The sequence below is a fragment of the Saccharopolyspora sp. NPDC050642 genome (assembly GCF_040654735.1).
Classification (GTDB): Bacteria; Actinomycetota; Actinomycetes; order Mycobacteriales; family Pseudonocardiaceae; genus Saccharopolyspora; species Saccharopolyspora elongata.
In genome coordinates this window covers 55809-111139 of record NZ_JBFAIN010000013.1, presented here as the reverse complement: position 1 = coordinate 111139, position 55331 = coordinate 55809, and the positions used below count along the sequence as shown (strand labels likewise).

54 protein-coding genes (1 of these 54 only partly in view) are annotated in these 55331 nt (G+C 70.0%); 27 read left to right on the top strand and 27 right to left on the bottom strand.

What is annotated here, in order from left to right; genetic code table 11:
* From AB0H93_RS21540 to AB0H93_RS21520, 5 genes are all read right to left on the bottom strand, one after another.
* Positions 1-230 carry the 5' portion of a GvpL/GvpF family gas vesicle protein gene (locus AB0H93_RS21540; protein WP_358574760.1) on the bottom strand. 568 nt of this gene lie to the left of the window's left edge, so only the first 230 of its 798 coding nucleotides appear in the window; its start codon is at positions 228-230; its stop codon lies off the left edge, out of view.
* Positions 227-646: a gas vesicle protein GvpJ gene (gvpJ, locus tag AB0H93_RS21535; protein ID WP_358574759.1), complete on the bottom strand. Its 420-nt coding sequence runs from the start codon at positions 644-646 to the stop codon at positions 227-229. Before gvpJ ends, AB0H93_RS21540 begins: the two co-directional genes overlap by 4 nt.
* Positions 647-650: 4 nt before the next feature.
* Positions 651-1829, bottom strand: a complete 1179-nt coding sequence (locus AB0H93_RS21530; RefSeq protein WP_358574870.1) for an SRPBCC family protein — start codon at positions 1827-1829, stop codon at positions 651-653.
* Between the two features lie 2 nt (positions 1830-1831).
* Positions 1832-2647, bottom strand: a complete 816-nt coding sequence (locus AB0H93_RS21525; protein WP_358574758.1) for a hypothetical protein — start codon at positions 2645-2647, stop codon at positions 1832-1834.
* Between the two features lie 287 nt (positions 2648-2934).
* Positions 2935-3462, bottom strand: a complete 528-nt coding sequence (locus AB0H93_RS21520; RefSeq protein ID WP_358574757.1) for a hypothetical protein — start codon at positions 3460-3462, stop codon at positions 2935-2937.
* 233 nt (positions 3463-3695) lie between these two features.
* On the opposite strand from AB0H93_RS21520, the gene AB0H93_RS21515 reads away from it, so the two are divergent.
* Positions 3696-4007 (top strand): hypothetical protein, encoded by a 312-nt coding sequence (locus AB0H93_RS21515; RefSeq protein WP_358574756.1) that lies wholly within the window; start codon positions 3696-3698, stop codon positions 4005-4007.
* A 368-nt stretch (positions 4008-4375) separates the two neighbouring features.
* On the opposite strand, the gene AB0H93_RS21510 is transcribed toward AB0H93_RS21515, so the two are convergent.
* Positions 4376-4648: a GlsB/YeaQ/YmgE family stress response membrane protein gene (locus AB0H93_RS21510; RefSeq protein ID WP_358574755.1), complete on the bottom strand. Its 273-nt coding sequence runs from the start codon at positions 4646-4648 to the stop codon at positions 4376-4378.
* 517 nt (positions 4649-5165) lie between these two features.
* Between AB0H93_RS21510 and AB0H93_RS21505 the strand changes: the two genes are divergently transcribed.
* On the top strand, positions 5166-5564 hold the full coding sequence (locus AB0H93_RS21505) for a MarR family transcriptional regulator (RefSeq protein WP_358574754.1): 399 nt from the start codon (positions 5166-5168) through the stop codon (positions 5562-5564).
* A 47-nt stretch (positions 5565-5611) separates the two neighbouring features.
* Here the strand turns inward: AB0H93_RS21505 and AB0H93_RS21500 are convergent, their stop codons facing one another.
* Positions 5612-6808 (bottom strand): PP2C family protein-serine/threonine phosphatase, encoded by a 1197-nt coding sequence (locus AB0H93_RS21500; RefSeq protein ID WP_358574753.1) that lies wholly within the window; start codon positions 6806-6808, stop codon positions 5612-5614.
* Between the two features lie 372 nt (positions 6809-7180).
* Between AB0H93_RS21500 and AB0H93_RS21495 the strand changes: the two genes are divergently transcribed.
* The gene (locus AB0H93_RS21495) at positions 7181-8248 is read left to right on the top strand and encodes an NAD-dependent epimerase/dehydratase family protein (protein ID WP_358574751.1); all 1068 of its coding nucleotides are present in this window, start codon (positions 7181-7183) and stop codon (positions 8246-8248) included.
* 88 nt (positions 8249-8336) lie between these two features.
* Positions 8337-8852, top strand: coding sequence for a hypothetical protein (locus tag AB0H93_RS21490; RefSeq protein WP_358574749.1), 516 nt, complete (start codon positions 8337-8339; stop codon positions 8850-8852).
* 86 nt (positions 8853-8938) lie between these two features.
* Here AB0H93_RS21490 and AB0H93_RS21485 read toward each other — a convergent pair whose 3' ends face one another.
* The 6 genes from AB0H93_RS21485 to AB0H93_RS21460 all read right to left on the bottom strand — a co-directional run bounded on the left by AB0H93_RS21485 (position 8939) and on the right by AB0H93_RS21460 (position 14160).
* Positions 8939-9274, bottom strand: coding sequence for a plasmid stabilization protein (locus AB0H93_RS21485; protein WP_358574747.1), 336 nt, complete (start codon positions 9272-9274; stop codon positions 8939-8941).
* 110 nt (positions 9275-9384) lie between these two features.
* Complete coding sequence (locus tag AB0H93_RS21480; RefSeq protein ID WP_358574745.1) at positions 9385-9789, bottom strand: DUF6292 family protein; 405 nt, start codon at positions 9787-9789, stop codon at positions 9385-9387.
* A gap of 175 nt (positions 9790-9964) precedes the next feature.
* Positions 9965-11152 carry a zinc-dependent alcohol dehydrogenase gene (locus AB0H93_RS21475; RefSeq protein ID WP_358574868.1) on the bottom strand — a complete coding sequence of 396 codons (1188 nt, stop codon included), beginning with the start codon at positions 11150-11152 and terminating at the stop codon, positions 9965-9967.
* A 32-nt stretch (positions 11153-11184) separates the two neighbouring features.
* Positions 11185-12051: an SDR family oxidoreductase gene (locus tag AB0H93_RS21470; RefSeq protein ID WP_358574743.1), complete on the bottom strand. Its 867-nt coding sequence runs from the start codon at positions 12049-12051 to the stop codon at positions 11185-11187.
* Positions 12052-12310: 259 nt separating this feature from the next.
* Positions 12311-12661, bottom strand: a complete 351-nt coding sequence (locus AB0H93_RS21465; RefSeq protein ID WP_358574742.1) for a hypothetical protein — start codon at positions 12659-12661, stop codon at positions 12311-12313.
* Positions 12662-13029: 368 nt separating this feature from the next.
* On the bottom strand, positions 13030-14160 hold the full coding sequence (locus tag AB0H93_RS21460; RefSeq protein WP_358574741.1) for a hypothetical protein: 1131 nt from the start codon (positions 14158-14160) through the stop codon (positions 13030-13032).
* A gap of 158 nt (positions 14161-14318) precedes the next feature.
* On the opposite strand from AB0H93_RS21460, the gene AB0H93_RS21455 reads away from it, so the two are divergent.
* Positions 14319-14708: a hypothetical protein gene (locus AB0H93_RS21455; protein WP_358574739.1), complete on the top strand. Its 390-nt coding sequence runs from the start codon at positions 14319-14321 to the stop codon at positions 14706-14708.
* 26 nt (positions 14709-14734) lie between these two features.
* Here AB0H93_RS21455 and AB0H93_RS21450 read toward each other — a convergent pair whose 3' ends face one another.
* Positions 14735-16837 carry an EAL domain-containing protein gene (locus AB0H93_RS21450; protein ID WP_358574738.1) on the bottom strand — a complete coding sequence of 701 codons (2103 nt, stop codon included), beginning with the start codon at positions 16835-16837 and terminating at the stop codon, positions 14735-14737.
* 379 nt (positions 16838-17216) lie between these two features.
* On the opposite strand from AB0H93_RS21450, the gene AB0H93_RS21445 reads away from it, so the two are divergent.
* Entirely contained in the window at positions 17217-18074 is an 858-nt protein-coding gene (locus AB0H93_RS21445) for a lysophospholipase (RefSeq protein WP_358574737.1), read from the top strand.
* A 100-nt stretch (positions 18075-18174) separates the two neighbouring features.
* Entirely contained in the window at positions 18175-18348 is a 174-nt protein-coding gene (locus AB0H93_RS21440) for a hypothetical protein (protein WP_358574735.1), read from the top strand.
* 114 nt (positions 18349-18462) lie between these two features.
* Here AB0H93_RS21440 and AB0H93_RS21435 read toward each other — a convergent pair whose 3' ends face one another.
* Both AB0H93_RS21435 and AB0H93_RS21430 read right to left on the bottom strand, forming a co-directional pair.
* Entirely contained in the window at positions 18463-19494 is a 1032-nt protein-coding gene (locus AB0H93_RS21435; protein ID WP_358574734.1) for a hypothetical protein, read from the bottom strand.
* Between the two features lie 276 nt (positions 19495-19770).
* Complete coding sequence (locus AB0H93_RS21430; RefSeq protein WP_358574732.1) at positions 19771-20739, bottom strand: GlxA family transcriptional regulator; 969 nt, start codon at positions 20737-20739, stop codon at positions 19771-19773.
* Between the two features lie 99 nt (positions 20740-20838).
* Between AB0H93_RS21430 and AB0H93_RS21425 the strand changes: the two genes are divergently transcribed.
* Positions 20839-21477: an HD domain-containing protein gene (locus AB0H93_RS21425; RefSeq protein WP_358574731.1), complete on the top strand. Its 639-nt coding sequence runs from the start codon at positions 20839-20841 to the stop codon at positions 21475-21477.
* A gap of 214 nt (positions 21478-21691) precedes the next feature.
* On the opposite strand, the gene AB0H93_RS21420 is transcribed toward AB0H93_RS21425, so the two are convergent.
* Entirely contained in the window at positions 21692-22435 is a 744-nt protein-coding gene (locus AB0H93_RS21420) for a TetR/AcrR family transcriptional regulator (protein ID WP_358574730.1), read from the bottom strand.
* A gap of 129 nt (positions 22436-22564) precedes the next feature.
* Between AB0H93_RS21420 and AB0H93_RS21415 the strand changes: the two genes are divergently transcribed.
* Entirely contained in the window at positions 22565-23938 is a 1374-nt protein-coding gene (locus AB0H93_RS21415) for a serine hydrolase domain-containing protein (RefSeq protein WP_358574729.1), read from the top strand.
* Positions 23939-24050: 112 nt separating this feature from the next.
* Here the strand turns inward: AB0H93_RS21415 and AB0H93_RS21410 are convergent, their stop codons facing one another.
* From AB0H93_RS21410 to AB0H93_RS21395, 4 genes are all read right to left on the bottom strand, one after another.
* On the bottom strand, positions 24051-24842 hold the full coding sequence (locus AB0H93_RS21410; RefSeq protein ID WP_358574727.1) for an SDR family NAD(P)-dependent oxidoreductase: 792 nt from the start codon (positions 24840-24842) through the stop codon (positions 24051-24053).
* Between the two features lie 152 nt (positions 24843-24994).
* A complete protein-coding gene (locus tag AB0H93_RS21405; protein ID WP_358574726.1) occupies positions 24995-25216 on the bottom strand; it encodes a hypothetical protein in 222 nt (73 codons plus the stop codon).
* A 243-nt stretch (positions 25217-25459) separates the two neighbouring features.
* Entirely contained in the window at positions 25460-25603 is a 144-nt protein-coding gene (locus tag AB0H93_RS21400) for a hypothetical protein (RefSeq protein WP_358574724.1), read from the bottom strand.
* The gene (locus AB0H93_RS21395; protein ID WP_358574723.1) at positions 25573-26298 is read right to left on the bottom strand and encodes a helix-turn-helix transcriptional regulator; all 726 of its coding nucleotides are present in this window, start codon (positions 26296-26298) and stop codon (positions 25573-25575) included. Before AB0H93_RS21395 ends, AB0H93_RS21400 begins: the two co-directional genes overlap by 31 nt.
* A gap of 111 nt (positions 26299-26409) precedes the next feature.
* On the opposite strand from AB0H93_RS21395, the gene AB0H93_RS21390 reads away from it, so the two are divergent.
* Complete coding sequence (locus tag AB0H93_RS21390; RefSeq protein WP_358574721.1) at positions 26410-26889, top strand: hypothetical protein; 480 nt, start codon at positions 26410-26412, stop codon at positions 26887-26889.
* 78 nt (positions 26890-26967) lie between these two features.
* Here AB0H93_RS21390 and AB0H93_RS21385 read toward each other — a convergent pair whose 3' ends face one another.
* The 3 genes from AB0H93_RS21385 to AB0H93_RS21375 form a co-directional block, all read right to left on the bottom strand.
* The gene (locus AB0H93_RS21385; protein ID WP_358574884.1) at positions 26968-27198 is read right to left on the bottom strand and encodes a hypothetical protein; all 231 of its coding nucleotides are present in this window, start codon (positions 27196-27198) and stop codon (positions 26968-26970) included.
* 1284 nt (positions 27199-28482) lie between these two features.
* Positions 28483-29484 (bottom strand): TerC/Alx family metal homeostasis membrane protein, encoded by a 1002-nt coding sequence (locus AB0H93_RS21380; RefSeq protein ID WP_358574720.1) that lies wholly within the window; start codon positions 29482-29484, stop codon positions 28483-28485.
* Between the two features lie 235 nt (positions 29485-29719).
* Positions 29720-30274 (bottom strand): TetR/AcrR family transcriptional regulator C-terminal domain-containing protein, encoded by a 555-nt coding sequence (locus AB0H93_RS21375; protein WP_358574719.1) that lies wholly within the window; start codon positions 30272-30274, stop codon positions 29720-29722.
* A gap of 101 nt (positions 30275-30375) precedes the next feature.
* Here AB0H93_RS21375 and bioB point away from each other — a divergent pair, with 101 nt between their 5' ends.
* The 4 genes from bioB to bioD are packed head-to-tail and all read left to right on the top strand — an operon-like array spanning position 30376 to position 34535.
* Complete coding sequence (gene bioB, locus AB0H93_RS21370; RefSeq protein WP_358574718.1) at positions 30376-31449, top strand: biotin synthase BioB; 1074 nt, start codon at positions 30376-30378, stop codon at positions 31447-31449.
* A 1-nt stretch (position 31450) separates the two neighbouring features.
* Positions 31451-32710, top strand: a complete 1260-nt coding sequence (locus AB0H93_RS21365; RefSeq protein WP_358574717.1) for an adenosylmethionine--8-amino-7-oxononanoate transaminase — start codon at positions 31451-31453, stop codon at positions 32708-32710.
* Positions 32707-33846, top strand: coding sequence for an 8-amino-7-oxononanoate synthase (locus AB0H93_RS21360; protein WP_358574715.1), 1140 nt, complete (start codon positions 32707-32709; stop codon positions 33844-33846). The genes AB0H93_RS21365 and AB0H93_RS21360 overlap by 4 nt, the downstream gene beginning before the upstream one ends.
* The gene (bioD, locus tag AB0H93_RS21355; RefSeq protein WP_358574714.1) at positions 33843-34535 is read left to right on the top strand and encodes a dethiobiotin synthase; all 693 of its coding nucleotides are present in this window, start codon (positions 33843-33845) and stop codon (positions 34533-34535) included. Before AB0H93_RS21360 ends, bioD begins: the two co-directional genes overlap by 4 nt.
* Here bioD and AB0H93_RS21350 read toward each other — a convergent pair.
* Positions 34520-35269 carry an IclR family transcriptional regulator gene (locus tag AB0H93_RS21350; protein WP_358574712.1) on the bottom strand — a complete coding sequence of 250 codons (750 nt, stop codon included), beginning with the start codon at positions 35267-35269 and terminating at the stop codon, positions 34520-34522. The two genes, bioD and AB0H93_RS21350, sit on opposite strands and share 16 nt — an antisense overlap.
* Positions 35270-35377: 108 nt before the next feature.
* On the opposite strand from AB0H93_RS21350, the gene AB0H93_RS21345 reads away from it, so the two are divergent.
* From AB0H93_RS21345 to AB0H93_RS21330, 4 genes are all read left to right on the top strand, one after another.
* Positions 35378-36541 carry an aminotransferase class V-fold PLP-dependent enzyme gene (locus AB0H93_RS21345; protein WP_358574711.1) on the top strand — a complete coding sequence of 388 codons (1164 nt, stop codon included), beginning with the start codon at positions 35378-35380 and terminating at the stop codon, positions 36539-36541.
* A 72-nt stretch (positions 36542-36613) separates the two neighbouring features.
* Entirely contained in the window at positions 36614-39556 is a 2943-nt protein-coding gene (locus AB0H93_RS21340) for an FAD-linked oxidase C-terminal domain-containing protein (RefSeq protein WP_358574710.1), read from the top strand.
* 8 nt (positions 39557-39564) lie between these two features.
* Complete coding sequence (locus AB0H93_RS21335; protein ID WP_358574709.1) at positions 39565-40317, top strand: fumarylacetoacetate hydrolase family protein; 753 nt, start codon at positions 39565-39567, stop codon at positions 40315-40317.
* Positions 40318-40402: 85 nt separating this feature from the next.
* On the top strand, positions 40403-41707 hold the full coding sequence (locus AB0H93_RS21330; RefSeq protein WP_358574708.1) for an SLC13 family permease: 1305 nt from the start codon (positions 40403-40405) through the stop codon (positions 41705-41707).
* Between the two features lie 51 nt (positions 41708-41758).
* On the opposite strand, the gene AB0H93_RS21325 is transcribed toward AB0H93_RS21330, so the two are convergent.
* On the bottom strand, positions 41759-42634 hold the full coding sequence (locus AB0H93_RS21325) for a macrolide 2'-phosphotransferase (protein WP_358574706.1): 876 nt from the start codon (positions 42632-42634) through the stop codon (positions 41759-41761).
* A gap of 44 nt (positions 42635-42678) precedes the next feature.
* Positions 42679-43539, bottom strand: a complete 861-nt coding sequence (locus AB0H93_RS21320; RefSeq protein ID WP_358574705.1) for an alpha/beta hydrolase — start codon at positions 43537-43539, stop codon at positions 42679-42681.
* Between the two features lie 170 nt (positions 43540-43709).
* Here AB0H93_RS21320 and AB0H93_RS21315 point away from each other — a divergent pair, with 170 nt between their 5' ends.
* From AB0H93_RS21315 to AB0H93_RS21275, 9 genes are all read left to right on the top strand, one after another.
* Entirely contained in the window at positions 43710-44495 is a 786-nt protein-coding gene (locus AB0H93_RS21315) for a helix-turn-helix transcriptional regulator (protein ID WP_358574704.1), read from the top strand.
* Between the two features lie 186 nt (positions 44496-44681).
* Entirely contained in the window at positions 44682-47822 is a 3141-nt protein-coding gene (locus tag AB0H93_RS21310) for a BTAD domain-containing putative transcriptional regulator (protein ID WP_358574703.1), read from the top strand.
* 68 nt (positions 47823-47890) lie between these two features.
* On the top strand, positions 47891-49378 hold the full coding sequence (locus AB0H93_RS21305) for an MFS transporter (protein WP_358574702.1): 1488 nt from the start codon (positions 47891-47893) through the stop codon (positions 49376-49378).
* A 30-nt stretch (positions 49379-49408) separates the two neighbouring features.
* On the top strand, positions 49409-49609 hold the full coding sequence (locus AB0H93_RS21300; protein WP_358574701.1) for a ferredoxin: 201 nt from the start codon (positions 49409-49411) through the stop codon (positions 49607-49609).
* The gene (locus AB0H93_RS21295; protein WP_358574700.1) at positions 49606-50781 is read left to right on the top strand and encodes an FAD-dependent oxidoreductase; all 1176 of its coding nucleotides are present in this window, start codon (positions 49606-49608) and stop codon (positions 50779-50781) included. The genes AB0H93_RS21300 and AB0H93_RS21295 overlap by 4 nt, the downstream gene beginning before the upstream one ends.
* Positions 50781-51980, top strand: a complete 1200-nt coding sequence (locus AB0H93_RS21290; protein ID WP_358574866.1) for a cytochrome P450 — start codon at positions 50781-50783, stop codon at positions 51978-51980. The genes AB0H93_RS21295 and AB0H93_RS21290 overlap by 1 nt, the downstream gene beginning before the upstream one ends.
* A 284-nt stretch (positions 51981-52264) precedes the next feature.
* Positions 52265-52864 (top strand): helix-turn-helix domain-containing protein, encoded by a 600-nt coding sequence (locus AB0H93_RS21285; protein ID WP_358574699.1) that lies wholly within the window; start codon positions 52265-52267, stop codon positions 52862-52864.
* A complete protein-coding gene (locus tag AB0H93_RS21280; RefSeq protein WP_358574698.1) occupies positions 52861-54516 on the top strand; it encodes an MDR family MFS transporter in 1656 nt (551 codons plus the stop codon). Before AB0H93_RS21285 ends, AB0H93_RS21280 begins: the two co-directional genes overlap by 4 nt.
* Positions 54517-54587: 71 nt before the next feature.
* Entirely contained in the window at positions 54588-55163 is a 576-nt protein-coding gene (locus AB0H93_RS21275) for a class I SAM-dependent methyltransferase (protein WP_358574697.1), read from the top strand.
* The last annotated feature ends 168 nt before the right edge of the window (positions 55164-55331 follow it).

Sequence of the window (55331 nt, the reverse complement as noted above, 5' to 3'; positions counted from 1 at the left end):
AAATCCTCGCGCGTCCCGAGCGGGCGAGCGAGCTGCACCTCGCTGACCAGGGCGGAGAGCTTGCCGTACGAGGCCAGGTCCACCTCTTCCTTGCCATCTCCAACTGAGGGCAGATCGTCCGGAAGCTTCTCCCGGTGGTCGACGATCCCGTACACGTACACGCCGCGATCGACGTCGTCTTGCTGTCCCGATTGGACCTGATCGCCTCGTTCTGCGCGTGTGGCCATCATTCACGCTCCCGACTGCGTGATTCCCTGCGCCGTACGGGCTGCTTCTCTCTCTTGTCGCCCTCGTCGGCACCGCGGAACTCGTCGAACTTGTCCTTGGCCGCGTCGATCACTCCCTTGGTCTTGCCCTTCGCGCCGCTCTCCGTCATGCCCTGCATCAGCTCCGGAAGGTCCTTGCCGCCCTTCTGATCCAGGTCCAGCCTGTTGGTCGCCTCGGCGAAGCGCAGGTAAGTGTCCACACTGGCCACGACGACGCGCGCATCGACCGTGAGGATCTCGATCCCCACGAGCGAAACGCGCACGAACACGTCGATGACCAGCCCCTTGTCGAGGATCAGCTCGACCACGTCTGCAAGAGTGCCTCCAGTTCCCCGCTGCACCGGGGACCCACCGCCGCCTTGCATGCTTGCGACGGTCATGCGATCACCTTCTCCGGCTGGATGTCACACGTTCACTTCGACGCCCTCCGCGTTCCTCCTCATCTTCTTCGTCACCCTCCCGGTACTCCTGGTCCTCGTCTCCGTACCCCTCTTCGTCCTCGTATCCTTCGCCCTCTTCGGCTTCGGCCTCTTCATCGGCTTCGCCGTAGTCCTCGTCTCGCTCGGCCTCGTCTTCCTCGTCGCCGTAACCTTCTTCTTCGCCCTCTTCCTCTTCGGGCTCCTCATCCACTTCGGCGCGCTCGCCTTCGTACTCCTCTTCTTCCTCGGCGGGTTCGCGGCCGTATCCTTCCTCCTCCTCGCGCAGGGCGTCCTCGTGAGTCCTGACGACCTCCCTGTCGCGGATCTCGCCGCGCCATCCTTCGATCTTGTCCTGTTCCAAGATCGTCCGGGTCATCATGTGCCGTTTGATGTACTTGAAGTCCGCTCGCACACGCCGCCCTTGCGCACGCCACATGTACGCCGTCTTCTCGAAGAATCCTTGCGGATAGTATTCGAGGACAAGCAGAATTCGCGTCATGCTCGGCGCGAGCTCGTGGAACGTGACCGTTCCATCCACGGTCCCCTTCGCGCCTGTCGAAGTCCAGATGATTCTGTCGTCGGGCACCTGTTCGACGATAGTGGCTTCCCAGCTTCGCTTCGACAGGAAGATCTGCGCCTTCCAGTTGACCTTCTCGTCGGATTCCTGGTCCACGCTGAGGACTTTCTTCGTCATGTCAGGAAAATCTTCGAACCTGGTCCACTGGTCGTACACAACGCGAAGCGGCAATCCCACATCATTGTGCTCGATGATGTTGACAACCTTGGCCTTGCCCTTCTTCCCCCCTTTACCTCCACCCATGCCCAGCTTCTCTTTTGCCTTTTCCTTCAATCCGGAGAAGCCGGCCTTCAGCGCCGACTTGACCGGGGACCCTCCCGCAGCCAACTCCTTACCCCCCGTCAATGCGGCCATCAACCCGGCACCACCGTTTTCAGCCGACTCCACGAGCTTTTCGGTCATGCCCTCGACCTTGTCGCTGACGAAACCAGCCGCCCGCTCCCCGGCTGCGGTCAACAAATCCTGGAACCCCGCTTTCAACGGTTCGAGCGGCAGCTCGCTCAACAACCCACCAGAACCGGAACGACGCCCATCGGGCTGCTCCGCCATGGTCATCACCTCAGCCACGCTCAAGACGACTTCTTAGTGGTGGACGACTTGGAACTCGTTCCCGACTTGTGCTGAGTCGACGTTCCGGAGCCGGTCCTGCTCCCGGCCCGGCCCGTCGAGCGGCCCGCAGCCGTGGCCGATGCCCCACTGCTGGCCGCCGACCTGGCGCGCTCGGTGGCCTTCGACCGTGGCTCGGGTTCCTTCTGCGCCGTGGAACCACCTTTCCGGCCACTCGGCTCAGAACGACGCGTGCTCGCGCGAGCCGATGCCGAACGTTCATCCGTCCGGTCACGGGCGTGGTCGGCGCTTCGCGGTGGCGGCACCGCAGCTCGCTCTTCCTCCTGCTCCTCGGTTGCCGCCTCACCCTCGTCCACTTCTTCCTCGGGAGTTTCTCCGGCGGCTTCCTCGGGAGTTTCTCCGGCGGCTTCCTCGGGAGTTTCTCCGGCGGCCCGCTTGCCGAGGCCAGACGCTCGCTTGCCGAGTCCAGCTGCTTGCTCACCAAGACCAGACGCCTGTTCCCCGACGTTGGAAGCCCGCAAACCGGCGGCCCGCTTGGTCAGATTGTCGCCAATCGAATCGATCTTGTTCGTCGCCGCCGCAATCGCAGCGGATTTCGCCGCGTCCACCAGGCGCTCACGCGCCTCACCCGTCAGCTTCTTCAACTCGGGGGACCCTGCGATCAGTTTGCCCCCCTGCGCGAGGAGATCCTTGGGATTGACCCCGAGGCGCCGCCCTGCCATCACCCCGGCGGTCGCGATCGCGAGCTTCATCTTCCGACTGCGCCCGAGGACGTAACCGATCGCAACTGCGAGCGCGATCTGAGGTCCAGATTTCATGATCAACCTCCTGCGGGCGTATCCGGCGGGCCGGTCGCCCGTAAACGCAAACGGCTCGCGCAAGCTCCTGAGGCCACCTATTACCGAGCCGCTACGGCGATTATCTTGAGTGGCTACCCCCGTACCAGTCGACCAAAACCCTTGCCATGGGACAACTTCGTGATCGATCGGGATTCCCACGAGAACAAGATCGAGCACCCCGCCGAGGCATCAGAAATCGCTTTCCACGGCACGCGAAACGTGACTTTCCAGTTCCATGAACAGCTTCGAGCAGACGTCGAACGAGGTCAGTCGACCAGGTCCGCATCTCGAAGCTCCTCCTGGACGATCTCGCTTACCCAGCGCCGCAGGGGCGACATCCGGTCGCACGCGCGCCCCTCTCGGTGACCTCTTCTCCACCCGTAGGCCTGCTGGTCGTCTGCCGGCTTCACGGCTTCTTCGTCCGCTGCGTCCGAACGAACGGTCAGGCCGCTCAGCGCGCACAGCACACCGCGGCCGGCTGCCAACGTCGCCGCGATGCTTCGCGCCTGCGAATCGCCGGGCAGAAGATCCAGGACCGCTGCGTCACCGAGGTCGGCCGTCGCACGGGCCACGACGGCCAGCCTCAGCGTGTCCGGACTCGGCGCAAAGGCCATTGCCAACCCGGAAAGCACGTCTCGTACACCGATGCCACGGCAGAGAACCGCGGTGGTCGGCGCGACGTTCCCGTCCGAATCACCCAGCCCACAGGCACTCGCAAGGGTCTCTGGACGTAGCACGACGACTGCGCCGGCCGCGGCCGTTCCGATGCCGAGCAGGCGAGGAAACCACGTCATGGCGCTGCACCTCTCCTCCAAGGACGTCGATGCCCGTCGGGCATCATCCTTGATCACTAGCGCCTCGCGGAGTCTGAAACAGCACGGACACCGCGCTCGTCACCAGTATGCGCCCAACGCTGCATGCGGAAAGTTTCTCCTGCCGCTCCGATATGGTCGCTTCCCCAGGGGTATGCCCACGGTGGAATCGCTCGCACGATCCGGCAGCGCCAGGGCCTCGGAGGCGGCAGATCATGTCAAGCACGCACGACTCTGAGCACGTTCCAGAGCAGCCTCACGAGCACGTGAACGTTCAAATCGTGCTGGTCGCCCAGATCAACGCGCCCTGGGTGAGCCGAAGCCTGGTCGACGTCGGCGCACTGATCCGCACCCCGAACGCGGCAGCAGGCATCCGTGGGGGCCTGCACGTGATCGCAGACATCGTTAGGGCAGCGGCGAAGATCCTCGCTGACGACCGCCTGGAGGATGTCGCGCCCGAGGAGCGCCCGCGGTTGGTGGTCACCGCAGAACGTGCAGACAAACCTGACGCTCGCCCGCAGCATTGACAACCCGTGCCCGTCCCGGCAGCCGCGAACTTGTCCTGCACCAACACCAACGCGAAGGCGCAGGGAGCGCGACGGTCACACGAGGATCACCAGCATCAGAAAAACGACGCGCAACTTCAGCGAGAGATGATTTCAGAACGGGTTCGCGCGGCGGTGCGGAATGGGCCGCCCACCTGGTCACGGGGGCCCATCGAGAAAACCAGGCTGACGATCGTCCATTCAGGACCAGGAATGATCGAACAGCTCCACCTTGCCCCGCTCGGCTCGATGCCATGTCCGCGCGGCAACCCGGTGGCGATGCTGTCGTCCGGTCGCTCGGTCGATTGCCCTGGGGCAACGGGTTGTTCCGCAACCCAGCACCTTCGGCGTCAGCCCCTGATTCCGCGGGTCTTGTGGAACGCCAGCCGGTAGACGGCCAGCAGGATCAGCGACCCGATCACCGCCCACACGAAACTCATCAGGTTGAACCCGGAGATGCCCGTGCTGCCGAACACCGAGCTGCCCAGCCAGCCCCCGAGCAGGCCGCCTGCGATGCCGATGAGGATGGTGACGATGATGCCGCCCGGATCCTTTCCGGGCAGGATGAACTTCGCGATAGCGCCCGCGATGAGGCCGAACAGGATCCAACTGAGAATGCCCATGTGCCGCTCCTTCGGTCGCGCTCCGCCGATCGGTCGCGCGCTGTTGTTTCGAATGAAGAACCCGCACGGCCAGGACTTGGGCCGATCAGCATTATGATGCTCGCGCTCGTTGACCACGTCAACGCAGGGCGCTCGTCGCCCTGCCGAGGGCTCCGCGCCTTCCTCGTTCGACCCGCCTGCCAATCCGCGGCACCCCGGAGGAGATCGTGCTCACCGGTCTTGCGGCCCGCTTCTCCACGCGTGCAGGTCACTCCAGCGCAATTCGTGCAGTCGGACAACGAAGCCGAACACCTTGCTCACCAGCAACGAATCTCCCGGCGAGCAGAGGCTCCGGGGACCTCGTCCTGAACATCCAGCCGTCATTGCACGGGACTCTCCCGGGCCTTCGAGTGAGACAATGGATGCATCACCTGAGTGATCGTGCGCTGAAGCAAAGGAGACGACCCTGGTACGTCAACCTGATCTACCACCAGCCGATCTCCTCGACGAGATCGAGACTGCAGCCCGGGCGCTCGTCGTGGTCTGGGGACGCAGTGCAGAACGCGTCCGGCCGACGGTTTCGGCATCGCAACTGCGCGCCCTGATCGTGGTGGATCGTCACTCTTCGATCAATCTCGCCGGGCTCTCCGACGAGCTCGGCTCGATCCCCTCTGTCACCAGTCGCTTGTGCGATCGCCTTCAGGCAGCCGGTCTGCTCGTACGTCGAAGCAGCGCCGTCGACCGTCGTGAGATCGTCCTGCAGCTCTCCCCTGACGGACGGCGTTTCGTGCAGCGCTTCCGGCGTGCCCGGAAAGCCGACCTCGCCGCAGTACTCCAGCAGATGAGCGCGCGGAACCGCAATGCCCTGCGCATGGGCTTGAACGCCTTCTACTCGGCGGCCATGGATCTCGGTCACGCAGACGAAGAGCTCGCTTGAGCGACCACGTCGAGGTGTAGCGCTATCGACAGCCGGTGTCCGAGCGTTCATGACGTGGACGGCGGCAGGACCAGTTCCTCGGCCACGCGATGGGGACCGAGCCAGTCGAGGCACACCGCCACGGCGTCGTCGTCCAGTTCTTGATCACGCAGGAAGGCGCGCAGATCGCTCATCAGCGCCCGTACGGCTTCGGCCGGCGGCAGCAGGCGGCTGGACTGAAGTGCCCGTCTGAGCGAGGTCATGGTGTAGTTGCGATCCTCGAGAACGGCGCCGTATATGCCATCGGTGAGGATGAAGAGCCGATCGCCTGCCTCGAGCTCGAAAGCCTGCGTCACGTACTCGGTGCCGTCGAACATCCCGAGCGGGAGCTGAGCCTCCAGCGAGATGGGGGCGACGCCGTCCTGGCGAACGCGCCAGATCCGCGGGGAACCCGCGTCGATGGCGAGGACGCTGCCGCTCTGGAGATCCAACTGGATCAGCAGGGTCGCGACGTACTCCGCGCCCGTGTGGTGCGACCAGACGGCTTGATCTGCCAATGCCGCCTGTTCGACCAGATCCGCACCGCTTCGGCGAGCGTTGCGCAGAGCCGTGATCGCCAACGTCGTCAGCATCGACGCCGTGACGCCTTCCCCCATGCCGTTGGTGACCGCGACGGTCAGGGTCTCCGCCTCCTGCGACCAGTCGAAGTTGTCACCTCGCACCGCGTAGGCAGGTTCGAGCTGGCCGGCCAGTCGGTAGGACTTGCCGTCGACGGCCCGCACCGGCAGCAGCTGCCATTGCATCTCCGCCGCGAGGGTCAGCCGTTCGGGCCGCCGGGCTCGCCGGTACCGGTCCGTGGCCACCTCCGCGAGGGTGATCGCGTGCGCGACCGTCCCGGCCAAGGCGACCAGTTCGTCCGTCCCGGCGGCATCCGGCAGTTCTGGCAAGCGAACGTTCAGCACGCCGATGCGGTCACCGCGGACCGCCATGGGGAGGTTCAGCACAACTCCGCCACCGACGACTTCCCGCACTGGGACTTGGTCGCAATAGGCCCGACCCGCGGGTGTCCCCACCAACGGCACCCCCGGTGCCGTCGACGCGAGCACCGGTTCCAGAAGTGCGAGCCGGAGGTCGATCAAGTAGATCTCCGAAGAGATGGCGCAGTAGTACTTCCGAAGCACTTCGTCGAGAACTTCGGCCAGCTCGTGCGCTGGGGCCTCCTTCAGGGCACGGTCCACCAGCGCCAGTCGGGCGGGCTCAGTCACGCTTGCTCCTTGACCTGCGCCATGGCGGCACCCTTCCTGTTGGTCATCCGGTCGGTCCGGTTCGGGTAGCACCTGATTGCCCGGGAGACGCAGACCGGCAAACCGCTAGCCCGGTTCGGCCCGCCACGGTGCCGTCGACCTGGACACCTCCTTCCCGTTCTTCCAGTCCTGGCACGCCCGGAACCCGACATGCACAGCCATCCGCGGCTTCAGCAGGCGGCGACCGGGCAACTCGACGTGGCTGTGAACGGAAGAGCTCAGCGGTTATCCGAGAATTTCGTCGGGTAGCCGGAGTTGTCGTCACTTCCGCTTCCCACGAGGGGAAGCCGTGAATGCGGCGGGAGCAGCACCGGGCCAAGGAGGAGACCAACGATGAAGGCGCCCGAGAGCCCCCAGCGCGTTGTTGTCGTTGGGGCGACCGGAAACATCGGCACCAGCGTGGTCGACGCGCTCGACAGGGACCCCGCGGTCGGCACCATCATCGCGCTGTCACGGCGAGAGCCACCCGTCACCAGCTCGAAGGTGCGCTGGGAACGCACGGACGTCACCGAAGACGATCTGGTGGCGCGCTTCGCCTCGGCCGACGTGGTGATCCACCTCGCCTGGTTGTTCCAGCCGACCCACGATCCGATCACGACCTGGCGCAACAACGTGCTCGGCGGCATCCGGGTCTTCGACGCCGTCGCGGCGGCCGGTGTCCCGAGCCTGGTGCACGCATCTTCGATCGCCGCCTACAGCCCGGGGCCGGACGCGCGGCCGATCGACGAGTCGTGGCCGACCCACGGGTGGCCTGCCGCGGCTTACAGCGGGGAGAAGGCCTACCTGGAGCGGTACCTCGATGCCTTCGAGCTCCAGCACCAGGACATCCGGGTCGTCCGGATGCGCACCGCGTTCTGTTTCAAACCGGAATCGGCCGCCCAGCAACGACGGCTCTTCCTGGGGCCGATGCTGATCAACCGGCTCGTCAGACCAGACCTGCTGCCGGCCCTGCCGACTCTGGGCGGCATGCGCTTCCAAGCGGTGCACAGCGACGATGTCGGCGAGGCGTACCGGCTCGCCGCGCTTTCCACCAGCGCCGGAGCGTTCAACATCGCCGCGGATCCGCTGATCGACACGGGTGTGCTGGGCGAGCTCTTCGGCAAGCCGACGGTGGGTGTTCCGTCCCGCATCGCCAGGAGCGTCCTCTCCGCCGCTTGGCACCTGCACCTCGTCCCCGCGTCGCCGGGCCTGTTCGACGCCTTCCTGCGGCTTCCCGTCTTGGATGTGTCGCGAGCCCGGGACGAACTCGGCTGGTCCCCGCGGCACAGCTCCACGGACGCCGTCGAAGGATTCCTCCACGGCTTGCGGGAAGCCGCAGGCGGCAGAACCCCGCCGCTCGCGCCACGTGTCCCAGGGGGCCGCCTGCACGAGCTCGCCACGGGTGTCGGTCAACGCCCCTGAGCACCACGACGACGTGTGGTTGACGTCCGTTCCGGTGGGTAGCCGGTGGGTGTTCGGCCCGGCAGGACAGATCTTGCGAGGTGGCCCGGTGTCACATTCCCAGCACTCGAAGACCCGCGACCTGGTCCGCGCCGGTGCGCGGGGACTCGTCGGTGCCATGGCGATGACCGGTATCCGGACCCTCACCGGGAACGTCGGTCTCGTCGAGGAAACACCCCCGGAAGCGATAGTCGGCAAGCACGCGCCGGAGTCCGTCCAGCAGCTGCCCGTGGAACACCGCATCGCGCTCACCGCGGCCGCGCACTGGTCCTTCGGCACATTCGCCGGGCTCGGGTACAACGTCCTGCCGCGGAAGATCAGATCGCTCCCCTGGTTCGGCCCGGCGTACGGCCTGATCATCTGGCTGGGGTTCGAGTCCGTCATCGCGCCGTTGCTGGCCGTGCGCCCGACCCGTCGGAGACTGCTCGGTCGTCTCGTCATCGCGCTCGACCACGCCGTCTACGGCATCGTGGTGGCCGGTCGGCTCGCGCCCGATCCCGATGCGGTCAAGCGGCCGGCCGGTGAGCGGCACCGCCACGCCATGAACGCGGTGCGGGTGTGGTGAAAGCCGGGCAGGCCGTCCCTGCTTGAAACCTAGGCGAACGCCGAGCGGGACTTGCGCCTTCCTGCGCGCAAGCCCCGCTTCCCGGGTCAGCTGCGGCTGAGAGCGCGCTCTAGCTGTTCCTTGGTCATCTTCGAGCGGCCCTTGATGTTCTGGCGGCGGGCGTCGTCGTACAGCTGCTGCTTGGTCCGGCCACCGGGGCCTTGCCGCTTGCCCGACCTCTTCCCGCCTCGCCGCTGCGGCGACATGTCCTGGGTCGACGTCTTGCTCCGCTGCCGTGCCTGCCCCTGCTGAGCCCGGTCCTTGTTCACGGTCCGCGCAGCGATCTCCTTCGCACGTCCGGCACTCGACCCGCGTTCCTGAGCCTGTTCCTTGATGTGCTCGTACTGCCGCTCTTGCTTCTTGTTCCAGGTCTGCTGCGGCATCGTTCGCACCCCCTCACAGGGTTTCCACCCATGTGGCTACCCGCGGACGACACGAAGAACACCTTCCGGGCATCTCAACAGGCCACATTGGATTCCGGCCGCCGCCATCGTCAGTTGCAGAACCGCGCGAGTCGTTGCTCCATGTCGTCACACGCGTTCGGCAGCCGGAACGCGGGTGAGGCGAGCACGCCGGGGCAGTTCCCGCGGACCGCCTCCCAGAGGAACCGCCGCACAGACGCGGAGTCCGGCAGGATGTCCTCGCCCAAGAACTCCAGCGTCGCGGTCCCGCCGCAGCCGTCGGTGTCGATCCGCAGCGCCCATCCGCTCACCTCGTCCCAGGTCAGCAGGAGCGGGAACTCCTCGAACACCGGCACTTGGGAACCAACGAGAATGATCACGGTCGCGAGATCGACGTCGAGGTTGATGTCGATCTCGAAGACGTCGACGCCGAGATCTTCCGCCACGGAGGTGGCGTAGCCGACCAATCCGTCTGCCGCGAGACTCATCGTGTCCATCACCGATCCTCCCGTCCGACCTCGCTTCCCGTTCGACATCAGCGCTGCTGCCCATTGGGTAACCGGTATCGCGCCGGTCTAGTCCAGCCGGCGGCCGTCGCGGGAACGTACCGGTAACCGCGCGACGCTCAACCGCTGCAAGCGCTGCCGTTCACCCTCGACGAGGGGCCCTGGCCTAATCGCCGGGGCGCAGCAGGACCTTCACCGCGCCATCCTCCTTCCGCTGGAAGATGTCGTAGCCGTGCGGGGCCTCGTCCAACGGCAGCCGGTGCGTCGCGAGGTCGCGCACCCCGAGCGGGTCCGCCTCGTCCCGGACCAGCGGCATCAGATCACCGATCCACCGCTTCACATGGGCCTGTCCCATGCTGACCCGCACGCCCTTGTCGAACATCACCAGCATCGGCAGCGGGTCGGCGGTGCCCGCGTAGACGCCGCTGACCGAGATCGTCCCGCCACGCCGGACCGCGTCGATGCACTGGTGCAGGACCGTGAGCCTGTCCACGCCCGCCTTGGTCATCAGAGGCTCCGCGACCGCGTCCGGTAGGGCGCTGACCAGCTTCTGCAGGAACTCCGCACCGGGCGAGCCGTGCGCCTCCATGCCCACGGCGTCGATGGCGGAATCCGCGCCGCGCCCCTCCGTCATGGCGCGGACCGCGGACGGCACGTCGTCGTGCGCGTGGGCGTCGATGACCTCGATCCCGTACCGCAGGGCCATCTCCAGCCGGTCGGGTTCGAGGTCCACCCCGATCACCCGGGCGCCCCTGAAGGCTGCGATCCGCGCGCTCATCTGCCCGATCGGGCCGAGGCCGAACACGACGACCGATCCCCCTTCCGGGACGGCCGCGTACTCGACCGCCTGCCATGCGGTGGGCAGCACGTCCGAGAGGTAGACGAACTGCTCGTCCGGTGGGCCGTCGGGCACCTTGATCGGGCCGAACTGCGCCTGGGGCACGCGCAACAGCTCCGCCTGCCCGCCCGGCACGCTGCCGTAGAGCTTGGTGTACCCGAACAGCGCCGCACCGCTGCCGTGCTCGCGCACCTGCGTCGTCTCGCACTGGGCGTACAGCCCGCGGCGGCACATCCAGCAGTGCCCGCAGGAGATGTTGAACGGGATCACGACGCGGTCGCCGGGCTTGATGTGGGTGACTTCGGAGCCCGTCTCCTGGACGATGCCCATGGCTTCGTGCCCGAGCACGTCACCCGGCTCCAGGAACGGCCCGAGCAGTTCGTACAGGTGCAGGTCGGAGCCGCAGATGCCGGTGGTGGTCACCGCGATGATCGCGTCGGTCGCGGCTTCCAGCCGCGGGTCCGGCACGTCGGTCACCCGGACATCGCGCGGTCCCTGCCAAGTGAGCGCCTTCACGCGCACCTCCGAGATCGTCGTTCCGTTCGGCGTCACCCGGGGTGGGTCTCGCCGCCGACGGGTGCCAGCACTTCACCGGTGTAGTAGCTCGAAAGTCGCTCTGCTGCGAAGAAGACGTACGACGGCGCGATCTCGTCGGGATGGGCCATGCGCCCCATCGGGGTCTGCTCGCCGAATCCCTCCACCTTGTCCTCGGTCAGCGTCGCCGGGATGAGCGGAGTCCACACCGGCCCGGGGGCCACGCAGTTGACGCGGATGCGTCGGCCGACCAGCGACTGCGCGAGCGACTGCGTGAACACGTGGATGGCGCCCTTCGTCGCCGAGTAGTCCATCAGGTCCTTGTTCCCGCGCAGCCCGTTGACCGAGCCCGTGTTGATGATCGCCGCGCCGTCCGGCAGATGCCGCAACGCGGCCTTGCACAGCCAGAAGATCGCGTAGACGTTGACCTTGAAGGTCCTGTCGAACTGGTCGTTGCTGATCTCGGTCAGGTCGTCCTGCGGCGCTTGCGTGCCCGCGTGGTTCACCAGCACGTCCAGCCCACCCAGCTGTGCAACGACGTCCTCGACCAGTTCGTTGCAGTACTGCTCGCTGCCGACGTCGCCCCGGCGGAGGTAGCAGGACCGGCCCTGTTCCCGCACGAGTTCGGCCGTGCGCTCGGCATCCTCGTCCTCCATCTCGTCGAGGTACGAGATCGCGACATCCGCGCCTTCCTTCGCGAACGCGATCGCCACCGCGCGCCCGATGCCCGAATCGCCGCCGGTGATGAGGGCGCGCTTGCCAATCAGGTGGTGCGCGCCGACGTAGTCCCGCATCTCATCTCTGGGATGCGGCCGCATCGCCTGCGTGGTTCCTGGAGGGCGCTGCTGCTGCGCTCGTGCTGTCTTCGGCAATTCCGCCATCGTGAAGCCCTCACCATCGATCGTTCGTTCCGGAAAGCACTACTGGCGCACAGATCCACAAACCGGCGCCTAACGGTGGCACCGCAGATCTGCTCTCCGGGCGCCCGCGAGTTGTGATCACGCTTCCCCGCAACGCCTCCGCGCGGAGATCGCGTTCCAGTACGTCCACTTGGGACGGACTGGACGTCCGCGCGCGAGCCGCGGCCATCTCCGCCCGGCCCGCTCGGCGCGAAGAAACCGGGCTCGCCAGCGGCGGGGCTCACTGCTTCCGCGGGCGATCGGCCTTGGGCTTGCCGGGAAGTCTGCCGATGCCGTGCCGCGGCGGGTGCATCGGTTCCGGCGAGCCGCTGGGCTCGACCGGGGAGCCCCCGGGGGTGTCCTCGGCCTCCACGGGCTGCGCCTCCTGCGCCCCGCCCGACGGCGTCGCCCCCTCCCGCAACTCCTGCAACCGGTTTTCCAGCGCCTCCATCACTTGAACCCGGTTGTTGTGCACGCGCTCGTAGTCCAGCAGCTGCTGGATCTGCTCGCCGTCCAGCGACCGGATCCGGTGCTGCAGGGAGCCGACCGGTACGTTGTCGTAGTCGATGAGGGGAAGCTCGTGCGGGGCCATCTCTCCTCCTTTGCAACAGCTACAGGCGTTCCCCGTTCCTGGCCGGATCATGCTTGGCGCGGCGTGATGCCGCTCAGCGCCCGGCCTTCCACCGGGAACGCCGGGAACTCCGGTGGGACGACCTGCTGCCGGTCCACGACCAGGGCCCCAGCCGCAGGGACCACGTCATCGCACCGCGTCGTCCGCGATGCCAGCTCAGCGGGCCGATCTTCCCGCGCCGGGCAAGCGAGTTCTTCATCTCCCACTCCTTCCGATCGCGATGCTCCGATCGCCGACGGCAGATGATCTCCCCAACCCTGGTGCGGCGCCGATTTCTCCGGAGCAGGAACACTTCCCGGCCAAGGCGGGGAATCCCTCCGGCACGACCGCTAGTCCTGCTCGCGCGATTCCCGGCGGCGTCGGGCGCGACGTTCGCGTTCCCGCCGGCTGTAGGTCGCCCGCCGGACGGCCGTCTCCGTTTCGAGGCTGGACCCCAGCGCGCCCGCCACCGTGCCCATGGAACTCGCCAGCCAGGACAGGCTGACGTAGTCGATGAACGCCGCCGCATGCCCCAACTGCTTCCCCAGGTAGTCCACGCTGATCACGGCGGTGGACCCGATCAGGGTGATCACGAACAGCAGGGCGTACATGCAGGCCACCCCGATGGTCAGGGTGATCAGCGTGGCCGCGTTGTACAGCACGACCTTGTTGCGGTCCTCGCTGTTGCGCGGCCTTTCCCACAGGCCGTTGTGCAGCGTGATCCACGTGACCATGGCGAAGACCGCGACCAGGTTGATCAGGACCAGGCGGACGACGCTGAGGTTGTCCGCCAGCGACCAGATGGTCGGGAAGAAGATGCCGAACGCGGCGGTCGCGGTGGCGGCCGCGATCGCCCGCGAAAGCTCCGGGACCAACCGCCACGGCCGGTTGTCGCGCACCATCCCGAAGAGGAGGCGCAGCCGGCCGCGCACTCCGGGCAGCACCAAGGTCACGTCGGCGTGGTCGTTCCCGGCGGGAACCTGGCGGATCTGCGAACCGGGCCAGCCCCACCTCCGCGCGTGGTGGTGCCCGCCTGCCGGGCGGGAGTCCGTGAGCTTCAGCGTTTCCCGGGCGAGCAACCCCACCAGGTGCACGACGACGTCCCGGACGTACGGCCGCAACCGGATCCAGCCGATCGCCGGCAGCGACGCCAGGCCGACCCCGTTATCGGTGTCGACCTCGGCCACCACGGGGCGGGTGGCGTCGCGCCGGGGCAGATCGGTCAAGCAGACCAACAGGTCCCAGCCCTCCGACGACTTCTTCTCCTGCGCCTTGCCCGCGATGTCGATCCGGCCGTCCTCGCTCAGCGACAACGCCTCGGACCGGACCTCCACGGACCAGTCGAGATCTTGATCGACTCGCGCGCGGAACTCGCCCGGGAGCCCGTCAGCGATCCGGTGCGCGATCTCCGTGGGCACACCGGGGTCGGCGACCACACCCACCGTGATCGCGCGGTTGCTGCCTCGCCCGGCCGACGACATGCCACCTCCCACTCCGGCACCATCCTTGCCATTCCCGGGGCGGGGCGGTTCCGAAACAACCTCCGCCCGACGAGTTGCTCTCCACCATCGCGGGAGCCGGGCGGCGACACCGGGTACTTCAGCGTTACCGGGCCTTCCGAGCCGAGGAGGCACCTGCCATGCCCGAGTACGAACACCCCTTGGAAGCGCTGCACCACGGCCGCGACGCCGTGGGGACGGCCGTGAGCCGGCAGGCCAGGACCCCGCAACCGTCCCTGCGGGAGCTCCACGCCTTCGGCTCGGCGATCGTGTCGACGATCGCCCAGCTCAGCCAGTTGAGCTCGGTGCTGGCCGAACAGGTGGGGCGCTTCGACGAACGCGAGCTGGAACGGGCCAAGACCAGCGATCACCCCGGCGACAAGCTGAAGGTCGCCGGCACCCACCTGGCCAGGCTGAGCGATCAGTTGGAGATGGCCGTCACGGACGCCATCCGGTACTGGACCACGATCGAGAGCGTGGACCTGCACACCTCGGGCGACCTCAGAGCACGCCCCGAAACCGAGGCCTAGCGATCACGAACACCGGACCGGCATCGTCAGCGGAGCTCGGGACCAGGTGCGCCGATGAGTGCCCGGAACTCCGGCGCCGGCAGGGGACGTGAGAACAGGAACCCCTGGCACGCGTCGACGCCGAGGCCCTCGAGCAGGCGGCGTTGGGTGGTGTTCTCGACGCCTTCGGCGATGCAGGTCCGCCGCATGGCCCGGGCGAGTTCGACCACGGCGCGGACGATCCCGAGGTCCGCCGGATCGGTCCCCATGCCGGAGACGAAGCGCCGGTCGAGTTTGACGATCTGGGTGGGCAGGTCCTTGAGGCGGGCGAGCGAGGAATAGCCCGTTCCGAAGTCGTCCATGGCGAACCGCACCCCGGTGCGGGCCAGGTCGCTCATCGTCTTGCGCGGCTTCGACGGCAGGTCCACCAGGGACGTCTCGACCATCTCGACGACGACCCGGTCCGGCGCGATGCCGGTCTCGCTGATCGCGGCGGAGATCTCGTCGGCGAAGTCCGGGGCCTCGGGGCGCAGCCCGGAGACGTTCACCGTCACGCCCACGGGGTGGCCGTCGTGCGACTTCCAGGTGGTCGCCTCGCCCAGCGCGGTGCGCAGGACCCAGCGGTCCAGCTCGGGCAGCAGGCCGCCCTTCTCCGCCACCGGCAGGATCACGTCCGGCGCCAGCGGTCCGAGGTCCGGGTGTCGCCACCGCACGAGCGCTTCCGCCAGCACGATGGACCGGTCCCGGGCCACGATCGGCTGGTAGTGCAGCTGGAGCCCGTCGTGGCGCAATGCGTCGCGCAGCTCTTCCTCCAGGGTCAACTGCGCCCCGCTGGTGGTCGGCGCGGTCCGCGTGAGGCGTCCGTGGCCGCGTTTGGCGTCGAACATCGCCGCGTCCGCGGCGCTGATGATCTCGTCGATCGTGGCACCGTCCTGGACGGCGACCGCGCCGATGGAGGCCGTGATGCAGACCAGTCGGTCCTGCAACGGGATGGCCGCGCTCAGGATGTCCGAGACCTTCGTGGTGAGCGCGTCGATCCCGCCGCAGCCGGACACGTCGGAGCAGACCACGAGGAATTCGTCCCCGTAGAGCCGGGCCGGTGTGCAGCAGGGCGGGAGCTCGGTGGTCAGGCGCTGAGCCAAGGCCAGGAGCAGCTCGTCGCCCGCGTCGTGGCCGAGCGAGTCGTTCACGCGTTTGAAGTTGTCCAGATCGCAGAACAGCACGGCCGCTCGGTCGGTGCCGCCGCCGGCGAGCACGGGGGTCAGCAGCTCGTTGACGCCCTGCCGGTTGAGCAGCCCGGTCGTCTGGTCGTGCGTCGCCTGGAAGTGCAGGGTCTCGGCGTGCCGGACCTGCTCGGTGACGTCCTGGAACACCGCCAACCAGAACCGGTTCCCGTCGTCGTGCACCGACGCCGCGCACCGCACGTCGCAGAACACCGGTCGCCCATCGGCGCGGGCCAGAACGCGGGGTGCTGCCGGCTGCCGATCCAGTTCGGCCGGGCCCGCAGGACTCGAGATCAGTCCCGCCTGGGAATCGCTGGGGTGCATCAGATCGGCGGCGCTCTTGCCGTGCAGCCGGTCGCCCAGCAGGTCGCACAGGGCGCCGTTGGCGTCCAGGATCCGTTCGTCCTGGTCGAGGAGGGCGATGCCCACCGGAGCGAGTTCGAAGAGGTCGGTGAACCGCCGTTCCGAGCGCTGCCGCTGGGCGTGCGCCTCGGTCTCGTCCCGGACCACCTTGATGAAGCCCTCCAGGCTGCCGTCCGGCGCCCGCTGCGCCGTGATCACCACGTGCGCCCAGAACCGGGTCCCGCCCTTGCGCAGCCGCCAACCCCGGTCGATGAAGAACCCGCGCGCCATGGCTTGGCCCAATTCCCAGTCCGGATACCCGGACTCGACCTGCTCGGACGGGTAGAACACCGAGAAGTGCCGCCCGATGACCTCCTCGCTGTCGTAACCCTTGACCCGCCGAGCCCCGGCGCTCCAGCTACTCACCCGGCCATCGGCGTCGAGGGCGAAGATGGCGTACTCGCGCAGGTCGGCGACGAGGTCTCCGATCAACGGATCTCCGAGAGGCGCCGCTCCCGGTCGCCGGATGCCGCTGTCGGGCCGATCGCCGACCACGTCCATCGCCTGGTTGTCGGGGAAATTCACCACATCTCCGTCCTGAGCTGCACCGCGGCGGCGACAGCCGACTCGCGCGGGCGAGGAACCGCACCGCGCTCCCGCAGCACCACCCGGGCGCCGGGCCCAACGCGCGTGGGCACGGAGCCACTCGAGCAATGCCACGCACTGTACATACCGCGAACGCGAAAATCGCTATGTCACCCACGAGGGCCACAGCTGGTCACAGCAGGTATCAGGAGCGTTCACGAGGCGGAGGCCACGGCTCAGGGCGCCGCCGGCGCGATCGGACGCGAAGTCCGCTCGGCGGCCCGGCAGGTTGCCGAGATCCGATCATCGGACGAGGCTTGCCCGGACGTGTGCGCTCCAGACGGCGAGCAGCGCACAGGAACGGACAGGAAGGCACCCGATGACGCAGTCCCACGACGACGCGCGGCCGAAGGCAGCGCACTTCGAAGGCACCCTGCCCTCGGGGCAGTACTGGCAGGGCTGGACGGTTCAGCGGCCAGTCGGCGTGGTCGTGCTCGTCCACGGCGTGCACGAGCACAGCGGCCGCTACCGCCACGTCGCGGAGCGGCTCAACGCGGCCGGCTACACCGTTTACGCCCTCGATCACCCCGGGCACGGCCGTTCGCCGGGGAAGCGCGGCAACATCGGGAGCATGGCCGCTGCCGTCGCCGGGGTCGACCTCCTGGCGCGGCTGGCCGTCGAGCGCCACGACGACGTGCCGCTGTTCGTCTACGGGCACAGCCTCGGCGGGCTGATCTCCCTGCAGTACCTCACCGGGACGCCGCTCGACCGGATCGCCGGTGCCGTGATCTCCGCCCCCGCGCTCAACACCGGCTCGGTGTCGGCCGTGGAGCGGGCCGCCGCACCGCTGCTGTCCAAGCTGCTGCCCGACCTCGGCGTGCGCAGCCTCGACGCGAGCACCATCAGCCGCGATCCCGAGGTCGTCCGGGCCTACCGCACCGACCCGCTCTGCCACGACGGGAAGATGCGGGCGCGGACCGCGACCGAGATCATGCTGGCGGTCGAAGCGATGCCGCAGCGCCTGAAGTCGCTGACCATGCCGCTGTTCGTCCTGCACGGCGGCGCGGACCGGCTGATGCCACCGGCCGCCAGCGAGCTGGTGCGCGCCCACGCGGGATCACCGGACCTCACCCTGCGGATCCACGAAGGGCTCTACCACGAGCCGCACAACGAGCCGGAGAAGGACCGCGTGCTCGACGAGATCGCGGACTGGCTCGACGCCCACCGGAAGGCCTGAAACGCCGGCGGGACTCGATCGGCGCCGACGGTGATGTTTCCTCGTCCCCGTGGGCGTAAACCCTCGTGCCGAGTCAGCTGAACCCGCGCACGAGGAGGTCTTGGATCTCATGTGGAACACGCGACTTCGGAACATCCCGGCGCAACTCCGCAAGCGGTTCGGGCGGTCGCGCACCAGGACGGCGCCGGTGCCCGGGCGCGAGTCCGATCCGCTGCTGCACAAGGGCCCCCGAGTCCCGCCGGAAGCGCTGCGCCGCGGGCGACGGCTGGAGTGAGCCGAACGTGCAGGGGCCGACGAACTCCCGGTTCGCCGGCCCCTGCGCCGTTGCTGCCCACCTTCGCCGCGCGCGAGGTTTTCCCTTGCGCCATCTCAGAAAACGGCCGGGCGCTCACGGCTGAACGGGGAAGCGCAAGATCGCGCCCGCTCCGTCGGTCAGCCCGGTCCCGGCAGGCACGAGTTCGACGTCGGAGGTCGTCTCGGCGCAGGTCTTGAGCAGGAACGCCTCGTGCTCCGGCGGCGCGTCGTCCTCCAGCAGCAACGTCTCTACCGCGCCCTGCTCGGCCGCCCGCACAACCGAGTCGTCCCCCTGGACCGCCCGGCCGTGCGTCAGGCCCGCCTCCATCCTGTCGGCGCTGTCCGCCGCCCTTCGCTTGATCTCCTCGCCGGCGATCCGCACCAGCTCTTCGTCGAGCGCCTCATCGGAGGCGTTGTGGGCGAGCCCGCCCCGCTCGGTCTCGACGACGCGCTCCGCGAGCTCGACCGGCAGGTGCTCCCGCACCTCGGTCCGCGCCTGCACGCCACCGGCGAGGACCACCACCTGCGGCCGGAACTTCGCGGCGACCGCGTTCACATGAGCCACCACGTCCTTCGCATTGCGCTGCAACGTTTCCTCGGCGCGCCGATGAATGCGCTTGTGGGACAACGCCCCGTGACGCGGCTTGTGCACACTGCCGTGCCCCGTGCCTTCCACGACGTCGGTGTCGATCTCCTGCGGTCCGCGATGCTCGGTCACCACGTCCTGGCGCACCTGCGCGCCTTCCTGATCCGCGATCACCACGAGCTCGGACACCGAGCGCGCGGCCTCCCGCACGTAGGCGCCGAGTTGCGGGAGCGCATCCCAGAACGCGTCGTCGCCGGCTCCGGGCTCGACGTGCCACGGTTCGTCGAGCAGCACGGCGGACCCGGCACCCACCAGCACCCGGCCCCGAGCCTGCTCCTCGCCGGGCGCACCGCTCAGCGCCGACTCGATGGCGTCCAGCGTTTCCGCTGGCGCGCCTGCCGCCTGGAGCCGGTCGCGCAGCGCCCGCCACCGCAGCTCGACCTGCTTGCCCGCGTCCTCCCCCGGCGAGCGGGCCTCCAGGTAGACGGTCGCGAACGGCCCCTCCTGCTCGTACACGTGACGCAAACCAACCAGTTCCATCGCTGAGCTCCTCAACTCCGGTCGCACGTCGCCGGGTGGCTGCCCGGCGCTTGCCGATCAACGGCTACCCCGGCGACCGCTCCGGCAACACATCCCATCCACGACCGCATGGCTCTCCTCACACCACGCATCGATGCGCTCAGCCGAGCCAGACGAGCACTCGCCCGGATGTCCACAGTGCACAGGCGCCGGTCGTGCGCTGTTCATGGCGCGGCTCCGCCCGAGGAATTCGCGCTGGGCGAAGCCGAAAACCGCCGACGGGCCGCGGCGCGAGCGTCACGGTGCCGGGGGCTGGTGCTGCGTGGTGGCGAACCGCTGGCGGTAGTGGGTCGGCGTCGTGCCCAGGTGGCGGGCGAAGGCGCGGCGGAGGGATTCGTCGGTGCCCAGTCCACTGTGGCGCGCGGCCGAGGTGACGCTGTGCCCGTCGAGGAGGAGTTGCTGGGCGCGGTCGAGGCGGACGCGTTCGACCCAGCGGGCCGGTGTGGTGCCGAGTTCGGCGCTGAACAAGCGGGTCAGGTGCCGGGTGCTGACGGCCGCCGCGACGGCCATGGCCGGCAGGCTGTGGTCGGCGCCCGGGTCGGCGACCACGGACGCGATCACCGCGCGCAGCACGTCGCTCCGCGCCGGCGGGGTGGCGAGGGCCGTGGAGAACTGCGACTGCCCGCCCGGGCGTTGCAGGAACACGACCATTTCCCGGGCGATGTCCCGGGCCACGTCCGCGCCGTGGTCGTCTTCCACGAGGGCGAGGGTCAGATCGATTCCGGCGCTGATGCCGGCCGAGGTGACGTAGCGGCCGTCGCGGATGTGGATGGCGTCCGGCTCGACGCGCACCCGGGGGTAGCGGCGGGCGAGCGCTTCGGCGTGCCGCCAGTGCGTGGTCGCGCGGCGGCCGTCGAGCAGCCCCAGTTCGGCGAGGACGAAGGCGCCGGTGCAGACCGACGCGACCCGTTTCGCCTGCGTGGCGAGCGTGCGCACGGCCGCCAGCAGGTCGTCCTCCGGCCGCTGCTCGGCGAGCCGGTCGCCACCGGCGACCACCACCGTGTCGACGGGACCGGCCGCGGCTGCCGAGACGCTGCCGGCCAGCCCCAGCCCGGCGGACGTGGCGACCTGCGCACCGCTCGGCGAGACCAGCACCAACTCGTACGGGTGGCCTAGCCGACCCGCCTGGTGCAACACCTCCGACGGGCCGCTGACATCGAGCATGGTCACACCGTCGAACACCACGACGGCCACCCGGTGCGTCATGTCCGGATCTGTGGTTCTTCTGGCCGGAAGGACATGGCACCAGGGTAGCCGCCCGGGCGAACCTGGAACCCGTCACCGACCGAGCAGGAGGCAGCGGAGATGAAGGAATCCATCGCAGGCGTGCAGATCCCGGACAGCGCCCTGGCACGGGAGGCCACCGAGCTGGTGCGCGAGGCCGCGTCGCCGTTGCTGTTCGACCACTCCCGGCGGGTGTTCCTGTGGGGATCGTTGCGCGGCCGGGAGCAGGGGTTGCGGTTCGATCCCGAGCTGCTGTACGTGGGCGCCATGTTCCACGACCTGGGGCTGACCGAGCGGTTCCGCCGCGCGGACCAGCGCTTCGAGATCGACGGCGCCGACGAGGCCCGCAGGTTCCTGCGCGCCCACGGCATCGGCGGCGAACCCGCCGACCGAATCTGGACCGCCATCGCCCTGCACACCACCCCCGAAATCCCGCTGCACATGGCGCCCGAGGTAGCTCTGGTCACCCGCGGCGTCGAGCTCGACGTCCTGGGCATCGGCTACCACGCGGTCTCCGACGAGCAACGCGCCGCCGTGGTCGCGGCGCACCCCCGCCCGGACTTCAAGAACCGGATCCTCGCCGCGTTCACCGAAGGCATCGAGGACCGCCCCGAGACGACGTTCGGCAACGTCAAGGCGGACGTGCTCGCCTACTACGCCCCGGGCTTCGTGCGCGGCGACTTCGTCGAGGTCATCAAGAACTCCGACTGGCCGGAGTGATCCCCCGCCGAAGGAAGGACGCGCCGATTCGACGGGTCGCCCGGGCGACCGTTTCAGAACGGCTCCGCCCGGCTCATCCCGAAGACGCCCGATGCGACGCGCGAAATCGGCACCCTGCGCTCCAGGCGGCCACATCCCGAACGTGCGAACGACCCCTGAATCCGGGTCAGCTCATCGCCAAGGCGCGAGCTCCAGTCCAAAGTGGAGCATGGCGTCACGCCCCGGGCTCGAGGGCGAAGCGGGCCGCTAGGCCGCGCAGGACGCAGTCCAGCCCGGTGGCGAACTCGTCGTCGCGGGTGCTGCGCAGGTTCTGGCCCCGCTGCGCGGCGTACAGCTTGCGCTGCCGCGGGAACTCCTGCACCGCTCGTTCGGCGGCGGGCCACAGGCGCTCGGCCCACTCCTGCTCGCCCTGCCCGCTGCGCGCGAGCATGGTCAGCCAGGCCGCCTCGCTGGTCGACACCCCGACGACGTAGGCGAAGACCGTGTTCATCGCCCGGTCGGCCGCGTCCAGCGGGAAGCCCCCCTCCTCGAACGCGGCGAGGATGGCCTCGGTCAGCCGCATCATGTTCGGTCCGAGGTAGGCCACGCCCGCCTCGCCGAGCACGGAGACGATCCACGGGTGGCGCAGCAGCGTCGACCGGATGCTGTGCGCGCAGCCGGTGATGGCCGCCCGCCAGCCCGCGGCATCGCCGGGGACCGGCACCTCGATCTCGCCGTAGACCTCGTCCACGACCAGTTCGATCAGCTCGTCCTTGTTGGCCACGTGCGTGTACATCGAGGTGGCCCCGGCGTTGAGCTGGGCGCCGAGCTTGCGCATGCTCAACGCCCCGATTCCCTCGGCGTCCAGCAGGCGCAGAGCCGCGGCGACGATCTGCTCCCGGCTCAGCGCCGGCTGCTCCCGCCGCTGTCGCTGCGGGCGGGCCCACACCGAGGGAAACGGCTGCTCATCGGCTGGCATGCGGCCTCCTCGCTCCTCTCGCGCGATCCGTCCGAACAGTGTACGTCCTTGCGAACGACGCACGGCATCAGTACGGTGTGCGGACGTCCGCACGCTGTTCGGTTCGCAGGTCAGAGGGGATCTCCAGCAATGCCAGTACCGCAATTCGACGTCGACCGGTGGCAGGCCAGGCTCGACGAGCTGCGCGCCGCCCACCACGTCCCGGCAGCCGCGCTGGCCGTGCTGGCCGGCGGCACCGTCCACGAGCTGGCCAGCGGCGTCCTGCACCGGGGAACCGGGGTGTCCGCCACCCCCGATTCGGTGTTCCTGGCCGGATCGCTCGCCAAGGCCTACACCGCCACGCTGGTGATGCAGCTGGTCGACTCCGGCGAGCTGGACCTGGACGCGCCGGCGGTGGGCGTGCTGCCGGAATTCGCCACCCCGGACCCGGAGGCCACCGCGACGATCACCGTCCGGCAGCTGCTGTCGCACACCGGCGGGGTGACCAACGACTTCTTCCACGACTCCGGCCGCGGCGACGACTGCCTGGCGAAGTACGTCGAGGCCGCCGGGGAAGTGGCGCTGGACTGCCCGCCGGGCACGGCGTTCTCCTACGGCAGCCTCGGCTACGTCGTGCTCGGCAGGATCGTCGAGGTGCTCACCGGGCAGACCTGGGACCAGGCGCTGCGGGACCGGCTGTTCGCCCCGCTCGGGCTGGCGCACTCGATGACGCTGCCGGAGGAAGCGCTGCGGTTCCGGGCGGCCATGGGCCACCTCGGCCGGGAACCCGAACCGGCGGCCGTCTGGGACATGATGCCGCGCTCGGCGGGGCCGTACGGCCGGGTCATCGTCTCGGCCGGTGACGTCGCCCGCTTCGCCAAGATGCACCTGGACGGCGGCACCGCCGCGGACGGCACCCGGGTCCTGTCCGCCGATGCGGTCGCCGCGATGCAGCGCCGCGAGGTGGACAGCCCGGACAAGTGGAGCATGTCCGCGGACGGCTGGGGTCTCGGCTGGACCTTGCACGACTGGAACGGGGTCTCCGGCTTCGGCCACGACGGCAACGCGGGCGCGCAGCAGTCCTATCTGCGCGTCATCCCGCAAGCAGGCGTAGTGGTCGTGCTGCTCACCAACGGCGGCGACTTCGCCCGGCTCTACGCCGACCTGTTCCGGGAACTGCTGGCCGAACTGGCCGACGCGCGCATGCCGGCCCCGTTCGCTCCGCCGGCGAACCCGCCCGAGGTGGATCTGACACCGCTGCTGGGCAGCTACCGGCGCGCCGGAGCCATCACGACCATCAGCCGGGACGACGCGGGCGACGCGCGGATCCGCTACGAGTTCGTCGACGAGCTGGAAGGCATTGCCCCGCCGATGGAAGCAAGCCTGCTGCCGGTATCGCCGACGGTCTTCGCCGCACCCTTCAACCTCGGCGGCGAGGCGTACAGCCCGGTGGTGTTCGCGACGCTGGCCAACGGCACCCCGTGCGTGTACGTCGGCATGCGCGCCGCCCCCAAGACCGCCTGATCGCGGGTTAGCCCGCGATCCGAAGGCGCCCGGTGCCTGACACCGGCGGCGGTTTCGCGCGAAAACGGCGCCCTGCGCCCCAGACGGCCGCGTGCCATTCCGGAACGACCTGTCAGGCCAGGTCGGCCAGTTCCGCAGCCACGGCGGTGAGCTTACCTCTGATGCGGGCGACGGCGTCGGCGCCGAGCGGCAACCGCAACGGCGGATCCTCGCGGTCCGCGACGGCGACGAGCTGAGCGGCGGCCCACGCCGGGTCGCCACCCGGCTCGCCGTCTTCGTACTCGGCGAGCGTCTCGCCGACCTGGCGGTAGTCGTCGATGGACCGGCCGGCCTGCGCCGAACCGGCCGACGCGAAGTCGGTCTGGAAGACCCCGGGTTCGGCGATCGTGACCGCGATCCCGAACGGCGCGAGCTCCTCCCGCAACGCTTCGGCCAGTCCCTCGACCGCGAACTTGCTCGCCGCGTAGACGCCGAATCCCGCCCCGGATGCGAACCCGCCCATCGAACTCATCATCAGCACGTGCCCCGACCGCTGGGCGCGCATCACCGGCAGCACCTGGTTCGTCACCAACAACACCCCGAGAACATTGGTGTCGAACAGGGTTCTCGCCTCCTCCACGGAGGTTTCCTCGACGGCACCGAGGAGTCCGAGCGCGGCATTGTTGACCAGCACGTCGATCCGGCCGAACCGATCGACCGCGGCCGCGACCGCCCTCCGCACGGTGTCCGGATCGGTGACATCGAGGCGGCACCTGAGCAGCCGCTCCTCGTGTTCTGCTGCGACCGCGGCGATGCGCTCGGGAACCCGGGCGGTGGCCACCACGGCGTCCCCTCGCGCCAGCGCCGCGTCGACGAGCGCCGCCCCCAACCCGCGCGACGCGCCGGTAACCAGCCAAGTCCGCATGCCCGCCCCTTCTCGTCAGGTCCCGGCATCACGGTAGGCCGTCAGGCGCGATCCCGGGTGGGGTTCCGGTCAGTCGGCTGGACGGTGCTCGCGGCGAGAAGGCCGAGAACATTTGGTATGCAATGCTTTTCGGCGAGAACCCAGGTATCCGGTCATCTCCCGCGAGCGGCGCTTCGGCGGCTGCGCTTGGCGTACGGCAGCGCGAACATGTACAGGCCGCTGAGCAGGAGCAGCGCGAGCGGGAGCAGCGGCACGTAGGAAACCCAGATGACGGGTTCTTCCTGCGCCAGGGCGACGAAGGTGACGATCACGGTCGCCGTGAAGGCGATGGAAAGCCAGCGGTGGCTCTGCCGGACCCACTTGTTCCAGTTCATTCGGACCTCCGGTGAAATCGGGAAACCCGGGACCAGCCGGGTGGGGACGTTCGTGGTGGTCGACCGGGCCCTGCCCGGTGACCGGTGATGTCCACTCCGGTCACGCTAGGCGCGGGCACGCGGCCGGCGCTTCTCGATTCCTGACCGGTCTCCCCGCCCGCTTCGCCCCGCACGACGGCATCCCCGCCGCTGGTGGCGCTCGGACACCTGACGCCCACCGACCTCGGAGCCCTTTTCGACGGCCTATCGCTGCAGCGGCGAGCCGGCGGCCGTGCCCGCGGATGCCAGCGCGCGCAGTGCGTTCGCGGTGTGTTCGTCGAAGGGGTAGAAGAACTCGATCGCCAGCTCCGACAACGTCACATCGGCCGGAGCGCCGAATGTGGCCATGGTGCTGAACATCGCCAATTCGCCCTGCGGGTGCGGATTCTCAGCGGCACCTGGATGGGGCTCGGCGCATTTCCGGCGCTGCCGCCCCGTTCCGCTCCCGGGTCCTCGGGGACGGGATAACCGCCCACCTCCTCGTACAACGCGCGCAGGTGCGCGTCTCCGGTGGCGATGACCTGGCGGTGCAGTCGTTCCAGGAACAGGGCGCGGACCTCGTGCAGGTTGACCAGCCGCTGGGCCAACCCGTCGGGGTGCAGGGCCAGGCGGAACACGTTGGGCTGCGGCAGCAGCAGGTGCTGCGGTACGCCGTCCATGAGCACCGCCATGGCCCGGTTGCCGAGCAGCACGTTCCACAGGCGATCGACCACGACCGCCGGATACGGCTCGTGGGACGCCAGCATGGTGTCCAGCGCCGAACGGATCGAGGCCATGGCTTCGTCGTCGAGACTGCTCTCCTGGTACGCCGGTGCGTAGTCGGCGGCCAGCAGCAAGGTGTTCCGGTCGCGGAGGGGAACGTCCAGGGCACGGGACAGGCGCAGCACCATCGCCCGGCTCGGCCGCGCACGGCCGGTCTCCACACAGGACAGATGCCGGGCTGAGGTGTCCGCCAGGAGCGCGAGATCCAGCTGGCTGAGCCGCCGACGCTGCCGCCACTCCCGGAGCAGGGCACCCACCCTGGCCGGTTGTTGCACACCCATGTTGCGAAGCCTAGCCAGCCGCAGATCACCGCGGCCATGACCTCGGAGGTCATTGAACTCGTGCCCTGCGCGATGCCACCTTCTGGGCAGATCGACGACGAGGAGATGCACATGAGCGGCCCGACCATTACCGCCAGCAACCCGAGGGAACGGGCCGACCTGCTGCGCAGGAGCCTGCGGATCGACAGCGGGGGCACCGCGGCCTTCGGGGTGGTCATGCTGGTGGGCGGGCAGTGGCTCGCTGCTCCGCTCGGGCTGCCGTCCGCCTGGTTCCTGCCGATCGGGATCGCCATGCTCGGCGGTGCCGCCGCTCTCGGCCTGATCGCTGGCTACCCGGAGATCCCGTCGCGGCTCGCCGGGTCGGCCATCGCGGGGAACGCCCTGTCCGGTGCGGTCATCCTCCCGCTGACGTTCACCGGGGTGCTACCGCTCACCGGTCTGGGCGTGGCCTTCATGCTCGCCGGCGCCGCGTGGGTCATCACGTTCGCCGCACTCGGGTTCGCCGGTCTCCGCCACTCGCGGAGCCGGGGGACCGCACAGCGGGGGCATTCGCACGGGAACGTGGCGCCGGGCGGCACGACGCACACGTGACCGCACGAGCCACCCTTCCAGGATGCGACGTCGGCCGCATGGGGCGCGGTGGCGCTTTCGCGCGAACCCGAACCATCTCTAGCTCTGGGGTTTTTCCTTGGTCATGGCGGTGAAGAGGGCCGTGGCTCTCGCCGCCCGCCCGACGTGCAGCGCGAGCCGGGTCTTGCCGACCCCGCCGGGCCCGGTCAACGTGACCAGCCGGGAGCCCGACCACGACCGCCTGATCTCGGCCGCCTCCGCACGCCGCCCGACCAGGCTCGTGAGCTCGGCCGGGAGGTTCCCGGCCGGGCGGGAGTCGCGACGCACCATCCGAACCGCCTCGCCCGTTTCCTGCCTGGTCAGGACACGTACGAAACCGGCTCCGGCACGACGACCGGTGGGGGCGCCCGCTCGCGCCTTCCGAGCCAGGGCGGCTGTCCGATGGGCTCGCGAAGCTGGGAGGGTCAGGCAGCGGGGGCCTGCTGCGCGGCGCAGGCCCTGCGACTGTCCAGCGCGACTGCCAGGCTCGCTCGGCAGGTGCGCAGGATCTGCCGCGTTGCCGCACTGTCGGGGGGTAGTGCGGCACCGCGTGCAGACGACCGAAACCGTGCCGCTCACCTCGTCCACCGCCACGGACGCCTCGGCGTCACAACTCCGGCACCACCGGTGCCCGGTGACGGCGATGACGTGCGCCGTGGAGCTGATGCACTCGTGCGCCCACCGCCGGTGGACGTGGCAGCTGAGGCGCTCGTGGGGCGAAAGCTCCTCCCTTTCCACCGCTGCGTCCTCGCGGATCAGCGTGTGCGCGAGGTGATCGTCACGCAGATCCTCGTAGCGCCCGCCGAACCGGAGCGCATCTGCGGGAGCGGGGCTCGGTTGCCCGCGGCCGCGTCGATGTGCGGAAGCGGTTCGTTCGGGGTGGGTCTGGTGAACCATCGTTTCGCCTCGGTCGGTCCGTTCGGCTGGACATGTCCAGTGTCTTTGGTCCCGGTTGCGGGGACATTCGTGGCATTACGTAGTTCGTTACGTAGGTGTCGAGGCGTGCGTACCGACCGGCTGCGGGCGCACGGCCACCGGTCGATCTGTCCACATGCGACCGTCCGGCCGCTGCGCTTGCGGGAGAACCCCTTGGCAGCAGCTGCGAAAAAAATCAGTTGCCCGGGTGGGGCGCCGCCCCCTAACCTCCTCGGTACACAGGAAAGGAGGTGGTCCAACGTTGAATACCAACAGGACTTGTGAGGTGGCTGTCCGCTAGGACCGCCCACGGCTCTCCAGCCGACCCGACGTGCGATGCCCCTGTGGATTTCGACGCGGGCAAGCGGTCGGCGAATACCAGGCAGCTACCCGACCCCGAAGCCCCGAACTGTGTCCGGTTCGGCCTGTGCGGACACCGCCAGGAAGCGGCTTCGGGGTCGCTGCTTTTTCCGGCCGCGGGCCTAGGGAATCTCCCATAGAGAGTTCGACTGTTCACGGGTGGGGCTGCGGAGCACCACCGCGGTCAATGGTGCGGCCCGCTGGGCGGGCGGGCGTCGAGCAGGACCGCGCAGGTGATCAGCAAGGCGGCCACCACGAAGACTGTCGCGGCGAGTTCGACGAGGATTTCGGTGGACATGGTCAGCTCCCGGGCGTGGATTCTTCGGCGCCGCGGCGGGCGCGCAGGCTGGTCAGCGTGACGGCCGCCAAGACCACCACGATGACCGCGAGCGAGAGCGGGGTCGGGATCTCCGGGACGGCGGGCCAGATCCCGTGCGCCCAGTGCAGGACCAGCTTCGCCCCGATGAACGCGAGGATGATCGCCAACCCGTGGTTGAGGTGGACGAGCTTGGCGAGCGCCGTCGCCAGCACGAAGTACAGGGCGCGCAGTCCGAGCAGGGCGAACGCGTTGGTGGTGAACACCAGGTACGGGTCCTCGGTGATGCCGTAGACCGCGGGGACGGAATCGACGGCGAACACCACGTCGGTGGCGAAGACCGCCACGACCACGACCGTCAGCGGGGTCAAGGCACGTCGGCCGCCTTCGCGAACCGTGAGCCGGGGGCCGCGGTAGTCGTCGGTGACCGGCATCAGCCGCCGCAGCAGTCGCACCGAGCGCATCTGCGACACGTCGCGGTCGAAACCGGACCTGGTGAGCGCCTCGTGCAGGATCTTGACCGCGGTGGCGAACAGGATCGCGCCGAAGACCAGGAACGCCCAGTTGCCCGCCTGCAGCAGGGCGGCCCCGGCCGCGATGAAGATCCCGCGCAGCACCAGAGCCCCGACGATGCCGTACAGCAGCACCCGCTGCTGCAGTTCCGCAGGCACGGCGAAGCCCGACAGCAGGATCATGAAGACGAAGAGGTTGTCGACCGACAGGGACTTCTCCACCACGAAGCCGGTGATGAACTCCAGCGCCTGATTGCCGCCGAACGCACTCCACAGGAAGAACCCGAACACCAGCGGCAAGGCGAGGTAGAAGACCGACCAGCCGATGGCCTCGCGCATGGAGACCTCGTGCGGGCGACGGGTGACCAGGAAGTCGGCGCACAGCAGCGCCAGCAGCACGGCGATGCTGATGCCCCAGAGCCACTGCGAGCCGATCGAGTCCGATGGGGCGGCGAGAACGGTCGGATGAGGCATGGAGACCCCCTCGAACTCGGTTGCGTTCGAGGTCTCCTTCGCCCGTGAGGGCGGCCTGCCGGGGATGCCAACGGGCATCCGTCCTGACCGGGCAGACCCTGCGGAAGTACTCCCCCCGAGCCGAGTATCGAACAGCACCCGAGCGGCAGCCACCTCAAGCCGCCCGCCGGGCCGCCCGGAGATCGCTGCGCCGTCGCCGACTCCGGCCGGTGGCGCCGAAACCCTTGCCGCGCCGTCAGCCGCCGACCTTGGACCGGAGGCCGTCCAGGACGAGTTCGAGCCCGCGCTCGAAGTCCGCCGGTCCGCCGGGCGCCCGGTCGATCGCGCCGGCGCTCGCCGCCTGCAGCGCCATCTGCTCTTCCACCGTGTGGCCGAAGACGAGGTGCAGGAGGGCCCGGGTGCCGACGTCGACCAGGTCCTCGGGCAGGCCGCCGTCGCGCAGGGCCGCCCGCAGTTGGTTCGCGGGCTCGGCGGCGCCGAGGCCGAAGGTGTGCGCCGTGACGACCACCTCCGCACCGTCGCGGTAGGCGAGCATCGCGTCCCGGAGCTCTGCGCAGACCTCGACCACGCGCCGGTCCCATTCCCGGGCCCGGTGCGGCCGCTTGCCCCGGGTCAGGATCTCGTCGGCGACCGCCGCCAGCAGCGTCTGCTTGTTCGGCACGTGGTGGTAGAGGGCGCTCGGTTGCACGCCGAGCTCGGCGGCCAGTCGCCGCATCGACAGCGACTCCAGCCCGTACTCGTCGAGGACCGCGATCGCGCGATCCACGACGTCGCTCCGGTGATACCGCACGCAGACCCCTCCCGTTGACCGATCGCCCCGCCCAGTCTAGCCTGAACACCGTTCAGGTGAACACTGTTCAGGTTGCCGCACCTGCCGACACGGGAGAAGCGATGAACACCACCTTCCACCAGCTCGCCGATGGGATCCTCGCCGGGGTGCCGGCCACCCCGGCGGACGCCCTCGCGGTGCTGCGCGCCGACGACACCGAGCTGATGTCCGTCGCCGCCGCCGCCGGCCGGCTGCGCCGCGCGCACTTCGGCAACGCGGTGAAGGTGAACTACCTGGTGAACCTGAAGTCGGGGCTGTGCCCGGAGAACTGCAACTACTGCTCGCAGGCGCTGGGCTCCGACGCGCCGATCCTCAAGTACTCGTGGCTGTCCAAGGACGAGACCCTCCGCCAGGCCGGCGCCGGGCTCAAGGGCGGCGCGAGCCGGGTGTGCCTGGTCTCCTCCGGCCGCGGACCGTCCACCCGGGACATCGACAAGGTGACCGAGATGGTTGGGGCGCTCAAGGACGAGTACCCCGACGTCGAGGTCTGCGCCTGCCTGGGGCTGCTCAAGGACGGCCAGGCCGAGCGCCTGAAGGCCGCCGGGGTGGACGCCTACAACCACAACATCAACACCGCCGAGAGCAACCACGACAACATCGTCCAGACCCACACCTACGCGGACCGGGTCGACACCGTGGAGAAGGCGAAGGGCGCGGGGATCTCGCCCTGCTCCGGCCTGATCGCGGGCCTGGGCGAAACCGACGAGCAGCTCGTCGAGGCGCTGTTCGCGCTGCGGGAGCTGGGCTCCGACTCGATCCCGGTCAACTTCCTGATGCCCTTCGACGGCACCCCGTTCGAGAACACCTGGGAGCTCTCCCCCACCCGCTGCGTGAAGATCCTGGCGATGGCCCGCTTCGTCTGCCCGGACAAGGAGATCCGGATCGCCGGCGGCCGCGAGATGCACCTGCGTTCGCTGCAGCCGATCGCGCTGCACGTCGCCAACTCGATCTTCCTCGGCGACTACCTCACCTCGGAGGGCCAGGAAGCCAAGGCGGACCTCGAGATGATCCGCGACAACGGCTTCGTCGTCCTGGGCTCCGAGGAGGACCTCGCGCAGCAGACCGGGCGGCTGGAGCCGGTCGACCCGGCGATCCGGCGCCGCGGTGCCGGCACCGACGTCCTCCCCAACGCCTGACATGACCGCCGAAGCACTGCTCGCGTTCGACCGCGAGCACCTGTGGCACCCGTACACATCGATGGCCGACCCGACGCCGACGCGCCTGGTCACCGGCGCCGCGGGCAGCCGGATCACCCTCGACGGCGTCGACGAGGTGGTCGACGGGATGGCGTCGTGGTGGTCGGCGATCCACGGCTACCGGCACCCCGTGCTCGACGCGGCGGTGCGCCGGCAGATCGGGCAGATGTCGCACGTGATGTTCGGTGGACTCACCCACGAGCCGGCGATCGAGCTGGCCCGGCGACTGGTCGACCTCGCACCCGCCGGCCTCGACCGCGTCTTCCTGGCCGACTCCGGGTCGGTGAGCGTCGAGGTGGCGATGAAGATGGCGCTGCAGTACCAGCGCGGCGCCGGCCGGCCGGAGCGGACCCGGTTCCTCACCGTCCGCGGCGGCTACCACGGCGACACCTTCGACTGCATGAGCGTGTGCGACCCCGACGGCGGCATGCACGCCATGTGGTCCGGTGTGCTGCCGGAGCAGGTGTTCGGCGAGCGCCCGCCACGGCTCGACGGCGATGTCGACGCCTGGGCGGCGGGCTTCCGCGCGCTCGCGGCCGAGCACGCGGACCGGCTCGCCGGGCTGATCGTGGAGCCGCTCCTCCAGGGCGCCGGCGGCATGCACCCCTACCCCGCCGCATGCCTGCGGGTGTTCCGCGAGATCGCCGACGAGCACGGACTGGTGCTGGTCTTCGACGAGATCGCCACCGGATTCGGCCGCACCGGAACCCTTTTCGCCGCCGATGCCGCCGGCGTGGCCCCGGACGTGCTGTGCGTCGGCAAGGCGCTCACCGGGGGCTACCTGTCGCTGGCCGCCACGCTCTGCACGACGGAGGTCGCCCGTGGCGTGTCCGCCAGCGATTCCGGCGTCCTCATGCACGGCCCCACCTTCATGGGCAACCCGCTGGCCTGCTCGGTCGCCTCGGCCAGCCTGGACCTGCTGAGCACCGGCGACTGGGCGGCGGACGTGCGCCGGATCAACACGGGTTTGCAGGCGCTGCACGACATCGACGCCGTCGACGTGCGGGTCCTCGGCGCGGTCGGCGTGGTCCAGCTCGACCACCCGGTCGACGTGGTCAAGGCGACCGAAGCCGCCCTGGAGCAGGGCGTGTGGTTGCGCCCGTTCCGCGACCTGATCTACACCATGCCGCCGTACGTGTGCACCGACGACGACATCGCCGCCATCTGCGCCGGGATCGCGGCCGCTGCGGAGGCCGGATGAGCGGCTGGGAAACGTGGTTCGCCGAGCAGCGGACCAAGCGCGTAGACGCCGGGTTGCAGCGCACGCTGCGGCCGCGGGCGGTCGATGATGACGTCATCGACCTCGCCAACAACGACTACCTGGGGTTGAGCTGCGATCCCGAGGTGCGCCGAGCGGCCGCCGACGCCGCCCTCGCCTGGGGCGCCGGGTCGGGTGCCTCCCGGCTGGTCACCGGCACCACCACGCTGCACGCCGACCTGGAGCGCGAACTAGCCGAGTTCACCGGTCGCGAGGCGGCGCTGGTCTTCTCGACCGGGTACCACGCCAACCTGTCTGCGGTGACCGTGCTGGCGGACAAGCAGACGCTGATCGTCTCCGACGCGCACGTGCACGCTTCGCTGATCGACGCCGCGCGGCTGTCCCGGGCGGCGATCGAGGTGGTCCCGCACAACGACGTCGCCGCGGTCCGGGCCGCGTTGGCCGAAGCCGGTGGCCGACGGGCGATCGTGCTGACCGAGTCGGTCTTCTCGGTGCTCGGCGACGCCGCCCCGCTGACGGACCTGGCGGCGGCTTGCGCCGATCACGACGCGCTGCTCGTCGTCGACGAGGCGCACGGACTCGGCGTGGTCGGTGACGGCGGCCGAGGATTGGTGCACGCCCACGGCCTGGCCGACGACCGGCACGTGGTGATGACCGCGACGCTGTCGAAATCGCTCGGCGCCATGGGCGGTTCGGTGCTCGGCTCCGCTGCGCTGATCGACCACCTCACCAACCGGGCCCGCCCGTTCATCTTCGACACCGGGCTGGCACCGGCGCCCACCGCCGGCGCGCTGGCCGCCCTCCGCAGGCTGCGCGGGAAACCCGGTTTCCCGACGCAGATCCACCAGCGCGGCGGCGAGCTGGCCGACCGGCTCGGCGTGCCGCGGTCGGCAGGCGCCGTGCTCTCGGTGCCCATGCCGTCTCCGCAGGTCGCCGTCGCCGCGCAGGCCGCGGCGCTCGCGTCCGGGGTCCGGGTGGGGTGCTTCCGCCCGCCGTCGGTGCCCGACGGGATCTCCCGGCTCCGGATCACCACCCACGTCGGCCTAGACGACGAGCGCTGGGCGCGCGCCGTCGACGTGCTGGCCCGCACCATCGACGACCACCGGCGGCAGGCATGATCACCATCATCACCGGCACCGACACCGGTGTCGGCAAGACCGTGGCCACCGCGGCGCTCGCGGTCCGCTCCGGTCCGGGAACGATCGTCGTGAAGCCCGCGCAGACCGGCGTCGGCACCGACGAACCCGACATCTCCGTCGTGGCGCGGCTGGCTGGCTGCGAGGTCGCCGAGTTCACCCGGCTCGAAGATCCCCTCGCGCCGGACACGGCCGCCCGACGGCGCGGCATCGGGATCCCGCCGATCAGCGAGCACGCGGCCCGCATCCGCGGGCTCGCCCGGACCCGCGACACCGTGATCGTCGAAGGCGCGGGCGGACTCCTGGTCCGCCTCGACACCGGGGGCGGCACCCTGCTGGACCTCGCCACCGGGCTCGCCGCGGACCACCCGGTGCGGGTGTACGTCGTGACCCGGGCCGGGCTCGGCACCCTCAACCACACCGAACTCACCGTCAACGCCCTGCGTTCGCGAAACCTGGAGCCGGCGGGACTCGTGCTCGGCGCGGTGCCGGAAGCGCTCGGCCTGGCCGAGGAGTGCAACCTCGCCGAGCTGCCCCGGGTCACGGGAGTGCCGATCGTGGCGGCGATTCCCGACGGCGCAGGCGGTCTCGAACCGGAGCAGTTCCGGGCGCGAGCCGGCTCCTGGCTGACCGACTGCCCGAGTTTCCGGGCCGGTTACGCCGTTTCGTAGCCGAGCCGGGCGCCGAGGCTCCTCGCCGCCTCGCTCACCGCGGCGCCGAAGACCGCTTCGTTCTCCTCGGTCAGGCGGCTCATCGGGATGTTCACGCTGAGGCTGGCGATCGGCTTCTCCGGTCCCTCCAGGACGACGGCGGCGACCGAGCCGACGTCGGCCCGCCATTCCCCGTGGTTGAGCGCGAATCCGCGTTCCCGGATCCGGGCCAGCTCGGCGAGCATCTGGTCCGGATCGGTGATCGTGTTGTCGGTGTAGCGCGGTAGCTCGTCGGCGAACAGGCGCTTGAGGACATCCGGGCCGCTGTTGGCGAGGACCGCCTTGCCGTTCGCGGACGCATGCAGGGGGAGCGCGTGCCCCAAGGCCATGCTGATGCGCAGCGGCTTCGACGTCTCCAGCCGCTCGATCAGGACGACCCTGTCCTCCTCCGGGACCGTGAGGTGGATCGTCTCCTCGGTGCGCCGGCGCAGGTCCTCCATGATCGGCCTGGCCGCGTCGCGCAGGCCGAGGTCACCGCTGGCGCGGCCGCCGATCGCGAGCGCCTTGGTGGTCATCACCCACCGCTTGACCTCGCCCGATGCCGGACGTATCCACCCGGCCTCGTCGAGGGTGAGCAATGAGCGCTGGACCGAGCTCTTGGGCATGTCCAGCGCGCGGGCCAGTTCGCCGACGCCGATCGGCTGACGCGCGGCGACCTCTTCCAGTACCCGCAGCGTGTTCAGGACGTTGCGCAATGCCTTGACTCCTCAGTCCGCCGTGCCTACTCTCTCGGCGCTTTCATACGGCACAGCGTACCACGTCACGGCACAGCGTCACCTAATCGGCTCAGAAGGGTTGGTGCAATGGCCGCCAACAGCGGACGGCATTTCCTGCAGATCCCCGGACCGACCAACGTCCCAGGCAGCGTGTTGCGCGCCATGGCGCAACCCACGATCGATCACCGCGGGCCGGACTTCGCGGAGCTCGCGCAGGACGTGCTGCGCAGGGTCCGGCCGGTGTTCGGCACCGATCGGCCCGTCGTCATCTATCCGTCCTCGGGCACCGGGGCCTGGGAGGCGGCGCTCGTCAACACCCTGTCCCCCGGCGATCGCGTGCTCGCGTTCGAGACCGGCCACTTCGCCACCTTGTGGCGCGACATGGCGGAAGGCCTCGGGCTGGTCGTCGACTTCGTCCCCGGGGACTGGCGGCGAGGCGTCGACCCGGCCGTCGTCGCCGAGCGGCTGGCCGCGGACGAACAGCACGGCATCGCCGCGGTGATGGTCGTCCACAACGAGACGTCCACCGGGGTCACCAGCCGGGTGCCGGAGATCCGGGCGGCCATCGACGAAGCGAACCACCCCGCGCTGCTGCTGGTCGACACGATCTCCTCGCTGGGCTCCATCGACTACCGGCACGACGAGTGGGGGGTGGACGTCACGGTCAGCTGCTCGCAGAAGGGCCTGATGCTGCCGCCGGGGCTGGGGTTCAACGCGATCAGCGGGAAGGCGCTCACCGCCGCCGAAGGAGCGCGGCTGCCGAAGTCGTACTGGAACTGGGCGCCCATCCTCGAAGCCAACGAGCGCAGCTTCTTCCCCTACACCCCGCCCACCAACCTCCTCTACGGGCTGCAGGAAGCGCTGTCCCTCCTCGAAGCGGAGGGACTGCCCAACGTCTTCGCCCGGCACGACCGGCACGCCGAGGCGACCAGAGCAGCCGTGCGGGCCTGGGGCCTGGAGGTGCTGTGCGCCGACGAACGCGAGCACTCCAGCTCGCTGACCGCCGTGCGGTTGGGCGAGGAGCACGACGCGAACAAGGTCCGCGAGGTCATCCTGGACCGCTTCGACATGTCGCTGGGCGCCGGCCTGGGCAAGCTCACCGGTCGCGTGTTCCGCATCGGCCACCTCGGCGACTTCAACGACCTGACGCTGGCCGGCACCCTCGCCGGCGTCCAGATGGGACTCGAACTGTCCGGGGTGCCGATCGATCCCACCGGTCTCCAAGCGGCGCTGGAGGTGTTGCGCGCCTAGGGAATTCAGCGCGGCGCGCTGGCCCGGCCGGGCGCGGCGACTGCAAGGACGAATCGGTGGAAAGGAATCGCGATGACCGTCCCGACAACTGACGCTCCCGCCGCACGGCAAACCCTCGGTTCGCGCCTGGAACGCGCGCTCCGCGCCGCGCTGGACGGCGAGGTCGCCTTCGACGACTACACCCGCCACCTCTTCTCCCGCGACGCCAGCATGTACTCGATCATGCCGCTCGGCGTCGCTTTCCCGCGCCACAACGACGACGTCGCCGCGGCCGTGCAGGCCGCCGCCGAGCTCGGTGTGCCGGTCGTGCCGCGCGGCGCGGGGACGAGCCTGGTCGGCCAGACCGTGGGGCCCGGCCTGGTGCTCGACATGTCCCGGCACATGAACCGGATCCTGGACATCGACCCGGTGGCGCGCACGGCGCTGGTGGAGGTCGGCGTGGTGCAGGACCAGCTCAACCAGGCCGCCGCCGCGCACGGGCTGATGTTCGGCCCGGACACCTCCACCAGCAACCGCGCCACGATCGGCGGGATGATCGGCAACAACTCCGCGGGCAGCGGCTCGCTGACCTACGGCATGACGATCGACCACGTGCGGGCGCTGGACGTGGTGCTCGCCGACGGCTCGTGCACCCGGTTCGAGCCCGTCGACGAGGCCGAGCGGGCGCGCCGGGCGTCGGTGGAGACCCTCGAAGGCCGGATCTACCAAGCACTTCCGGGCCTGGTCACCGCCAACGAGGACGTCATCGAGGCGAAGATGCCGGCGTTCTGGCGCCGCGCCTGCGGCTACCGGCTCGACCGGCTGGTCGGCTTCGGGCCGGAAAAGCCGTTCGACCTGGCGAAGTTCGTGGTGGGCGCGGAGGGCACGCTGGTCATCGCCACCCGCGCGCTGGTGGACCTGGTGCCCAAGCCGCGGCGGACGGTCTACGCCGTCGGCCACTTCACCGACACCCCGAGCGCCATCTCGGCCACCACGGACGCACTGAGCTGCGATCCGCACCAGGTCGAGCTGATGGACCGGACGATCCTGGACCTGTCGCGGCAGAAGATCGAGTTCGCCGACCTCGGGAACGTGCTCGCCGGCGACCCGGGCGCGCTGCTTTTCGTCTCCTTCACCGGCGACGACGAAGCGGACCTGGTCGCCCAGCTCGACCGGCTCGATGCGCGGTGGCAGCAGAACGGGCACGGCTACCACACGCTCCGCGCGGTCACGCCCGCCGAGCAGCAGGCGCTGCTGAAGGTCCGGAAGTCCAGCCTGGGCCTGCTGATGGCCGCCGGCGAGGGGACCCGCCGCCCGCTGGCCTTCGTCGAGGACACCGCGGTGGACCCGGTGCACCTCGCCGAATACACCAAGCGGTTCAAGGAGATCCTCGACGAGCACCGGATGGAGGCGGGGTTCTACGGCCACTGCTCGGTGGGATGCCTGCACATCCGCCCGTTCGTCGACCTGACCGACCCCGACGAGGTCGCCAAGATGCGCGCCGTCGCGGAAGCGGTCAAGGACCTCGTCGCCGAGTACGGCGGGGTGAACTCCAGCGAGCACGGCGACGGCCTCGCCCGCAGCGAGTTCAACCGGGAGATCTTCGGCGACGAGCTGTACGAGGCCATGCGCGAGGTCAAGCGGCTCTTCGACCCCGACGGCATCATGAACCCCGGCAAGATCGTCGACGCGCCGTCGATGACCGAGAACCTCCGCGACCGCGACGCGCTCCCGCCCGCCCGACCGCTGCGCACGATGCTGGAGTTCGAGGTCGTCGGCGGCATGCGCGGCGCCGCGGACCGCTGCATGAACATCGGCGCCTGCCGGAAGTCCACCGCTGGCGTGATGTGCCCGTCCTACATCGCGACGAAGAACGAGGAGCACTCCACCCGCGGCCGGGCCAACGCGCTGGTGAAGGCGCTGTCCGAACCGGATCCGCACGCGGCGCTGGGCGGCGAACGCCTCCACGAGATCCTCGACCTCTGCCTGATGTGCAAGGCGTGCAAGAGCGAATGCCCGATGAGCGTGGACATGGCCTCGCTGAAGGCCGAAACGCTCGCGCACCACCACGAGATCCACGGGACTCCGCTCCGGTCGCGCGTGTTCTCCTCGATCCGCGCGCTCAACCGGCTCGGCTCGGCGACCGCCCCGCTGTCGAACCTGCCCGGCCGGATCCCACTCCTGCGCCGGATCCTGGACCGCACGCTCGGCATCGCGGCGGCCCGCCCGCTGCCCACGTTCCAGCGGGTCAGCCTGCTCCGCTGGTTCCGCCGCCGAACGTCCGCACCGCCCGCCGCGCCGCAGGGCGCGGTCACCTGGCTCGCGGACTCGTTCACCACCTACACCGAACCGCACATCGGCCGGGCGGGCATCGAGCTGCTGGAGCGGTCGGGCTGGCGGGTGGACCTCGCGGGCGGCGGCTGCTGCGGGCGGTCGAGCATGTCGAAGGGAATGCTCGACGACGCGAAGAAGAAGGCGACGGCGCTGGTCACCTCGCTGGAGCGGGACACCGCGCCGGATTCGCCGATCGTGGGCTGCGAGCCGTCGTGCGTGCTGATGCTCCGCGAGGAGCACAAGGCGCTGCTGCCCGACTCCTCGTCGGTGCGCGCCGTGGCGCAGCGGGTCAAGCAGGTGGAGGAACTCCTCGTCGAGGCGATCGACGCGGGCCGGCTGACCCTGCGCGCGGATTCCTGGCTCGCGGGGCGCCGCATCGTCTTCCACGGCCACTGCCACCAGAAGGCCGAGGTCGGCACCGCCGCCACGGTCGCCCTGCTGCGCCGGATCCCGGGGGCGCAGGTCGAGGAGATCGACGCGGGCTGCTGCGGGATGGCAGGCTCGTTCGGCTTCGAGTCGGAGCACTACGAGACGTCCATGACCGTCGGCGGGGACCGGCTTTTCCCGGCGCTGGCGGCAGAACCCGAGGACACGGTCGTGGCCGCGACCGGAGTTTCGTGCCGGCAACAGATCTTCCACGGGGCGGGCCGCACCGCGTGGCACCCGGTGGAGCTGGTGCGCGAAGCGCTGGCCGTCGACTAGGAGGGACCATGCGAATAGTCCGCTACCGCCTCGGCGATCAGGTTGGCCGCGGCGCCGTCGTCGGCGACCTGGTGCACGAGCTGCCCGACGGGAACGACACCCCGGGGAGAGCCGTGGGGACGCTGTCGGAGGTCACGCTGCTCGCCCCGTGCGAGCCGCGCGTGATCGTCTGCGCGGGCAGCAACTACGCCGACCAGATCGCCGAGAAGGGCAGGCCCTGGCCGCAGCAGCCATCGCTGTTCCTCAAGGCTCCCAACGCGATCACCGGTCCGAACGCGGAGGTGCTGCGGCCGCCCGAGGTGCGGCGGCTGGAGTACGAGGGCGAGCTGGCCGTCGTCATCGGCCACACCGCGCGCAACGTGCGGGCCGATCGCTTCGCCGACGTCGTGCTGGGCTACACCTGCGCGAACGACGTCACCGCGGACGACTGGCGGGCCGACGGCCAGTGGACGCGGGCGAAGAGCGCGGACACGTTCTGCCCGCTGGGCCCCTGGATCGAGACCGAGGTGCCCGATCCGTCGGCCCTGCGGATCACCACGAGGCTGGCCGGGGAGGTCGTCCAGCGGGGATCGGTCGCGGACATGGTGTTCGGGATCGGGGAACTGCTGGCCTTCGTCACCCGCTGGATCACCCTCGAACCCGGCGACGTGCTGCTCACCGGCAGCCCTGCCGGGGTGGGGCCGATGGTGCCCGGAGACGTCGTCGAGGTCGAGATCTCCGGGGTGGGCGCACTGCGCAACGTGGTGGCCGACCGGGCCTGACCCGGCCGTCCGACCGCCAGATTCCGTCGTCGTACCAACGAATCCACCAACCCCTGCGAGCCAACGTCAGCCTCGAGGAGTGTCGATGTCCTTACAGGTAATATCGATCATCGGCCTGGTTCTGATCTTCGCCTTCGCGACCGTGCGCTCGGTGAACATGGGAGCGGTCGCGTTCCTGGGCGCCTTCCTGCTCGGCACGTTCGTGTTCGACAAGTCCAACGACGATCTCTTCGCCGGCTTCCCGGGCGACCTGTTCGTCACCCTGGTCGGCGTGACCCTGCTGTTCGCCATCGCCAAGGCGAACGGCACCGTCGACTGGCTCATCCACAGCGGAGTGCGGGCCGTGCGGGGGCGAATAGCCCTCATCCCGTGGGTGATGTTCCTGGTCACCAGCCTGTTGACGATGGTGGGCGCCGTGGTGCCCGGCGCGGTGGCGATGATGGCCCCCATCGGGATGAACTTCGCGACGCGCTACCGGATCAACCCGCTGCTCATGGGGTTGCTCATCATCAACGGCGCGAGCGCGGGCGGCTTCTCGCCGATCAGCATCTTCGGCAGCATCACCAACGGCGTCGTGGAACGCAGCGGCCTGCCGGGCAATCCCGTGCTGCTGTGGATCAGCCTGCTGCTGTTCAACACGCTGCTGAGCGTCGCGGTGTTCTTCATGTTCGGCGGGAAGCAACTGCTCGGCAAGCGGGTCAGCACCGATCCGGCGCAGCAGGACGACGAGCCGGTGGGTGGCGGAGGCGCGGCGACCGCGACCCGGACGAGCACGGCCGTCGAGGCGACCACCTTGAACGTGCAGCGGATCGTGACGCTCGTCGGGCTCGTCGCGCTGGCCGTCGGCGCGCTGGCGCTGGAGTTCGACGTGGGCCTGCTCGCGCTGAGCATCGCCACGATCATCATCCTGCTGTGGCCCGATGTCACCAAGAAGTGCGTGTCCGAGGTCGCGTGGCCGACCGTGCTGCTGGTCTGCGGCGTGGTGACGTACGTGAGCCTGATGGAGAGCGTCGGCACCATCGAGTACCTCGGCAACGGCGTCGTCGGCATCGGCATCCCGCTGCTGGCCGCGTTCGTCATCTGCCTGATCGGCGGCGGGGTCTCCGCGTTCGCGTCGACCACCGGGATCCTCGGCGCGCTCATCCCGCTCGCGGTGCCGTTCCTGCAGACCGGTCAGGTCGGCGCGGTCGGCCTGATCATCGCCCTGGCGATCTCGTCGTCCGTGGTCGACTCGTCCCCGTTCTCGACCAGCGGTGCGCTCGTCATCGCCAGCACCCCGGAGGAGGCTCGGGACACCACGTTCAAGCGGTTGATGGCGTGGGGCATGAGCATGATCGTGGTCGCGCCCGTGTTGTCGGTCGCGATCTTCGTGCTGCCCGGCTGGCTCTGACGGAACCCGGGGTTCGGTGGCCGGCGCCGCCGAACCCCGGGCCACCGAACGTCATCCCCGCAGGCGTTCCTGGGCGATCTTCACGTAGCCGTCGTGGCCCGTGTCGATCCCGTGGATGCCGAGCGAGACGCTGAACAAGAACGACGACAGCTGCTCGATGTGCGCGCGGAAGTGCTCGCGCGGCCGTCCGCCCGCGTCGACGTAGGCGGCCAGCAACCGGCCGAGGCCGGCTTCGCCGAACGCCCGGCGCGGGGCGATGAAGTCGAGCGCCGGATCGTCGACCGCGGCGTCGGTCCAGTCCAGGATTCCGGTCAGCATCCCGGAGTCGTCCACGAGCAGGTGCCCCGGGTGCAGGTCGGCGTGCACCAGGCGGAGCCCGGCGGACTCGCCGATCCAGTACCGGTCGTCGTCGATCCACTCCCGCCACCGGCGAGCCCGCGACTCCGGAACGTCCAATTCGGACCCCGCGCGGCGGAGGTGGTCGTCGGCCTCGTCGCGCAACGCCGTGCGCTCCGACACCGGAACACCGAGCTCGGCGATCTCCGCCGCCGGCGCGCGGTGGAGCTCCGCGATCACCGCGCCGAGGACCCCGAAGAGCTCCCCGGGCACGTCCATCCGCCACTGGTACGCCAACGTCACGGGATCTTCCGGCCCCAACGGCGAACCGGGCAGCCGCCGGTAGGCGACGAGCTCGGAGGTGCACACCTCCCACTGCGGCAACGCGACGTCCAACCGCGGGCGCAGGAACTCCAGCAGCCGCCGCTCCCCCGCGATCAGCTCGCTGACCTCGGGACGCCGCGGCACGCGGAGCACCCACCGCGCGCCGTCGGCAGCCACGGCGTGCCCGACCTGGAAATCCCAGCCCGTCTCATCAACTTCGAGCACGCGAACGTGCAGCCCGTGCTTGCGGGCAAGATCGACGAACACGCCACGAACCGTAGCGTCCGGAGGCCGCTCGCCGCGATTCAAATTCAGGCGCCGCGGACCATGGCGAGCACCGCCCCGCGCAGCGGGCCGTCGGTGGCGAGCCGCGCCACGGCGTCGAAGTGGTGGCCGTCGGCCTGGTCCACCACCTGGCACGGCACCCCGTGCGCCGACCACGCGCGCACGAGCTCCGCCTGCTGGCGCGCGAACTCCGACGACTCGGCGCCCCCGAAGGTCAGGATCAGCGGGGATGCGTGGGCGGGCCGCTGCCGGACCGGGCTGTTGCGCCGCGCGATCTCGCGCGTCATGCCCAGCTTTTCATTGAGGTAGCAGGCCTGGATCGGTTCGAGGTCGTAGAGGCCGCTGATCGCGCACGCCCCGGTCACCAGGTCGGCGGGCAGGCCGAAGTTCTCCCAGGGCGTGGCCATGGCCATGGCCGCGAGATGGCCGCCGGCGGAGTGCCCGGCGACGAAAATGCGCCCCGAATCGGCCCCGAACTGCGGGGCGCGCCTGGCGATCTCCGCGATCCCGGCGCGCACGTCGGCGACGATCTCGTCCATCCCCGCCTCGGGCGCGAGCCGGTAGTCCAGCGAGGCGAAGCAAATGCCGCGGGCCGCGTACGGCGCGGCGAGGAAGCCGAACATCTCCTTGTCCAGCGACTGCCAGTACCCGCCGTGCACGAACACCAGCAGCGGGTCCGCCCCGGTCGGCGCCGCCGGCAGGTAGACGTCGACCGCCTGCTTCGGATGGTCGCCGTAGCCGACCGACCGCACGTCCGCCGCGGAGCGCAGCTGCTCGCTCTCCGCGGTCCACCGGGCGAAGATCTCCTCGTGGTCCGGGATGCCGGCGCGCACGTTGTACTCGGCGTCCAGCCACTCCCGGCTCCGCTCGATCCCATCGACGATCATCGGTCAACATCCTCCGCGTAGTCCCTGCACAACGGCCCGGCCCGAGCGCTCCTGCCTCCGACGCCCCGCAGGCACTCGATCACGCCCGTCGACCGGCCGGACTACAGTCTCCGGCGGACAACCACTGGCTGTCTCGCGCGAAGCGGCCACACATCGTCGAAGGGCTGCCAATGTTCGGCAAGAGCGAGGATCGCGAGGACTACCAGCGCACCGCCCGGCCGCTCGCCGCGATGGCCCGCGACCTGCCGGACGGCCACGCCATCCCGGAGCACTCGCACCGCCGGGCCCAGCTGATCTACGGGACGTCCGGAGCGATCACCGTCACCACCCCGGAGGGCACCTGGGTGGCACCGCCGCAGCGCGCGGTCTGGATTCCCGCCGGGGTCCGGCACGCGATGCGCACCTCCGGCGCGGTCCCGATGCGCACCGTCTACGTCGAGCCCGGTGCACGCCCGCACCTGCCGACGTCGTGCACCGTGGTGGCGGTCACGCCGTTGCTGCGCGAACTGCTGCTCGCGGCGACCAAGATCCCGATCGACTACGACCCGCGCGGCCGCGACGGACTGGTCATGGAGCTGCTGCTGGACGAATTCGCGCCGCTGACCGTGGTACCCCTGCAACTGCCTCTCCCCCGCCACCCCGCCCTGCTGCAGGTGTGCCGGCGCCTCATCGACGAGCCGGAGCTCGCGTGGACCACCGCCGACGCGGCGCACCACGCGCACATGAGCGAGCGGACGCTGGCCCGCCGATTCGTCGCCGAGGTCGGCTGCACGTTCGGCCGCTGGCGGCAGCAGGCGCGGCTGCTGGCGGCCGTCGAGATGCTCGCCAAGGGCGAGTCGGTCACGCGGGTATCGGCGCAGCTGTCCTACGAGAGCCCAAGCGCGTTCAGCGCGATGTTCCGCCGCTGCCTCGGCAAGCCCCCGTCCCAGTACTTCAGCAGCCTCCCAACGGAATGACCGCGCACCCAATTGCTCCACTGTGGACTAGGCCTGCGGATGCACTCCCACTCCTCGGCCAGTCGGACCAGACCGACTTCCCACACCCGGAAAAGGGACGCGCAGTCGGTCCTACGATGATCTCGTTCGCCCGCGGCGTGGCTCGCCACCCTCGGGGACGACGGGCGATGCGAAGGACTGGGGACCATGCGGGTGACAGTGCTCGGGCCGGTCGGGGCCTGCGCGGAGGACGGGACGCCGATCCGCGTTCCGGGCGCCGGGCCGCGCATGCTGCTGGCGAGGCTCGCGCTGACCGCGGGCGAGAGCGTGCCGACCGGTTCGCTCATCGACGACCTCTGGCACGACGATCCGCCGGCGGACGCGATCAACGCATTGCACGCAGTGGTGTACCGGCTGCGAAAGGCGTTGGGGGGCGCCGGGACGCTGGAGTCGACGCGGACGGGCTACCGGCTCGCGATGTCTGCGGAGAACGTCGACGCGCACCGGTTCGAGGAGATGGCTGCGCGGGGCAGGCGGGAACTAGCAGCGGACGTGCCGCGAGAAGCGGCCGCATCGCTCGGCGCCGCGCTCGCCCTGTGGCAGGGCACCGCCTTCTCCGACGTGCTCGACGCCCCGTTCGCCACCAGGGCCGGCGCGCGCCTGGAGGAACTCCGGATCGGCGCCGTCGAAGACCGTTTCGATGCGGAGCTGCGACTCGGCCACCACGCCGAGATCCTGGCCGACCTGGAGACGCTCTCCGCGGAACACCCGCTCCGGGAACGGCTGGCCGCGCTGCGCATGCGCGCGCTGCACGCGGCCGGCCGCCAGGCCGATGCCCTGGCCGTGCACGAGGAACTCCGCGGCACGCTCGCCGACGAGCTCGGCGTCGATCCTTCGGCCGAGGTGCGGGAGGCCCACCTGGCCGTGCTGCGCGGTGGGACGGACCGCCCGGCGGCACGGCCCGAATCGGCACCGGGCCGCCTGCCCGCGCCGCTGACCACGTTCGTCGGCCGGGACGACGAGTTGGCGCTGCTCGCCGAGTTGATGGAGACCTCCCGGCTGGTCACGGTCCTCGGCCCCGGCGGCGTGGGCAAGACCCGGCTGGCGGTGGAGGCGGCGTCCCGGCATCGGGCCCACCGGCGCGGCCGGTTGTGGCTGGTCCCGCTCGCCGGGGTGAGCGGGCCGGGCAGCGTGGCCGACGCGGTGCTCGGCGCGCTCAGCTCCCCGGACGGCAGGCTCTCCGGCGGCGGCCCGGGCGATCCGCTGGACCGGGTGGTCGAGCTGCTCGGTGGCGGAGAGGCCGTGCTCGTCCTGGACAACTGCGAGCACGTCGTCGGGGCCGCCGCGGAGTTCGCCCGGCAGCTGCTGGAACGCCAGCCGCAGCTGGCCATCCTCACCACCAGCCGGGAGTCGCTGGAGGTCATGGGCGAGGCGCTGTGCCGCGTCGGGCCGCTCGGCCTGCCGCGGCACCGCGCGGACCCGGCGGCTGCGTCCGAGTCCGCCGCGGTGCGGCTGTTCGTCGACCGCGCGGCTGCCGTGCGGCCGGGTTTCGAGCTGAACATGTCCACTGTGGATGCGGTGGTGAACGTGGTGCGCAGGCTGGACGGCCTGCCGCTCGCCCTGGAACTGGCCGCTGCGCGGCTGCGGGCGATGAGCCCCGAGCAGATCGAGCGGCGACTCGACGACCGGTTCCGGTTGCTGTCCACGGGAAACCGGGGGGCGCAGCCGCGCCAGCGCACCCTGCACGCGGTGATCGAGTGGAGCTGGGACCTGCTGACCGAGCAGGAAAGGCTGCTGGCACGGCGGATGTCGGTGTTCCCCGCCGGGACCGGTGGCGCCGCGGCGGAGGCGGTGTGCTCGGATGCGGCGGACCTGCCTGCCGACGACGTCGGCTACGTGCTCGATGCGCTGGTCGAGAAGTCCATCGTGGAACAGACCGGGAACGGGTACGGGATGCTGGAGAGCATTCGGGCCCATGCCGCGCACAAACTCCGGCAGGCCGGGGAAGAAGAGCAGGTCCGAGGACGGTTCACGCGCTACTTCGCCGGGTTGGCCGAGGAGCACGAGCCGCTGCTGCGCTCCGCCCGGCAGCTGGAGTCCCTGCTGGTCTTCGACGCCGAGTACGACAACCTGATGTTCGCACTGCGATCGGCCATCGACGACGGGGATCCGGGCACCGCGGTCCAGATCCTCGGCCCGCTGTACTGGTACTGGAACTCCCTGCGCTACGACGCGCGGTCCGAGAACTACGTGGCCAGGGTGGTCGAGTTCGGCGACGCGCTGCCCGAGGACGCCCGCGCCGCGTTCACCGCGATCCACCTGCTGGCCGGAGACAGCGGCCCGAAGGCCGACGCCGAGCGGACTCACGCCCTGATCGAGGACTGCGCGCGCACCGGAGCGCTCGAGCGCTACCCGGTGCTGCTGATGGTGACCCTGCCGATGGGGCACTTCCTCGGACTGGACGAGCTCGTCGCACGCCAGATGCGGGAGGTGCGCGCCCGCTCCGATCGGTGGGCCACCGCATGCACGTTCATGGTGGAAGCGTTCATCGACCGCGACCACGGCGACTGGGGCGGCTGCTCGACGGCGCTGGCGCACGCGTTGCGCGGGTTCGAGGAGACCGGTGACCGCCTGTGGACGGCGATGGTGCTGTCCGGCCAGGCGCAGGCGCACTCCGTCGACGGCGACCACGACGAGGCGATCGCCGCCTTCGAACGGAGCCTCGCGCTGACCCCGCAGGACGCGTTCTCGTACCGGGTCGGGCTCGCCACCGAACGGATGCGCAGCGGCGATCTCGATGGCGCCCGGCGGGACATCGACGCCGCCGAGCAGGAGGCCCGGGACCGCGGCCAGCGTTTTCTGGAGGCCGAAGCCCTGGTCACCATGGCCGAGTTCCACCGCCGCTCGGGACATCCGGACCGCGCGGACCGGGAGCTCGACCGGATGACGCTGCTGGCCCGCGAGACGCCGCTGCCCGCCGAGGCGATCGAGGCCCGGATCGCCTCGGCGAGAATGGCGAACCGGCTCGCAGCGGGCGACGCCGCGGGGGCGCGCCTGCTGCTCCCCAGCGCCGTCGCGGCGGCATTCGCCCACCGGGACATCGCGCCGGCCGCCCAGCAGCTCGCGATGCTGCTGCACCTGGAAGGCGATCCGGTCGGCGCGGCCACCGCACTGGGGACGAGCCAGACCATCCGCGGCGCGTTCGACCACGGCGATCCGGAACTGCGCGAGCTCGTCACCGAACTCGCGCGGCGCCTCGGCCAGGCCGAATACGACGAGGCGTACCGCCGGGGCGCCGGAATGCCGCGCCATGAAGCGCTCGACCGGCTGACCGCTTACACGGCCTGACAGCGGCGCGGCCGGGCTGTCAGGCCGCTGTAAGACGGCTGTCATCGCCGGTCGGCACTGTTGCCGGCGTGTCGAAAACGCAACGCAACCCACGACGCTGGCTCGTCCTGGTCGTGCTGTGCCTGAGCACCCTGGTCCTGACTATCGACAACCAGGTGCTCACGGTCGCGATCCCGGTGCTGGTCCAGGACCTGGGGGCGGACTCCCAGGACATCCAGTGGATCGGCGACGCCTACATCCTGACCACCGCGGGCCTGCTGCTCACCGCGGGCAGCCTGTCGGACCGGTACGGACGACGGCGGGTGATGATCATCGGCCTGGCCCTGTTCGGGCTGGCCTCGCTGCTGGCCGCCGGCGCGGCGAGCTCGGGCGAGCTGATCGCCTACCGCGCCCTGATGGGCGTGGGCTGCGCGCTGGTGCTGCCGAGCACGCTGTCGATCCTGATCACGGTGTTCGACGACGAGGAGCGGCGCAAGGCCACCTCGGTCTGGTCGTCGGTGCTGATGGTCGGCATGATCGGCGGCCCGATCCTCGGCGGGGTGCTGGTCACCGGCTTCGGCTGGGGATCGGTCTTCCTCATCAACGTCCCGATCGCGGTCCTGGCGATCATCGCCGCGCTCGCCCTGATGCCCGAATCCCGGGCGCCCGCCCGCCGGGCCGACCCGCTCGGCGCGGTCCTGTCGATGGTCGGGCTGACCGTGGTGGTGTGGGCGATCATCGAACTCCCGGTGACCGGCCTGACCCACCCGGCGAGCCTGATCCGGCTCGCGGTGGCCGTGGTCGTCCTGATCGCGTTCGCGGTCTGGGAGACCAGGACGGCGTCCCCGATGGTCCCGCTCGCGCTGTACCGGGACCGCGATTTCTCCGGCGGCAGCTTCGCGCTGGTCCTGACGCAGGTCGGATTCGGCGGGCTGGTCCTGGTGTTCACCCAGTACCTGCAGTTCGTCCTCGGCTACACCCCGACCCAGGCGGGCGCGATGATGGTGCCCATCGCGTTGGCCACCATCCTGACCAACGCCCTCGGCGCCACCCTCGGCGACAAGATCGGCAACCGGACCATGACCGCGGTAGGGCTGACCGTGGTGGCCGTCGGATTCGCCTTGCTGGGGAGCCTTTCCCCGGACAGCGGTGTCGTCGCGGTGGCATCGGCGCTGACGGTGTTCGGCATCGGAGCCGGCCTGGCGCAGCCCGCCGCCGTCGCAGCGCTCATGAACGCCGTTCCGCCGGAGCACGCGGGCGTCGGATCCGCGGTGAACGACACCATGCAGCAGGCCGGCGGAGCGCTCGGGATCGCCATCCTCGGCAGCGTGCTGGCCGCGAACTACACCTCCGCGATGCCCGAGACCGCACCAGAACCGGCCCGCACCTCGATCGGCGATGCGCTCGCGCTGGGCGATGCCGGGCTCGCGCACGCCGCTCGCGAGGCGTTCAGCTCGGGCATGGCGATCACCTGCTGGGCCACCGCCGCGCTCGTGCTCGCAGCCGCCGTGCTCGCCCGCCTCGTCATGAAGGGCCGCACCACCCCCGCCCCTCAGCGGGTCACCGCAGAGGTCTGACGTACGAACCCGAACCCATTGGAGCTCAACATGAAGATCACCGTGGACCAAGTGAAGTGCACCGGCGGCGGCCAGTGCGTGCTCGCCGCCGAGGAGGTGTTCGACCAGCGAGACGCGGACGGTGTCGTGGTGCTGCTCGACCCGGCACCGCGGGCCGACCTGCACGATGCGGTGCGGGAAGCCGCGATGCTGTGCCCCGCTGCTGCGATCCGCATCGAGGAAACGCCGTGACCATCCCCGACGACGTACTGATCGTGGGCGCGTCCGTGGGCGGCCTGACCGTGGCGGAGGCCTTGCGCCGCAAGGGATTCACCGGCCGGATCAGGATCGTCGGCGAAGAACCTCGCCCGCCCTACGACCGGCCGCCGCTGTCCAAGGAGGTCCTCATCGGACGGTGGTCCGCGGAGGCGATCCACCTGCGCCCCGCCGGCGGGCTGGACGAACTGCAGGTGGACTGGCTGCTCGGCCACCGCGCCGAGCGGCTCCGGCTCGACACCCGCACGGTCGCGCTGGACCGGGGCAAGGCCCTGTCGTACGGGGCGCTGGTGATCGCGACCGGCCTGGTGCCGCGCCGACCGGCCGGCTTCGCCGACGCGCACACCCTCCGGACGCTGGACGAAGCACTCCGCCTCAAGCAGGACCTCCAGACCGCACGGCGAGTCGCGGTGATCGGCGCGGGAGTCCTCGGCTGCGAGGTAGCGGCCGCCTGCTGCGCTCTCGGCAAGCAGGTGACGCTCATCGATCCGGGACCGGTGCCGATGGCGTTGCAACTCGGGGCCGAGCTCGGCGGTCACGTCGCCGCACTGCACGAATCGCGCGGCGTGCGGCTGCGCACCGGCGTCGGCGCCGCCCGGCTCATCGGTGCCGACGGCAAGACCTCCGGGGTGGAGCTGACCTCGGGCGAGGTCGTCGAGGCCGATCTCGCGGTGCTGGCGACCGGGTCCACCCCCGCCACCGGATGGCTGGCGGACAGCGGCCTGCGCCTGGACGACGGGGTGGGCTGCGACGCCTCGCTGCGCGCCGCCGACGACGTGTACGCGGTCGGCGACGTCGCCCGCTGGCACGACCCCGGCACCGGCACCACCGCGCGGCTGGAAACCCGCACCAACGCCACGGAACAGGCCCTGGTCGCCGCCGACAACATCCTCGGCGGGGACCGCCGGTACAGCCCGATCCCGTACTTCTGGTCGGACCAGTACGACACCAAGATCCAGGTGCACGGCGTCATCGCGCCCCAAGCGCGGATCCGGATCGCCGAAGGCGATCCCCGCGAGGGCCGCTTCCTCGCGCTGGCCGAAGGCGACGACGGGGTCACCGCCGCCATCGGCTGGAACCACCCCCGCGGCGTCCGCACCGCACGCCGCATGCTGCGAAACCCCTTACCAGTAGGAGGAATTCGATGATGGCAGAACCTTTCACCAAGCTGGAGCTGCTGTTCCAGCGGTCTCCCGAGCACCCGTTCCACCTGCCGACGGAGCTCGTTCGCCTGCGCGAGGAACAGCCGCTCGTGCGGATGACCTACCCGGACGGGCACGAGGGCTGGCTGGCGACCGGTTACGACCAGGCTCGCGCCGTGCTCGCGCATCCCGGGTTCAGCAACCGGTACGAGCTGCTGCACATGCCGATGCCCGGTATCACCGAGCCGTCACCTCCCGCATCGCCGGGGGACTTCCTCGGATTGGACGGGCCGGAGCACACCCGCTACCGCAGGCTGCTGGCCGGGAAGTTCACCCCGCGCCGGATCCGCCTGCTGGCGGAGCGGGTTGCGGAGTTCACCGCGGAGCGCCTGGACGCGATGCAGCGGCAGGGTTCTCCGGCGGACCTCATGGAGTTGTACGCGCGACCGATTCCGGCGCTGGTGATCTGCGAGCTGCTGGGCGTCCCCTACACCGACCACGAGAAGTTCCAGCACCTCGCCGAAGGCGTGGTGCTGCGCGACGGGGCCACCCCGGAGGACCAGATCGCCGCGATGAAGGGGCTGCAGGACTACATCAGCGAGCTCGTCCTGGCCAAGCGCGCCAACCCCACCGACGACGTCCTCAGCGAACTGACGACCAGCGACCTGACCGACGAGGAGCTGTTCGGACTCGGCGCCTTCCTCCTGTTCGCGGGCCTGCACACCACGGCGAGCGTGATCGGCATGGCCACCTTCGCCCTGCTGATCAACCCCGACCAGCTCGCCGCCCTGCGCAACGACCCGGACCTCGCCGACGGAGCGGTCGAGGAATTGCTGCGCTACACCGGAATCGGCCCCTGCACGGTGCGGGCGGCACTGGAAGACGCGGAAATCGACGGCCGGCTGATCAAGGCGGGAGAAAGCGTCACCGTCTCGATGGACGCGGCCAACCGAGACCCGGGCAAGTTCCCCAACCCGGACGCCCTGGACCTGCGCCGCAACGCAACGGGACACCTCACCTTCGTCCACGGCGTCCACCAGTGCCTCGGCCAACACCTCGCGCGGATCGAGCTGCGAACGGCACTCCCGGCACTGGTCACCCGCTTCCCGGATCTGAGCCTGGCGATCCCCGCGGAAAAAGTCCCGATGCACACCAACTCGAACATCTACGAAGTGGAGAAACTCCCCCTGACCTGGACCGCCTGACCCCCACCCGGCCCAGCGAGATCCTCTCGCTGGGCCGAGTCACGCATGCCGTCGCCGCCACTCATCGCCGCAGAGAAGGCGCGATTCCCATGTGCACTTCGAAGCCCGTCACGAACTCCGCGTCGCGGATATGCTCCTGACTAGAGACCTGGAACGCGGAGTGTCGGCGATCTCCCTCGGTTGGGGTGCGGTCGAGAGCACAGTGGGTATTGATGCACTGTGCAACCGAGGGTGCAATACTGCACTATGAGATGAATCGTGCAACTAACCTTCGCGAGCGGCGCATGGCCGCGACCGCTGCTCAGGTGACCTCCGTCGCTCTCCGGCTGACCGCCGAACGCGGGCTGTCCGGGTTCACCGTCGAGGAAGTCTGCGAGCAGGTCGACATCTCCCGCCGCACCTTCTTCAACTACTTCGCCTCCAAGGACGACGCTGTCCTGGGAATCACCGCACGCAAGGACGACGACGCGCTCACGGACCAGTTCCTGGCGCGCGGCAACTCCGCGAGCCCCGGACTCTCGCCGACCCTGCTCGACGAGCTCGCCGAGTTGGCGGTGCAGCGCTGGGAACGCGCGGACATCACGGCCGAGAGCATCCGCGACGTCCTCGCCGTGTTCGAGCGCGAGCCCCGGCTGCTCACCCGGTTCGTCGAGAAGATGCAGCTCGACGAGCAGTCCGACGTGGAACTCGTCGAGCAGCGCGAGGGCCTCGCTCCCGGTGATCTCCGCGCCGCCGCCGCCGTGCAGGTCATCCGCGCCCTGATCTCGGCCTCCGTGCGGGAATTCCTCACCCTGTCGAACTCCGACTCCTTCGCGGAGATCCTCGCCCGCCGGCTGGCCGCCGCCCGCGAGCTCTTCGCGCCGAACCTCGAACGGAAGTCATGACCACCACCGCGCCCGCCCCGCTGCTGCTGACGCAGCGACGGATCTGGATCATCTTCAGCGCGCTCATCGCGGGCATGCTGCTGTCCAGCCTCGACCAGACGATCGTCGCGACCGCCATGCCGACCATCGTCGGCGATCTCGGCGGTGTCGAGCACCAGGTGTGGATCACCACCGCCTACCTCCTCGCGACCACGATCGTCATGCCGATCTACGGCAAGTTCGGCGACGTCCTCGGCCGGCGCCGGCTGTTCCTCATCGCGATCGCGCTGTTCACGCTCGCCTCGGTGGGCTGCGCGTTCGCCACGGACTTCTGGACGTTCGTGGTGTTCCGGGCCATGCAGGGCCTCGGCGGCGGCGGGCTCATGATCCTGTCGCAGGCGATCATCGCCGACATCGTGCCCGCCAACGAGCGCGGCAAGTACCTCGGCCCGCTCGGCGGCATCTTCGGCCTGTCGGCCGTCGGCGGCCCCCTGCTCGGCGGGTTCTTCGTCGACCACCTGACCTGGCAGTGGGCGTTCTACATCAACATCCCGGTCGGCATCGCCGCCTTCATCATCGCGCTCGTCGCGCTGACCCTGCCGAACAAGAAGGCGACCCAGCCGATCGACGTCCTCGGCGTCGTGTTCCTCTCCATCGCCACGACGTGCCTCATCTTCTTCACCGACTTCGGCGGCGACAAGGCGCACGGCTGGACCGCGGTCGAGACGTGGGCCTGGGGCCTCGGCCTGCTCGCCGCGACGGTCGCGTTCGTCATCACCGAGGCGCGCGCCGCGGACCCGATCATCCCGCTGAGCCTGTTCCGCAACCCGATCTTCGTGAACGCCACCGCGATCGGCCTCGCGCTGGGCCTCGGCATGTTCGCCGCCATCGGCTTCGTGCCGACGTTCCTGCAGATGTCGTCGGGGACCTCGGCCGCCGCCTCCGGGCTGCTGCTCCTGCCGATGATGGTGGGTCTCCTCGGCACGTCGATCGCCTCGGGCGCCGCGATCACCAGGACCGGCCGCTACCGGATCTTCCCGATCGTCGGCACCATCATCACCGCCGTCGCCATGGTCCTGATGACGACGCTCGCCGCCGACACCCCGATCTGGCTGATCTGCGTCTACCTGTTCATCTTCGGCGCCGGCCTCGGCCTCATCATGCAGGTGGTCGTGCTGGTCGTGCAGAACGCGGTGCCGCCCGCCATGATCGGCACCGCGACGAGCACCAACAACTACTTCCGCGAGGTCGGTGCCGCGCTCGGCACCGCGGTGTTCGGCACGATCTTCACCACCCGCCTCACCGAGAACCTCACCGGGGTCTTCACCGCCTCCGGCGCCTCGGCGTCGGACGCCTCGACCGCGACCGCGACGCTCGACCCCAAGACGCTGAGCCAGCTCCCCGAGCAGCTCCGCGACGGCGTGGTCACCGCCTACGCCGACGCCCTCGCGCCCGTGTTCTGGTACCTGCTGCCGTTCATCGGCATCGCCTTCCTGCTCGCCCTGGTCCTCAAGCAGATCCCGCTCTCGGACGTCGCCGGGCTCGTCGCCCGCGGCGAAGCGATCGGCGGCGAGGAGGCGGAGCGGCTAGAAGCCGAGCAGCGCACGCAGAACGGGCCGGAGGCCGCGAGCACCGGCGCACGCCGGGAAGGATCCGAAGATCCGGTTTCCTGACCACCGCCTGCGAGCACTGCCGGCCTGCCGGCAGTGCTCGCAGGTTCTCCGGGGAATGCGAAGATCGAGCCATGTCTGAAGGACGCGACACCGCCACCACCGCACCCGCCGGATGGGACGGCGAGGACTACCAGCGGCGCTTCGACGCATTGGCGGCTTCCGGGGCGGATGTCCACGGCGAAGCGGACTTCGTCCGCGCCTTCTCCCCCGCGAGCGTCCTCGACGCCGGTTGCGGGACGGGCCGCGTGGCGATCGAACTGGCCCGGCACGACATCGAGGTCGTCGGGGCCGACGTCGACGGCTCGATGCTGACCACCGCCCGCCGCCTGGCCCCGGGGATCTCCTGGATCCAGGCCGACCTGGCCGGGCTCGACCTCGGACGGACCTTCGACGTGGTCGTCATGGCCGGCAACGTCCCGCTGTTCACCCCGCCCGGCACGCAAGCGGCACTCGTCTCGGGCGTGGCCCGCCACGTGCGCCCCGCGGGACTGCTCATCGCCGGTTTCAGCCTCGACCGCGGTTACCGGATCGCGGACTACGACGCGCACGCGGCGGCGGCCGGGCTCACGCTGAGCGACCGGTTCGCCACCTGGGACCGGGCCCCCTTCACCGACGGCGACTACGCGGTTTCGGTCCACACCCGCTGAAGTCCACAAGAGACAGTCGTCGTTCCGCTGCCCTTTCAGGCTTCGCAACCTGCCCGCTGGGACAGTCCTCGCCGGATGCGGCGCTGCCTGTCATGGGGCGCGGCTACGTTGAGCCTCCCGTGAGGTGCCGCCGGGCTGGGTGTTCCGGCGCCGTGGGTTGAGGAGACT

What these genes read in the sequence shown, in the direction of transcription:
- AB0H93_RS21335 (WP_358574709.1), top strand. Translation starts at nt 39,565, where the DNA reads ATGCGAATAGTCCGCTACCGCCTCGGCGATCAGGTTGGCCGCGGCGCC.
- AB0H93_RS21310 (WP_358574703.1), top strand. Translation starts at nt 44,682, where the DNA reads ATGCGGGTGACAGTGCTCGGGCCGGTCGGGGCCTGCGCGGAGGACGGG.
- AB0H93_RS21400 (WP_358574724.1), bottom strand. Translation starts at nt 25,603, where the DNA reads ATGGCCACATTCGGCGCTCCGGCCGATGTGACGTTGTCGGAGCTGGCG.
- AB0H93_RS21510 (WP_358574755.1), bottom strand. Translation starts at nt 4,648, where the DNA reads ATGGGCATTCTCAGTTGGATCCTGTTCGGCCTCATCGCGGGCGCTATC.
- bioB (WP_358574718.1), top strand. Translation starts at nt 30,376, where the DNA reads ATGAACACCACCTTCCACCAGCTCGCCGATGGGATCCTCGCCGGGGTG.
- AB0H93_RS21460 (WP_358574741.1), bottom strand. Translation starts at nt 14,160, where the DNA reads ATGTCGTCGGCCGGGCGAGGCAGCAACCGCGCGATCACGGTGGGTGTG.
- AB0H93_RS21435 (WP_358574734.1), bottom strand. Translation starts at nt 19,494, where the DNA reads ATGGAACTGGTTGGTTTGCGTCACGTGTACGAGCAGGAGGGGCCGTTC.
- AB0H93_RS21515 (WP_358574756.1), top strand. Translation starts at nt 3,696, where the DNA reads ATGTCAAGCACGCACGACTCTGAGCACGTTCCAGAGCAGCCTCACGAG.
- AB0H93_RS21385 (WP_358574884.1), bottom strand. Translation starts at nt 27,198, where the DNA reads ATGGTGCGTCGCGACTCCCGCCCGGCCGGGAACCTCCCGGCCGAGCTC.
- AB0H93_RS21380 (WP_358574720.1), bottom strand. Translation starts at nt 29,484, where the DNA reads ATGCCTCATCCGACCGTTCTCGCCGCCCCATCGGACTCGATCGGCTCG.
- AB0H93_RS21330 (WP_358574708.1), top strand. Translation starts at nt 40,403, where the DNA reads ATGTCCTTACAGGTAATATCGATCATCGGCCTGGTTCTGATCTTCGCC.
- AB0H93_RS21415 (WP_358574729.1), top strand. Translation starts at nt 22,565, where the DNA reads ATGCCAGTACCGCAATTCGACGTCGACCGGTGGCAGGCCAGGCTCGAC.
- AB0H93_RS21405 (WP_358574726.1), bottom strand. Translation starts at nt 25,216, where the DNA reads ATGAACTGGAACAAGTGGGTCCGGCAGAGCCACCGCTGGCTTTCCATC.
- AB0H93_RS21320 (WP_358574705.1), bottom strand. Translation starts at nt 43,539, where the DNA reads ATGATCGTCGATGGGATCGAGCGGAGCCGGGAGTGGCTGGACGCCGAG.
- AB0H93_RS21465 (WP_358574742.1), bottom strand. Translation starts at nt 12,661, where the DNA reads ATGGCCCCGCACGAGCTTCCCCTCATCGACTACGACAACGTACCGGTC.
- AB0H93_RS21315 (WP_358574704.1), top strand. Translation starts at nt 43,710, where the DNA reads ATGTTCGGCAAGAGCGAGGATCGCGAGGACTACCAGCGCACCGCCCGG.
- AB0H93_RS21470 (WP_358574743.1), bottom strand. Translation starts at nt 12,051, where the DNA reads ATGGCGGAATTGCCGAAGACAGCACGAGCGCAGCAGCAGCGCCCTCCA.
- AB0H93_RS21480 (WP_358574745.1), bottom strand. Translation starts at nt 9,789, where the DNA reads ATGGACACGATGAGTCTCGCGGCAGACGGATTGGTCGGCTACGCCACC.
- AB0H93_RS21495 (WP_358574751.1), top strand. Translation starts at nt 7,181, where the DNA reads ATGAAGGCGCCCGAGAGCCCCCAGCGCGTTGTTGTCGTTGGGGCGACC.
- AB0H93_RS21430 (WP_358574732.1), bottom strand. Translation starts at nt 20,739, where the DNA reads ATGACGCACCGGGTGGCCGTCGTGGTGTTCGACGGTGTGACCATGCTC.
- AB0H93_RS21410 (WP_358574727.1), bottom strand. Translation starts at nt 24,842, where the DNA reads ATGCGGACTTGGCTGGTTACCGGCGCGTCGCGCGGGTTGGGGGCGGCG.
- AB0H93_RS21425 (WP_358574731.1), top strand. Translation starts at nt 20,839, where the DNA reads ATGAAGGAATCCATCGCAGGCGTGCAGATCCCGGACAGCGCCCTGGCA.
- AB0H93_RS21445 (WP_358574737.1), top strand. Translation starts at nt 17,217, where the DNA reads ATGACGCAGTCCCACGACGACGCGCGGCCGAAGGCAGCGCACTTCGAA.
- AB0H93_RS21525 (WP_358574758.1), bottom strand. Translation starts at nt 2,647, where the DNA reads ATGAAATCTGGACCTCAGATCGCGCTCGCAGTTGCGATCGGTTACGTC.
- AB0H93_RS21390 (WP_358574721.1), top strand. Translation starts at nt 26,410, where the DNA reads ATGAGCGGCCCGACCATTACCGCCAGCAACCCGAGGGAACGGGCCGAC.
- AB0H93_RS21280 (WP_358574698.1), top strand. Translation starts at nt 52,861, where the DNA reads ATGACCACCACCGCGCCCGCCCCGCTGCTGCTGACGCAGCGACGGATC.
- AB0H93_RS21420 (WP_358574730.1), bottom strand. Translation starts at nt 22,435, where the DNA reads ATGCCAGCCGATGAGCAGCCGTTTCCCTCGGTGTGGGCCCGCCCGCAG.
- AB0H93_RS21345 (WP_358574711.1), top strand. Translation starts at nt 35,378, where the DNA reads ATGGCCGCCAACAGCGGACGGCATTTCCTGCAGATCCCCGGACCGACC.
- AB0H93_RS21360 (WP_358574715.1), top strand. Translation starts at nt 32,707, where the DNA reads ATGAGCGGCTGGGAAACGTGGTTCGCCGAGCAGCGGACCAAGCGCGTA.
- AB0H93_RS21290 (WP_358574866.1), top strand. Translation starts at nt 50,781, where the DNA reads ATGGCAGAACCTTTCACCAAGCTGGAGCTGCTGTTCCAGCGGTCTCCC.
- AB0H93_RS21285 (WP_358574699.1), top strand. Translation starts at nt 52,265, where the DNA reads ATGGCCGCGACCGCTGCTCAGGTGACCTCCGTCGCTCTCCGGCTGACC.
- AB0H93_RS21455 (WP_358574739.1), top strand. Translation starts at nt 14,319, where the DNA reads ATGCCCGAGTACGAACACCCCTTGGAAGCGCTGCACCACGGCCGCGAC.
- AB0H93_RS21340 (WP_358574710.1), top strand. Translation starts at nt 36,614, where the DNA reads ATGACCGTCCCGACAACTGACGCTCCCGCCGCACGGCAAACCCTCGGT.
- gvpJ (WP_358574759.1), bottom strand. Translation starts at nt 646, where the DNA reads ATGACCGTCGCAAGCATGCAAGGCGGCGGTGGGTCCCCGGTGCAGCGG.
- AB0H93_RS21275 (WP_358574697.1), top strand. Translation starts at nt 54,588, where the DNA reads ATGTCTGAAGGACGCGACACCGCCACCACCGCACCCGCCGGATGGGAC.
- AB0H93_RS21365 (WP_358574717.1), top strand. Translation starts at nt 31,451, where the DNA reads ATGACCGCCGAAGCACTGCTCGCGTTCGACCGCGAGCACCTGTGGCAC.
- AB0H93_RS21395 (WP_358574723.1), bottom strand. Translation starts at nt 26,298, where the DNA reads ATGGGTGTGCAACAACCGGCCAGGGTGGGTGCCCTGCTCCGGGAGTGG.
- AB0H93_RS21520 (WP_358574757.1), bottom strand. Translation starts at nt 3,462, where the DNA reads ATGACGTGGTTTCCTCGCCTGCTCGGCATCGGAACGGCCGCGGCCGGC.
- AB0H93_RS21485 (WP_358574747.1), bottom strand. Translation starts at nt 9,274, where the DNA reads ATGCCGCAGCAGACCTGGAACAAGAAGCAAGAGCGGCAGTACGAGCAC.
- bioD (WP_358574714.1), top strand. Translation starts at nt 33,843, where the DNA reads ATGATCACCATCATCACCGGCACCGACACCGGTGTCGGCAAGACCGTG.
- AB0H93_RS21300 (WP_358574701.1), top strand. Translation starts at nt 49,409, where the DNA reads ATGAAGATCACCGTGGACCAAGTGAAGTGCACCGGCGGCGGCCAGTGC.